Below are 57,671 nucleotides of genomic sequence, written 5' to 3'. Positions count from 1 at the left end.
GCCAGGGTTTGTTTGTCACGCCCTACCCTTCCAGGGTAGGTGACCGATTGTCCAAAACAAACTTTTATTAATCGATTATTACGATATATATATTATTATGACATATTTGTAATTATAGCTGAAGCGGTTACGTCTACCCTGGGGAGGATCTAGAAAAACTTAAATCTGGAAAACAATGTACTTTGGGATACAAGACCAAGCCTGGAGCGGGGTTAGGTGACTGGGATTCCCTTGGCGGCGACCCAGGAGATTTGAGTAAATATGCTTGACTTTTAAGTCAAAAAATGCTTGTGTTTCTCCTTTTCCAATAATAGTAAAGCAATATGATTCCAAGAGAAAGTGTAACCCCAAAAACTGTTGATTTAACTAACTGCGATCGCGAACCAATTCACATTCCTGGTTCGATTCAGCCTCATGGTATACTTTTCGTTTTAAACGAACCTGAGTTAGAAATTTTACAAGTTAGTAGCAATACTTTTGATTTGCTTGGTATTCATCCTCAAGATTTGCTACAACAGCCGTTAAGCAACCTAGTCGATTCAACTACAATTGAGTCAATCCAAAGACGCCTTTCAGTTGAGTTTGAAAATACTAATCCTTTGGAAATATCGATCAATAATAAAACGTTTGATGTAATTATACATCGGTATGAGGGAGCGATAATTCTCGAATTAGATCCTACCCATTGGAAAAAAGATGCCGATTTTTTCAGGTTTTATCAATTGGTTAAACCCCCGATACAGCGGATACAAAATGCATCTAATTTGACTGAAATGTGTCAAATCATTGTTAATTATGTGCGAAAGATTACAGGATTTGATCGCGTGATGGTCTATCAGTTTGATGCTGAAGGGGCAGGTAGGGTGATAGCTGAAGATAAACCAGACGATCTGACTCCTTATCTGGGATTGCGCTACCCAGCTTCGGATATTCCTAAGCAAGCTAAGCAACTGTATACTTTAAATTATATCCGGTTGATTCCGGATGTTAATTATCAACCTGTAGCGCTAATTCCTCCCGATCATCCTGTAAGTAATCAACCCGTAGATTTGAGTTTTTCTATTTTAAGGAGCGTTTCGCCTCTGCACATCGAATACTTGAAAAATATGGGTGTTGGCGCTTCGATGTCCATATCGCTGATTAAAGACAAAAGATTGTGGGGATTGATTGCTTGCCATCATCAGACAGCTAAGTACGTCAATTATGAAATTCGGACTGCTTGCGAGTTTTTGGGGCAAGTGATGTCTTTAGAATTGGCAAATAAAGAAGAAAATGAAGATTTGGAACGCAAGATTAAAATCAAATCTATTCAAGCTAAATTTGTTGAAGCGATTCCTCAAGCAGAAAACTTTGTCGATGGTTTAGTTAAAGAACCATCTGACTTGTTAGACTTGGTTTTAGCTCAAGGTGCGGTTGTGTATGCTGGTAATGCTTGCACTGTGCTTGGTAAAACGCCGAAACAAGATGAAATTAGTGAGTTAATTACCTGGTTGTCAAATAAAATACCGGATAACCTTTTTTATACGGATTGTTTGCCGAAAGTTTACCCAGCAGCGGAGAGGTTTAAAGATGTTGCTAGTGGATTGCTGGCGCTGTCTATTTCTAAAACTCAAAAGTATTATATTTTGTGGTTTCGTCCGGAGGTGATTCAAACTGTAAACTGGGGTGGTAATCCTCACAAACCTGTGGAAGTAGAAGAGAATGGTGGTTTGGGTTTGTCGCCTCGTAAATCTTTTGATTTGTGGCAAGAAACGGTGCGGTTAATGTCTTTGCCTTGGAAAGAATATGAAATTGATGCTGCTTTAGAACTCAGAAGTGCGATTATTGGAATTGTACTGCGAAAGGCTGATGAACTGGCAAAAATTAATATTGAATTAGAACGCAGCAACAGCGAGTTGGATGCGTTTGCCTATATTGCTTCCCACGATTTGAAAGAACCGCTGCGTGGTATTCACAATTACTCTAGTTTTTTGCTGGAAGATTACGGTGATGTGCTGAAGGAAGACGGTGTATCGAAACTGCAAACTTTGATGCGCTTGACTCAGCGGATGGAAGATTTGATTGATTCGTTGCTGCATTTTTCCCGGTTGGGACGGGTGGAACTTGTGTTACAGAAAGTTGACATTAACTCAGTAGTAAAAAATGTTTTGGATGTCTTAAAAATAAGTAGGAAAGAAGATAATGTGAAAATTTATATTCCTCGTTATTTACCTATAGTGCGATGCGATCGCGTGCAAATTCAAGAGTTATTCACAAACTTGATCGGCAACGCCATCAAGTACAACGATAATTCAGAAAAGTGGGTGGAAATTGGCTATTTAGATATCTCGTCTCCAGAAAGTGTCGTTTTCTATATCAAAGATAACGGTATTGGGATTCGCGAAAAACATAAAGAAGCCATTTTTCGCATTTTTAAGCGCCTTCATACTGCTAACAAATATGGCGGCGGTACGGGTGCTGGGTTAACCATCGCTAAGAAAATTGTCGAACGCCACGGTGGTAAGATTTGGGTCGAATCAATTTATGGAGAAGGCAGCACTTTCTATTTTACTTTGCCAAGTTAAAGGTACATTAGATATGGCAAATAAGCAAGCTCAACCGTACCAGGTTAAAGGTGGGGAGGAAATGGCAACTAACCAGTCTCAACCGTTACTACTCGTGGAAGACAGCGATGAAGATTTTGAAGCGTTTGGACGGATAATGCGAAAATCGGCTGTTACACACCCGATTTATCGGTGTAGCGATGGTGATGAAGCTTTAGATTTTCTTTATAAGACGGGTGAGTACGCTAACTTTACTCAAACACCCCGTCCAGCTATTATCGTGCTAGACCTTAATTTACCGGGAACAGATGGACGAGAAGTGTTGGCTCAAATTAAACAAGATGAAGATCTAAAAACTATTCCGGTTGTAGTGTTTACGACATCTTCTAACCCGAAAGATATCGATATCTGTTATCGATATGGGGTTAATGGCTATATTATCAAGCCAATTGATGTGACAAAATTAACAAGAAATATCCAAATTTTAATAGATTACTGGTTTGAAGCTGTTGTTTTGCCTGAGAGGGATAGGAGGTAGCGATGAGAAAACAACGACAAACAATTTTAATCGTTGATGATTGCGAGGAAGATAGAGAAGTTTATCGGCGCTATTTGGGTCAAGATTCTAAATACAGTTATAAAATTTTTGAGGAAGAAGATGGGGAAAATGGGCTGCTATTGTGCAATAAAATCCAGCCGGATGTTATTTTGCTGGATTATTTGTTGCCGGATATGGATGGATTGGAGTTTTTAGGCGAGTTAAAAATTCAGACGGGTAAAACTAACCTGCCTGCGATTATGCTAACGGGACAGGGGAACGAAGCGATCGCCGTCGCCGCAATCAAAAATGGGGCGCAAGATTACCTCGTCAAAGGTAGGACGACTCCCGATTCTCTGCGTCTAGCTATCCACAACGCTATCGAACGAGGGAAGCTGCAACGAAAACTAGAAGCTAGCGAAGAACGATTTCGCACTTCGGTGGAAAATATGCTCGATTGTTTTGGCATCTACAAATGCCTGCGGGATGAATCGGGTAAGATTGTAGATTTTATCGTCGAGTACGTTAACAATGCAGCTTGCAAAAATAACTGCATGAGTGCAGAAGAACAGATTGGCAAAAAACTTGGCGAAATTCTGCCAGCACATCGAGAAACGGGGCTATTTGAAGAGTACTGCCAGGTAGTAGAAACTGGCGAACCTTTGTATAAAGAAGCGGTGATTTATTCAGATAATTATGGCAAGCAGTATCTGACTAGAGCTTTCGATATCAGCGTCTCTAAATTAGGGGATGGATTAGTTGCTACCTGGCGCGATATTAGCGAGCGCAAGCGCTCTTCAGAGCGCTTGCGCTTATTAGAATGTGTTGTTGTCAATGCAAAAGATGCCGTAATTGTGACGGAAATAACGCCGCTTGATGAACCTGGACCGCGCATTATATACGTCAACGAAGCGTTTACAAAAATGACGGGCTACAGTTTAGAGGAAATTGTCGGCAAGTCGCCGCGTTTTCTCCAAGGACCCAAAACCAACCAAGCAATTTTAAATCAAATTCGCGCCGCAATCGTAGCGAAAGAAACCATCCAGGTTGAATTGATTAACTACCGCAAAGATGGCTCAGAATTATGGGTGGAAATGAGCATTACACCCGTGCCTGACTCATTGGGAAATTACACTCACTTTGTATCTATTCAACGGGATATTACCGAGCGCAAGCGAACAGAAGAGGCATTGCGGCAAAGTCGAGAATTCATTCAACAAATTGCCGACACAATTCCAGGGATTTTGTACGTTTATGACTTAATTGAACGGCGAAATGTCTACGGGAATCGTCAAATGGCTGAAGTTGTTGGCTACACGCCAGAACAAATTCAGGCAATGGGATCGGGGTTGATTACCCAATTGTTTCACCCGGAGGATGTGGCGAGAATTCCCGTTTTCCAGGAAGGATTTAACTTGGTTACTGACGATGAAATTATTGAGTGCGAGTACCGGGTGCGACACGCGAATGGGGAATGGCGCTGGTTCTATGGTCGCGATGTTGTGTTCAGCAGAACTGTTGATGGTTTACCTCACGAGGTTCTTGGTATAGCTCAGGATATTACTGCGCGCAAACAAGCTGAGGCAAATCTGCAACAGCGAATTGAGCAAGAGCGACTGGTGATGGAAATTGCTCAGCAGATTCGGCGCAGTCTTAATTTAGATGAAATTCTGCAAGCAACTGTGACCGAAGTGCGGCGTTTGCTCGAATGCGATCGCGCGCTGATTTTCCAGCTAGAACCAAACGGCAACGGCACGATAATTAAAGAATCTGTCGGGTCTGACTTCACGGCGCTTTTATCGACTAATATCTACGATCCTTGCTTGAGCGAAAACTATATTGAACCTTTTCGCCAAGGTTTGGTGACTGCGAAAACGGATATTTACACTGCCGAAATCAAACCCTGTCACGTTGAGTTATTAACTCAATTACAGGTTAGAGCTAATCTGGTCGTGCCAATTCTGCAAGGGGAAAACTTGTGGGGGTTGCTAATTGCCCATCAATGTGCCGCAACGCGAGAGTGGCAGAGTTTAGAAATCGATTTGCTCAAACAATTGGCAACTCAGGTAGGCATTGCCATCCAGCAAGCAGAACTTTACCAGCAGCTAGAAATCGAATTGAGTGAGAGGGTATCAGCAGAAGCAGAAATTAACCGCCTGAATCGGGAATTAGAGTGTCGCGTCAACGAACTGCAAACTTTGCTCGACTTGCTTCCGGTAGGAATTGCGATCGCAGACGATCCAAACTGCAAGGTTATCCGCGTCAATCCCTTCTTGCAAAAGTTGTTAACTTTAGCGCCAGATACCAACGCTTCTAAAACAGGATCGGATGCAGACATCTTGCCTTACAAAGTTCTGATTGACGGTAAAGAAATTCCTGGGGAAGAATTGCCGATGCAAGTTTGTGGTGCAACGGGTGTGGAAATTCCCATGACGGAAATGCAGGTTGTGCGCGATGATGGGGCAAAATTTGATTTGCTGGGACACACCAAACCGCTATTTGACGAAGAGGGGAAAGTGCGGGGTTGTGTCGGCGCGTACATCGATATAAGCGATCGCAAGCGAGTCCAGGCAGAACGGGATAAACTGCTGGAATTGGAGCAAAAAACACGCGCCGAAGCTGAAGCTGCGAATCGTGCTAAAGATGATTTTGTGGCAATGGTATCCCACGATTTGCGCGCGCCGCTAAATTCAATTTTGGGCTGGGCGCAACTTTTACGCAAGGGGAAAATGGACGATGAAGCAAAAGAAAAGGCGTTAGAAACCATCGAACGCAATGCCAAATCCCAAGCAAAATTGCTGGAAGATTTGCTCGATGTTTCTCGCATGATTCAGGGTAAACTGGAAATTTATCCCCAGCCGATAGAACTCGTTCCGATAATTCAAAATGCCATCGATACTGCCTATATAACAGCCAATGAAAAGGGGATTTGCTTAATATCTGCCCTCGATGCTTCCATCGGCAAGATTTCATGCGATCCAAACCGCTTGCAGCAAGTTCTGGGTAACTTGCTCTCCAACGCGATTAAGTTTACCCCGGAAGGCGGAGAAATCGATGTTTGGTTAGAGCAGGTTGAAGGTTATGCTCAGATCGTTGTCAGGGATACAGGGCAAGGTATCAATCCGGAGTTTTTACCCCATGTTTTCGATCGCTTCCGTCAGTCTTCTAGCGGTAGTAAAAAAGGGGGGTTGGGATTGGGACTTGCGATCGCTCGCCATCTAATAGAATTGCACGGCGGGACTATCGCAGCATACAGCGAAGGAATTGGGCAGGGCGCAACGTTTATTATTAAGTTGCCCCTGGGAATCCAGGGTAGGGGCACGGCATCAACTATACTTTGACTTGTGAAAGTCGATCGATGCCGTGTCCCTACTGGTGAAACATATCGCTCGGGACACGGCATCAATTAGACTTTGGCTTGTGAAACAGATTGATCGATGCCGTGTCCCTACTGGTGAAACATATCGCTCGGGACACGGCATCAATTAGACTTTGGCTTGTGAAACAGATTGATCGATGCCGTGTCCCTACTGGTGAAACTGGTGAAACAGATTGATCGATGCCGTGTCCCTGGTGGTGAAATATCTCGATCGATCGGGACACGGCATCAATTAGACTTTGGCTTGTGAAACAGATTGATCGATGCCGTGTCCCTACTGGTGAAACACATCGATCGATGCCTTGTCCCTGCTGGTGAAACAGATTGATCGATGCCTTGTCCCTGCTGGTGAAACAGATTGATCGATGCCTTGTCCCTGCTGGTGAAACTGATCGATCGATGCCTTGTCCCTGCTGGTGAAACTGATCGATCGATGCCTTGTCCCTGCTGGTGAAACAGATTGATCGATGCCTTGTCCCTGCTGTAATATGATGTCGGGCAAATCGCCCTGAATAAAAACTCTCCGCGTCTCCCCTTCCCCGCTTCCCCGCGTCAGTCCTAACCAAGGGTATTCAAGCGGACATGATATATTCAAGGTTTTGGTGCGATTCCCTTTGCTTCGAGACAGCGCTTAAACTCGACTTCAGCGACGGTTGGTGCGGGGTTGTCCGATACTTTTAATGTGCTGGGAAGCGTTGTTGAACCGGATCTATCTAATGGTTTATCTAAGTGGGCGGTAGTATCTTTATTGCCATTGGTTAAATATTTACTGCAATCGTCAACTGACTCGATGCGCTGTTTAGCGGCTTTAGCAATGCTGGAATCCTTCGCGGTTGGGTTAACCGTGGTATCTTTGGAAACGTAAGAACCTGCTGTAGCTGAGAAAGCAGGGAAACCCAATAGCCAGATTGTACCGACTAATAGAGCGATCGCAACGGTACGAATCATTCGTTGAAAGTTTCTGTTGAGGTTCATTCTGCTTAAGTTCCTCCTGTTTGATCGGTTGTCTGGTCACTGCTGATATCTTAGTGAAGGCTAAGCGATCGCAAATATTCCTTGAGGAGGAACATGGGTCGGAGATGGGCGATTTGCTTGAGTAAAAGTACTTAGTAAGGAGAGCGATCGCCCGCAAAGAAACCGGGTTTCTAAAAGAAACCCGGTTTCTGGGTATAAGTTAAAAGTTTTTGTAGGGTAAATACAACCTTAAAGTAGGGTTTTCTGACTGGTTGTTCACCGATGAGGGTAGGCAAAATTGAATTAATAGAACTTTGGGATGGCGAACAATGAACGCACAAACCGGACGATTTGAAGAACCAGTAACAACCGTCGTTGTAGACACGACAACCGTTCAATCCGAAATTCCCGCAGAAGAAAAAGTGCGGGTAGAAGAATTTAAAGTTAACCGAGATACATTAGTTACCTTCATCAAAAATCTGATTCGTAAAGGTAACATTCGTCGCATCGCGATTCTAAACAAACAAGGCGAAAGACTGATTGAAATTCCTCTCCCCGTAGCAGTTGTAGGTTTAGGTGCAAGTGCAGTGGTGTTTCCAGTAGCAGCAGTAGTAGCAACGATTGCGGTTTTGGTCACCAATCCTACCGTAGTCATTGAACGACAAGAATAACAACCCGTTAGCGCGAACAAATAGAACGGTAATTTTGCAGTAGGGACATGGCGCAATATTATGTGTGCCGTGTCCCTACTTTTTCGCTAATGGCTAATGGCTAATGGCTAATGGTTAATGGTTAATGGTTAATGGCTAATGGCTAATGGCAGGAAAAGTGGTATATTAGTAAGCTACAGTAACTCTCGCAATTAGCAATTAGCAATTAGCAATTAGCAAATCCAGGGTTGAATTTCATGTCACAGTCTATTGAAACTAAAAAAAAGGGTAAATCGCTTCCCCCAAAGGCGATTATCACCTTGGGAAAATTTATCTGGACAACGCTTTGGCAGATAATGATGTCGCAAATGGCACCCCGCAATCAAGCAGGGGAGTACATTCGCCCGAATAGCTTTTTTCGCAAATCGATCTCAAAAGACGCTTCAAACCCCTACCAACCAGCCCCAGGACGCTATAAACTTTACGTGGGAATGGGTTGTCCTTGGGCGCATCGCACGCTGGTTGTGCGGGCGTTAAAAGGACTTTCTGATGTTATATCTGTGTCTATTGTTTCACCTTCCCCTGAAGAAGGCGGGTGGGTACTCAATCAAGAAGAAGAAGGTTGTCGCAGTTTAGCTCAACTTTACCAACTCGCAGAACCCGGTTACACTGGACGCTCTACAGTGCCGGTATTATGGGATAACCAGACAAAGACGATTGTGAATAATGAAAGTTCAGAAATTATTGTCATCCTGAACGAACAATTTAACGAATTCGCCCTGCATCCTGAGTTGGATCTCTATCCAGAACAACTGAGGGAAAAAATTGAGTATTGGAACGAAAAGATTTATCACTCGGTTAATAACGGCGTGTATCGCTGCGGCTTTGCCCAAACGCAAGCAGCGTATAATAAAGCCTGCGAAGAACTGTTTGCAACTTTAGATGAAATTGAAGCAGCACTAGAAACAAATCGATATCTTTGTGGGGAGAAGGTGACGCTGGCAGATGTGCGTTTGTTTACGACTTTGTTTCGCTTTGATATTGTTTACTACGGATTATTTAAGTGCAACCGTAAGCGAATTCAGGATTATCAGAATTTGGGAGCTTATTTGCGGGATTTGTATCAGCTTCCCGGCGTTGCCGATACTTGCGATTTAGACAGCATCAAGCGGGATTACTATGGGAATTTGTTTCCATTGAATCCAGGTGGGATAATTCCTTCTGGTCCCGATATAACAAACCTTTTAGAACCGCACAATCGCGAAACTGTTGGTCAAAACAAGTAGGGGCACGGCAACCGATTTAAGTATTGTTTGAGGTTGGGGAAATGTCTTGCTCAATCTTTGTCCAATCTGGTTGGGATTGAGTGCGGTTGGTCGCGCAGTTTCTGCCTGACTGGTATAGTTCATCTATTAGCGATCGCAGTTTTACCCCATGTCGGAGTCTGGCAGTTTTTGACCACCGGCGCGGTGATGGCGTGCAGTGGGATATGCGATCGCCAATTGAATATAGTTTGTTAACAGTTGAACAGCAACAGTTTAACCAACAACAGCAGCAACTGCGCCAGATGGCTTTGGGAGGAAAATTGTAGGGGTAAGGCATCATTATCAACGATCCTGGTAGGGGCACGGCATCAATAGACTTTGCATTTTACGAGAAGGATTTCTGCCGCCGTGCCCCTACAACCAACATTGATTGCCCACTTCTCTAAAAAGGCGAGGATCTTTGTACTTTTATCCAAAACATTAAGCAGTTTTGCTAGAATCAGAGCTGTTGACCATCAGCAATTAGCTAAGAGAGAAAACTATGATATCTCCTGGCAAAGTTTCTCCTCCTTTAACAATTCCTCCTTTAGAAAACGGCGACAGACTCACCCGCGCTGAATTTGAGCGTCGCTATCAGGCAATGCCCCATCTGAAAAAAGCTGAATTAATTGAAGGAATTGTTTATATGGCATCTCCTGTACGAGCAAAAAGTCACGGCAAACCCCATACTCACATTATGACTTGGCTAGGTACTTATGAATCGGCTACGCCAGGAGTGGAAGCGTTGGATAATGCTACTGTCTTACTTGACACCGATAACGAACCGCAACCGGATGGATTGTTAAGGATTGAAACAGGCGGACAGTCGAGCATTACTGAAGATGATTATGTGGAAGGTGCGCCGGAATTAATTGTAGAAATTGCTGCTTCTAGTGCTTCCTACGATTTGCATGAAAAACTCAAAGCTTATCGTCGGAATGGTGTGCAAGAATATTTAGTCTGGCGAGTTTACAATCGCGAGTTTGATTGGTTTAGGTTAAATGCCGGGGAATATATAAAAGTTGAACCGAATTCAGATGGGGTAATTTGTTCTCAATTTTTTCCATGATTGTGGTTGGATAAAGCTGCTTTATTGGCGGGAGATTTGGCTAAAGTATTAGCGGTGTTGCAGTTGGGATTAGCAACGCCAGAACATCAGGTTTTTGGGGAGAATTTATCAAAGTTAATTGCTGAGTAATAATATAAATTGCAGGAACGAGTTATGATAGGCGTTACCGATTTAAAAAATCTTTACGAGTTAGATGATTCTCAATGGCTAGAAGAAACAGTTAAGTTGCTGAAAAATAAACAATTTCAAGCTCTGGACTTAGAGAATTTAATTGAGGAGTTAGAGGATTTGGGCAAAGAAAAGAAAAACGCTGTAGCCAGCCTTTTAGAACAGGTTATCCGTCATTTATTATTACTTCAATATTGGACAAGTGAGTCTGAATATAATGCGGTTCACTGGCAAGAAGAAATATATAATTTCAGAATTAAATTGAAACGGAAACTTACTGCCAATCTTCGCAATTATTTAGAGTCATAATTGCAGTCTCTATATCAAGATGCGTTAGGATTTGTGAAAATAAAGACTCAAAATTACGTCAGTTTTACTTTTGAATGTCCTTACTCCCTTGAGCAATTACTTGATATTGAATGGTTGCCCGATTAAAGGCTTTAGGACTTACGATCGACATCAAATATGGTGGTGCCGTACTCCGATCTCTACGCACCCTACAGATAGCTAATGTTGAGTTAAAGGAACCGTATAAATTGCTACTACCGAATCGAGAAAATGCTTTTATTCAACCTGCAAAGCTAACGGGTTATTTGCTTTCAGAAACCCACTCTGTAGGCAAGTCAAAAGCTAAGTTTTTCCGAGAATTCGGTTTCAATGAGGAGAATGTCGAGATTTTAGAACAGGAGTTATTAAGAGTTGCTCGGTTTCAGGAAATTAATGAAACAATTACGACGACCCATGGCACTAAGTATACAATAGTAGGGACAATTAATACGCCAAGCGGTAAAGCAGTTAACGTTATCACAGTATGGATTATTGATGCAAATCAAGAAACCCCTCGGTTTGTTACCGCTGGACCATTTTTAGAAAGTAAGGGAGAGAAAGCGGATATTCAATTAGAACGCGAAATAATTAGAGGGCAACTTTTAGCACTTCTTGATGTCTTGCCTGTCGATTTATTGACACAAATGCGAGACTTCGCTGAGTTTTTACAACAAAAATATAAAACTAAAGAGAGTTAGGATTTACTAAAAAATTGATTTTAAGGTGCGAGTTACGATGGGCGTTACCGATTTAAAATATCTCGAGGAAATTGATTTGCTAGCGATCGCATCCTCCCACAATGCGACCGCTCCCAATCTGCTGCGACGGTAGCAGATCGAGGTTAAATATAACCATGAATTATCCCGCGAGGAATCGGACAGTTAATGAGCAGTGTGGGGAAAAAGCTGAAACAACGACGCGAATCGCTTTCTTTGACGCAGCAGCAAGTCGCCGATCAGTTGGGTGTTACTGTAACGACTGTGAAAAATTGGGAAGCTGGCAGACATATTCCGAAACTCTATTTCGAGCAAACGAAAGCGTTGTGTGACCTGCTGAAGCTTTCCTTAGATGAACTGGTAGATTAATTAACGTTCATTAGGCAATAGCGTTTGTCGCTATTGTCCTATCGTGTAACCCAAGGGAGGCGATCGCAAATTTTTCTCTTGGATACACTACTCTCCCGCAGCATTTAAAACATCAGCATATAGTTGATTGCTGACTCGGAAACCAGCTTGGGCAATTAAATCATCCATCACAGGTTTAACCGATGAAATCAATCTTCTGCGTTTAGCAACTAAGAGAATTCCTAACACTCCAACGGTATTGATTCCAAATCTAGATGCTGCTATTCTGCCCTGACGATCGTCTATCAGAAGTCGATTGGCTGATAGCTCTATAGCGAGTGCAATCGCTTCAGATTCACCCGGATCGATTTCTGTTTCGAGTTGCGTTACCAGGGTACGATTGATTACCTGTTGAGTTTGAATCCAAGATAGGGTTTGGATTTCAATAGTACCGGGGACTGTATAACCCAAGCTTGCCATCTCATCGTAAACTGCTTGAGGAATGATAATGTTGCCATACAGTTGTTGCAATAGGTCTAATTGTCCGACTGCTGCTAAGTTGGTTATGGGTGAAGTATTGCTGACAATAGTCACAAATCGCCCAGCCTTTTTAGGGTTTCGAGATCGTTTTGGAAATCTTCAACATCATAATTGATGCAGATACCGCGACTGGCAAGCTCTTTTTGGAATTCGATTAAGTTCATTCCGGCGAGGCGACGGGCTGTGCCTGTGCTAATTTTGGATTTTTGGTACAGTAAAATAGCAATTTCTAGCTTTAATTCGGCTTCTGACATCTTTGCGGCTGTTAGAATCTCATCGGGAATGACAACGCTCATGGTGTTTTCTGTTTAATAGCCTGAATTCTACTGCATCGATCGTAACCAGAGATCTGGGAAAATATTCTTTGGTGAAGAGGGAGCGATCGCTTTATAGCACTGACTTTAGCTCTTGCGATCGCTCAAACTTGATATAAAACCAAATCCGCTTTGATCGCCCCTTTTATGCCGAACGACGCGCATTCGCGGCTACACAAACAAAGCCCGCCTTCGCGGGCTATAAAATCAAGGGGGTTTAGAACCCGGATTTGGTATAAAATCCACCTATTCCGCCCGTTTTCTCCTTTCTAATAGATTCTTGGCGAATTTCCTCACCTGCTCATCTGGATCGTTGTCTGCGCGATCGCGTAACAAGTCTAGCATTTGGGGATGGTCGCGATCGTAGGGGCACGGCAGCAATAGGCAAGGCGCTCAACGACAAGCTTTTCTGCCGCCGTGCCCCAAAAGCCAATGTTGATCGTTTAAATGCTTTTGGAAACGATATGATATCAACGATCTTGGTAGGGGCACGGCATGAATAGTCTTTGCGCGAAACTCGAAGGTTTTCTGGTGCCGTGCCCCTACAATCAATGTTGATCTTTTAGATGCTATTGGAAAGGATATGATACCCTCCTATTGGGCCCGTTTTCTCCTTTCTAATAGATCCTTGGCGAAATTCCTCACCTGCTTATCTGGATCGTTGTCTGCGCGATCGCGTAACAAGTCCAGGGTTTGGGGATGGTCGTAATAGTATCTGACAATTGCCTCCAGAGCGGTTTGTCGGGGATGGAATCGAAACCAATAATCACCTGTAGGATCGTTAACACCAAAACGATTGTTAACAGCTGTAAAAGGATCGTTAACAGAGCGATCGCACAACAACTCAAACATCCCAGGCGTATCTTTCCAACCACGAGCGAGTAGTAGTATCGCAAGACCGCGCACCAAGCCATCCACATCGCTTTGCGCCCGGTCTTTCAGCAGAATCAAGGTATCTGAGTCATCTTTCCAACCACGGGCGAGTTCTTGCACCGCCGCATCGCGCACACCGTAATACTCATCGTTTTGCACCCGGTCTTTCAGCAGAATTAAGGTATCTGAGTCATCTTTCCAACCACGGGCGAGTTCTTGCACCGCCGCACGGCGCACAAAGTCATCCGCATCGTTTTGCGCCCAGTCTTTGAGCAGAATTAAGGTATCCGGGTCATCTTTCCAGTTCTGCGCGATCGCTCGCACGGCGCACCCTGGTACACAAGACTCTAAACCGAATTGAAGACAGGATTTTAGCCAGGGCAGGGTTTCTGGATCATCTTGCCAGTTAGTCGCGATCGCCATCACTATTGCATCAGCCGCTTCTTCATTAAATCTGTCAGGATATTGCACTTCAACTTCTTTTTTCAACACTTGTAGCAGTCGAGTCGCAATGGGAGCGATTTCCCTTCTATTCCTCACTTCTGCCAAACAATTCGCTGCTAGTAAAAGATTGCTAATCCCTTCCTTTTTCAGATATCCAAACTCATCCATAAACTCTTGCAGATCAATTTTTTGCTGCAACAGATACTCAATAATATCCCCAACGAACTTGGCATCAATCATCCCGCAAATCAACAGCAACACTTCATGCCAAGATTCATCCTGCCAGTGCTTGCCAAAAACATCATCGATTAACTTCTCCAGTGTCAGCGTCTGCGTCTCTTTAAACTGCCAGACAAACTCCCAGGCACAGAAATATTCCAGAAACGTGCGATGGACAAAGGCATAACTATTCCCACCCAGATAGCACAAAATAAAATTGCGGATTCGCAATTGCTTGATCGTCAAGCGGGCGATATCTCTTGCTTGCGGCACCTCTTTAATCGTTTTCAAATAGTTGGTCAGGATATCTTCTAACTGCGTCTCGCGAATCAAATTCCCAGCCAAACCCTTTTCTTTCCCTTGCATTTGATAGGCAACTTGGCGCAACATTGCCTGTTTGTCTTTCAAATCGATGACGACGGGAAATTTTTTTAATTCCGCGTCTTCTAAAACCTTGGCTTCCACATCCCACTGGTGCAATAATAACCCCGATGCCTTTTCGTAGAGGGTAGCCCGATCTCTAGGAAGTTCCTGACTGCGGTTGAGAATTGCCATCATCGTCAGCAGCAAGGGGTTTCCTGCTAGTTCTTGAATCGCTTTAGAATTGGTAATTCCTTTTCGCAGTCGCTCCTGTTTTCTGACTTTATCTTCTCCTTCTGGGAACGTTTGATCGTGCCAGCGTTGGATAAAGTCTTCAATTTGTTCTGATGACAAATCTTGCAGCATAAAGTGGCGAAACTCCGCATCTCGCAGCCGTTGCGCCTTGTAACCCAGCCAGCGAGATGTGGCGATCGCCTGCACTTTCGGATACTTATTCGTAAAGCTGTGAATATCGGTAACCACGACTTCCCGCAGTGCCGGCTCGAATACTTCATCCAACCCATCAAACATCGCGATCGCGTGTCCCCGTTTTAACCATTCTTCCAATTGATGTTGGTTCAATCGCTCCAAAATATCGCCTGAATGTAAAAATCCCAGAATGTCATTGCATTTCCCGCTATGGCGATTTTGGGCATAAATGCGTAACTCAATTAACAGGGGAATTGGGTAAACCGGCAAATCTTTTACAGGTCTTTCTGCCCATTTCAAAGCAATATATTGCAGCAGAGTTGATTTTCCCGCCCCCGGATCGCCTAAAATTACTGTATACTGAGACAATGCGCGATTTTGCGGCTCAGAAGAACCTGGATCGCCTACGATTTCAAACACCGAACGAATTGGCTGATCTACGTAAGCTTTGCGGTAACGTTCCACCTCAGCTTCGGCAATTTCTGCATCTAATTGATTTTGCGATCGCATTTCCCGCAACAGTTCTTTAGGGATCTCATAAACCTGGGGTAAAAATTCCTGGCACTCCCGCGCATTTTGCGGCACGAAGACATTCCACAGCTTTAGCTCATTGTAGGCGTATGCGATATGCCTCCGGCACGCTACGCGAACGCATCCATCGATTCCAATCGCAGATTACCATACTGTTCCCGCAGCGCTTCCCGATAGCGCCGCCAATCAAATTCGGTTGGAATACCAGCCATTTCTTTCAACTGTTCCGCAGCAGCTTCTTGCGCATGCGCCGCAAAAATTGCTTGCAGTTTATCGTCATCTTTAATAATATTTTTCACCCGTTTCAGATAGCGCTTGCTAATCTGCCCCCAATCAAACTCCTCCGGCAAAAAAGGCAAATTCATCTCGCGCCAAGTGCGCGCCATAATTTGAATATCCAGTCCCTGAGAATCGCTATTAAAAGCACTCCCCAACGTCGCGGCAATTTTTTCTTGATTGACAAAATCTTTCAACGGTTTAACGTACTGTTTAATCATAATTTCATCATAATCAGCCCGTTCTAATTCCTGCTGTACTAATAGCAAAAATTGAGTCAACGCCTTACCATAAGCTTCTTTCAGCGGGTCTTTTTCCGGCAAGTGAATCACTTTTTTCAGGCAGTCTTTAAAGAAATCCTTCGCATAATCCTTCGCCGATTCCTTCGCCAAGTCTTCTAAGATCGGTTTAAATACCAACCCCGCTGCTTGCGCCACGCCCCAAACAACCAGCCATTCCGACATAAGGTAATATCCGCCAGCAAAATTTATCTCTTCTCAGATCTTGCACCACGGGAGGTAGAACCTCCCGGATTTCGTTCCCAGGTTGAACCTGGGAACGAGAAACGAGAATCTGTGGGCTGTTGCCTCTTGGTGCAAGATCGGGACTTACGCAAAGAAACCGGGTTTCTAGGCTCGTCGTGCGGCAGATTGCAAGTGAGTGAGGTACAGTACAGCCTTTTGGCTTCGTTTGTGTAGCGGCACCCTTAAGGGTGCCCGCACACAGCTGTTGGTGTACCTCAGGCGGGTGCAAACCGCTATAACATTGAAGAAGACATGGCTAAAAAGTCTATCTTTGGATAGATGAGGTGCAAATGGTGATATGCTCTTAAAACAGCACTCTGGGCTGGAGAGCGATCGCCACCTCTACCCGGTGCTGCGTCATCGTTCCGCCCGGTATCCAGATGAAAAATGTAAATGTAATGTGGGAAGTCAAACACTGCGAGAAATGCAGCTGTTTTTCGGTGATGAGCGTAGATCGATTTTGGGAATGTTTGAAGTGTCGAGAGTTACCCGTGGATACTGATGACCAATCTGGGGAAAGGAAATGCGTTTATTGTCGTAAACCTCTCATCCTGCTGATGGAAGCTTGTTTGGACTGCGGTAATCAACCTCGTTACGAGGATAGAAAAATTCATGGGCGGCGGTTATATTAAAATCTGTTAAGGATTTTGCGTAGAATTAAACCATCATTCGATGCAGCGATCGCTTAAACGTTTTTTTCCTATCCTGGCTGTGATATCGTTCGTAACGGTATTGCTGGCTTCCAGCTTCACCCCAGCGCGCGCCCAGTTACCCACACCGGAAATACCCCGCCAGGAAATTCGGGGTGTTTGGATTACCAGCAACGATCTTGACATTCTCAAAGATCGTGCCAAAGTCCAGGATGCTACCAGTCAACTGCGACGCCTGAATTTCAACACCCTCTATCCTGTAGTGTGGAATTCTGGCTATGTCATGTATCCCAGTCCCGTCGCACAAAGGAACGGTATCCAACCCTTTGTTTACAAAGGTTCAGATGGACACGATATTTTAGCGGACTTAATTGTCCAATCCCATCGCCAAAACTTACTGGTAATTCCCTGGTTTGAGTTTGGTTTTATGGCACCTCCAACCTCGGAATTGGCATTAAATCATCCAGATTGGTTGACGCAAAAGCAAGATGGTAGCCAAACATCAATTAGCGCGGCGGGAGAGGTTAGTTGGCTCAATCCTTTCCATCCCGAAGTGCAGCAATTTATAACCGATCTCGTGTTGGAAGTCGTCACTAAATACGATGTGGATGGCATTCAATTTGACGATCACATGAGCTTGCCCCGCGAATTTGGCTACGATCGGTACACGGTTGCATTGTACGCAAGGGAAACGAGTAACAATCCCCCAACCGATCCCGACGATCCAGCATGGATGCAATGGCGATCCGAGAAAATCACCGCGTTTATGTTACAACTCAACCAAGCAGTAAAAGCGCAAAAACCCAAAGCAATTTTCTCGGTTTCGCCCAACTATTACGACTTTGCTTATAAGTTGCACTTGCAAGATTGGCTAACCTGGGTACGAATGAATATCGTAGACGAGCTAATTGTGCAAGTTTATCGTCACGAACTGAACTCGTTTACTGCAAAGATTGAACTTCCAGAAATTCAAGAAAGCCAACAAAGGATTCCAACTGGAATTGGAATTATGGCAGGGTTGCGAAATCGTCCCGTTTCGATGCCACAAATTCAGTCCCAAGTACAAGCTGCTCAAGAGCGTGGTTTAGGCGTGACTTTCTTTTATTACGAAAGCCTTTGGGAGCGTGCCCCAGAACCAGTTGCAGAGCGACAAGCTGTATTTCAAAATCTGTTCAAAACTCCCGCACTTCGCGCCAGAATAGAATCATAAATCAAGTTGGTAATTGGTAATGGGTAATGGGTAATTGGTAATTGCTAATGGTTAATTGCTAATATAAGATTTTTACTGACATTAGCCATTAGCCATTAGCCATTAGCAAAATTAGGTGCGTAGACGATGGAAACGGCGAAGAAAATTCTGGCGATTGGGGGTGGAATTGGTGGCGCTGCAACTGCACTAGCACTTCATCGCGTCGGATTTAAACCGATTGTTTATGAGCGCAGCGAAACTTTGAGGGAAGTCGGTGCTGGAGTCGCGCTTTGGGCGAATGCCACTCGTGTTTTGCAAGAGTTAGGTGTTTTAGAAGATGTGTTGCGCGCCAGCGATCCGATTACGAACTATCAGTTCTTTTCCCATAGGGGCAAACAATTGATCGACCTCCGCGTCGATGGTTTTGAAGTGCCAGCGGTAGCTATCCATCGGGCTGATTTGCAGGCGTTGCTTTGGCAAAAAATCCCCTTGGAACAGCGTATTTTAGGTCAAGAGTTTGAGCGATTTGAGCAAGTTGGAGACAAAGTTATTGCTCATTTTTATGGTGGTTTAGCAGCGGAAGGAGATGGATTGATTGGGTGTGATGGGTTGCGATCGCGCGTGCGATCGCAACTGTTTGGTGAAGCGCCACCAATTTATCGCGGCATGACTTCATATCGAGGAATAACAAATTACATACCTGACACCTACAAACCTGGATATATCTGCGAATTTCTCGGTGCAGGAAAAGCCTTCGGATTTGTGACAATTGGCAAAGGCAGAATGTATTGGTATGTCGCTTCTAAAGCATCAGAAGGACAACCCGACGCACCCATCGGTCGTAAGGGAGAACTTCAAGAAATGTTTCAAAATTGGCCTTCACCTATTCCGGAACTGATTGCGGAAACTGATGAAGCTAATATTATCAAAACCGATCTCTATGACCGCGTACCGCTGCAAAAATGGAGCTTTTCAAATATTACGTTACTTGGTGATGCCGCACACCCAACTCTGCCAACAATGGGACAAGGAGCTTGCATGGCAATTGAAGATGCCCTTGTCGTCACCAAATGTTTGCTCGAACATTCAGATCCGGCAACAGCTTTCCTTCAGTATGAATCGCTGCGATTGATTCGCACCAAAAAGATTGTCGAACAATCCTTGCTAATTGGTAAAGTTGCTAAAATAGAGAATCCCGTTGTTGCGGCACTGCGAAATACATTGATGAAGTTGCTATCAAAACAGTTTGAAAATGACTATAAAGTCCTTCACGGTTACAGAGTTAGCTTTTAAGGACAGGTATTACGCAAACCCATCACCTTAGTTTCTGCGTCGTACTCTACCTGACAAATCGACGATTTTTCCCATCACCTTAGTTTCTGCGTCGTACTCTACCTGACAAATCGACGATTTTTCCCATCACCTTAGTTTCTGCGTCGTACTCTACCTGACAAATCGACGATTTTTCACATCACCTTAGTTTCTTTGCGTAAGTCCAGAAGGAACATTTTTTTGGTTAAGATCGGTATAATCTTAATTCATAACCTTCACAAATCCGATGTGAAATCCGATAAACGCATTGAATGATGGCACAAGAAAATTCTCTCCCTCAATCTCACTTGCCTAGACTTCCTCTCCCTCCCCAGATAATGGGATCTGAGATCGGTTCTTTCGCTTACAATACCGTCGCCAATCGGTTACCGGATATTGCCCAGCGGGTAATCGATGACAATAAATTCCCGCCATTTATTGTGGAAAATCTGCAAACGCTGATTCAGGAATTGCCTTACGGACAGGTGCGATTTCTAAAAGATACTGAAGCGCCCGATATCGCAGCTTGGAATAATTATTTAGAACCTTACGCAGGAAAGAACTGGTTGGATATTCCCTGGTATTTTGCGGAGGCGTATTTTTATCGCCGGATTTTAGAAGCGACAAATTATTTCATCCCCGGAGACTGGCAGGGTTTCGATCCGTTTGAAAATCAAAAACGTCTGGGAATTTTAACTTCAATTAAGTCTATCCAAGCATTAAGCGCCATCGTCAACAGATGGGTATGTTCAGCACCAGAGAGGCACAGGTATCATTTGATTACGCTCCTGTATACTTCTTTATGGGGCAATCGGGCTGATTTGAGCTTGTGGCCTGCGGAATCAGGCGATCGCTCTAATATAGAAATTCAGCGGGAAAAGGCTTATGTTTTGGCAGATAATACCGATGCGATCGCAAATCAAATTTCCCGTTTTAAAGACGCCAGAATCGATTTTATCATCGATAATGCCGGTTTTGAACTATTCGGCGATTTGTGCCTCGTAGACTTCCTGCTAGCAACGAATGCGGCTAAAAAAATTTACCTACAATTGAAAGCGCATCCGACTTTTGTATCCGATGCGATGATAAAAGATATTCACCAAACGATAGAATTTTTAGCGAAGGATAGCGACGTTCAGGTGCAGATGCTAGCGTCGCGGTGGCGATGGTATATTGAGAGCGATCGCTTGCGTCTCTGTGAAAATATATTCTGGACATCACCCCTCGCGTTTTGGGAAATGCCCGATGCTTTGCGCCAAGAGTTATCCAAGTCAAATTTAATCTTTATCAAAGGGGATGCCAACTATCGACGACTGTTAGGCGATCGCCACTGGCCTTTTACCACTCGCTTTGAAGATATCGTAACCTACTTCCCGGCTCCAATGGTAGCGTTGCGTACCCTCAAGGCAGAATTGGCATCTGGGTTACAATTAAAGCAGATAGAAACCCTCAACCGCGAAGATCCCCAATGGTTAACTAACGGAAGATGGGGAGTAATTCAATTTGCTAATGGCTAATGGCTAATGGCTAATGGCTAATAGCTAATAGAAAACCAATTAGCAATTAGCAATTAGCAAACAAACGATGGGGAGTCATCCAATTTGTTAATGGCTAATAGCTAATAGCTAATAGAAAACCAATTAGCAATTAGCAATTAGCAATTAGCAATGACCAATTACCAATTACCAAAATATGAACTTCTGTAGCGATAACGTCACAGGCATCTCACCGGAAATTATAGCAGCACTAATTGCTGCCAATGAAGGCGCGGCGATGCCTTATGGAAACGACGAATATACGAGACGACTGCAAAGTAAATTTTCCCAATTATTCGAGACAGAGGTAACGGTTTTTCCCGTGGCAACTGGATCGGCGGCGAATGCGATCGCTCTTTCCGTCATCACACCTTCTTATGGTGCAATATACTGTCACGCCGACTCCCATATCAACCTCGATGAATGCGGCGCACCCGAATTCTATACAGGTGGCGCAAAATTAGTTTCCCTTCCAGGAGTTGGTGGCAAAATAACTGCCGCCGACTTGGATATAAAACTAAAAAAAGCCGGTGCTGGCGTCGTGCATCACGTCCAACCTGCTGCTGTTAGTTTAACCCAAGCAACCGAGGCGGGAACTGTTTATACTCTTGATGAAATTCGCGCCATTTCTGAAGTAACTCGCGCCCACAATTTAACCTTACATATGGATGGGGCGCGCTTTGCCAATGCAGTTGTAAGTTTGGGTTGTACTCCTGCCGATATTACTTGGCGTGCCGGTGTAGATATCCTATCTTTTGGCGCGACTAAAAATGGCGCAATGGCAGCAGAAGCGGCGGTCTTTTTTAACCGCAATTTAGCCGAAACATTTCACTTCCGGCGCAAGCGGGGCGGACATTTATTCTCGAAAATGCGGTTCTTATCGGCGCAGTTAGAAGCTTACATTACAGATAATTTATGGCGGCGAAATGCCAGTCATGCTAACAAAATGGCAGCTAAATTAGCAAATGGATTAACTTCTATACCGGGAGTAAAGTTGCTTCATCCCGTTCAAGCTAATGAAATTTTCGCGGACTTGCCAGAAGCTGTAATTCAAGGATTGTATGGTGAGGGGTTTCAATTTTATCGCTGGGAAGGAGAAGGTTCGACCATTGTGCGTTTAGTGACTGCTTTTAATACAAAGGAAGAAGATGTAGTGGCATTTATAGAAACTGCGAAAAGATATTCAACTCCCGTTTATCCTCCGGCAATGGGGGAATTGACTGGTGTTTGAGGTAGGCGATATTTGACTAACCAAAGAAACCAGCGATCGCTCCTGCAAAAACACAAACCACCCCAGGATTGGGGCGGTTTTTTTTATGGGGTTGGAGACGATCGCTCCCCATCGCTGCTAGACGCACCTCTGCAACTACGTATTGGACGATTGCGCGACTGGGTCTATCCTATTGTGGACACTTGTGGTAGAGTTGGCATTAACCAAATACTGCGCCGCATCGCTGGTATAGCAGACCAACGATACGACGACTTCCCCCTAAAAAGACTAGGAGGCTCATTTTATCATGCCAGAAATTGGGAAATTAAAATGCTTTCTTCCGTTGGAAATTCTGACTGCAACTCCCTTTGCAGACAGTTTGCCTGGTCATAGCAACGGCAGCTTTGAACAAGTCAAGGTGCTGGTAATTGGATCTCGCTATGGGGTCACTTTGACTATCCAGACGCTGCATGTCTTACGTTTCGCAGAAGTTGGTCAATGGAGTCGGTTGCTACCCGCGCCTACTCCCGGCGAAGTGATGAGCATTTTGATCCGGAGGATTGCTAGTCCCACTGTCTAGACAGCAACCCGGTTTCCAAGTACAACGCGCCATTTCTTTGTAGATTGGTTTGAGTGAAGCGCAACCCAAATTTTGCGTTGGGTTTCGTACCTCAACCCAATTGACAAAATAGACTTCTCCAATAACTACCCTCTTTGGCGGGCAGAATGCCCAACCCACAAGAGTTATTGGAGAGGTCTAATAGACTTCTCCAATAACTACCCTCTTTGGCGGGCAGAATGCCCAACCCACAAGAGTTATTGGAGAGGTCTAATAGTCCATTTTTCGGTTTGGCGAAGGTATTAACGGTAGAAATCGGGTTTCTTTGCACGCAAGCTACGCAAACGCCTGTTTATACCATTAACCAGTGAGAAATTACCATGACCAATGGAAGCAACGGTAACCAACCCAACGGCGACACACCTCAACCAGAGCGAATAGATACATTAGAGGGTTTCGTTGAAGCTTTGGATATATCTGTTAACATTCTGGAAAACAGAACCGACGATCTGGAGGACAAAACTAAGTCTCTTGAAAATCAAGTTGGCAGACTGACTGAGGAAATCAACGAGTTAAAACGGCAAATAAGAGAAATTCGCAAAGAAGAAGATGACTGAAGAAGAGAAATGTTTAAGTCTCCAAGAGCGCGCTCAAAGGCGTCTAGCAAAAGCCAAGGAACAGCAAGAAAAAAGCATTTTAATGAAGGAGAGATTTGAGGTTACCAAGCAACGTTGGGAGAAACTCAACACCGAAAATGCTTTGATGCGCGATCGCAAATCTCCCTTGCTGGACTTCGTTGATGATTTGGTGCATCGTCCTCCCAATACCGAACAGATGCGCCAACTCAAGGAACTGCTATTACAAGAACACAAAGCGATCGCTCAACTCATTACCCTAATCGATCGGTATTTGGATAGCGATCGCTAACAGCAACACAACATTGTAGGGAACATTAGTAAGTTTTTTCACCAGCTCAAAGGTTTTCTCTTGTTCCCTACACCTCATTGATTTGACTGACATCAGTTCATTTAGGTAGTTTCAACTCCCCAAATTTAGGCGACCACCAGTTGCCTTGCTTCGTTTTAAAGAATGCTACATCTTTACACTTACTCGGTCTAGTTTTGGGATTACAACATCGCAGCATCACCTTTGCTTGACCGTCTTTACTATACTCGTAAACTTCCAGAGGATTGTGACAAACCGGACAAGAATACTCGCTCAGCGATTCAGGCGTAGGGGCAGATTTCCGCTCGGATAATGGTAGTTCGTAATTCCCACTTTTAACATTTAAAAACATCACCGTTCCACAACCGCCTGTCTGGCGATCGCAGCTGAGGAAATGGTCAGCTTTTAGCTTTTGAGACTTGGAGGAAACTTTGGTCATTTGACCCCCGCAGTTGGGACATTGAATATCTGCTTGCTTTTGGGAAGATGGTGCTGAACTTTTCCCAGTATTTTGATTAGGTAAACTGCGTTTTACCTTGGCAACTTCTCCCACAGCTTTTGCTAAAGCTGGGGCAAAATAATCGCGGTTCCAACTGGTTAGATAGCGCTCCCAGTTGAGTTTTCCCTGAGCGATCGCATCCAATTCCTGCTCCATCTTGGCAGTAAATTCCGCTGCGATTAAGTCGGGTAAAACCTGCGCTAAAAAAGCATCCAACTCCATCCCTAATTGAGTCGGTTGCAATTTCCCCTTAACTAATTCCACATATTGACGCTCTTTCAAAGTCTTAATTGTGGGAGAATAAGTACTAGGTCTACCGATGCCTTTACGCTCCATCAATTGCACTAATTTAGGTTCGGTATAGCGAGGCGGTGGCTGAGTTTGTTTCTTCTCCGCCGCTGCTTGTTTAAGATTTACCACCTGTCCTTGCTGCACATTTGGTAACTCGCTATCATCGCTGATATTGTTCCAATAAACGGTATAACCGGGAAAGATTAAAACTTGTCCCCTAGCTTCCCAAAACGCCGTTCCAGATTGAGTAATAATTCGAGTTTTCGCAATTTGTGCTGCACGACATTGGGAAGCGACGGTACGATTCCAAATCAATTGATAAAGATTAGCTTCGTCCCCATTCACTCGCGAGGAAAATTGCTCTGGTGTGAGATACACATCCGTCGGACGAATCGCTTCGTGCGCTTCCTGCGCGCCAGCTTTGGAACGATGTCGGGTTACTTTAGCGGGTACGTTATCTGAATCGTTTTGCTCTAAATACTGACGCACAGTAGCGCAAAATTGGTCAGATAACATTACCGAGTCGGTTCGCATATAGGTAATATAACCCGCCTCGAATAAAGATTGGGCGACCTTCATCGTAAATTCCGGTGCAAAGCGCAATTTTGCTCCCGCCGCTTGCTGCAAACTAGAAGTCGTAAATGGTGCAGGTGGCGATTGGTTTATCGTCTTCTTTTCAACTTGAACGATTTGATGGGGATTCGATTTGGCGATCGCAACCAAGCGATCTGCTTCCGCTTGGGAAGTTACCCGGTCTGATTCAGGTAAGACATCGGTTTTAGTCGCTGCATCATCGGGTTCTGAGGATGTTTCATCTTTCTTTTCGTTCCATTTTGCCCGATAAAAAGCTTTAAATCCTTCTACATATTCAACCCAAACCGACCAGTAATCTTGCGGGACGAACGTAATAATTTCTGTTTCTCTTTGGCACAGTAAATGCAGCGTGGCACTTTGCACCCTTCCCATTGATTTTGCCCCATTATTCAGCGCCCATACTAAATGCTTGCTGCCTTTATATCCGACCAATTTATCCAAACAATCTCTAGCACGTCCGGCGGCGATTAAATTTTGGTCGAGGGTTTTGGGATTGGCAAGCGCTGCCATGACGGCGGGTTTGCTAATCTCGTTATAAGTGATGCGAAAAGGTTGGTTTAATCGCAATTCTTGCGCTAAGTGCCAACCAATGGTTTCCCCTTCCCTGTCGGGGTCGGTGGCGATGTAAACTTCAGTTACTTGCTGAACAACTTGCCGCAGTTCCTTGAGGATAGAACTCGCGCGTGAGCTTCTGGGAGTGTAGCGACAGCGAACGCGATCGCCCTCTAAATCAAACCCTAAAGCATCTTCCCCATCGTCAGCTAACTCTCGAATATGACCCATGCTAGCTTTGACAATCCAACCTGTTCCGAGAATTTGGCCTAACTTTTTTAATTTACCAGGAGATTCGATTAATAAGAGCTTTGTCATATTGCCTGCATTAACTTAATTTTAAATCCCTCGTCAATGCTGGGAACATTTTAATATAAAATACCCAGCCGTAGGGGCACGGCATAGAAAATATAGCGAATTGCAGCTGTATGAGGTACACCTTGGTTTGTATAGCGGCAGCATTAATGCTGCGCGCTTGACAAACTCGCGCGATTTCGCTTTCCCTCATCCACTTGCAATCCGCTGTATTTCCCTCTCTCCAAAAGACTTTCGGTGCCGTGCCCCTACTACAAAACATCTATATTCGGAGCAGCAGGGGCACGGCATAGACAAGATTTCCCTCTCTCCAAAAGACTTTCGCTGCCGTGCCCCTACTACAAAACATCTGTACGGATAAGCTGCTACGCACCTAATTTGAGAGCCAAATTTTACCTTTTTCTTGTGGGGTGGGCATCTTGCCCGCCTCTTTATTGGATTTAAATGCGTAGCAGCTTATTACGCACCCACTCCATATATGGTGGTGGCGGTGCCGTACACCGCTGATAACGCAACCTACATCTATAATTAATTCGTCAAATTGTAAGACACTTGCAACAGTCCAGAGTCAAATCTTTTAACTTCTTTCAACTCAAGTTTTGTCTCCAAACTTGCATCTCTCACAATCAGTGGAATGCCATCCCCTAAAATAATTGGGTGAATTGCAAGAATCAGTTCATCAAGCAAACCATCTTTGATGAAATAATGAATAATCTCTGCTCCCCCAACTAACCAAATATCACCACCCGACTGGTTACGCAGCTTATCGGTAAAGTTTTTTATATCTTCCCCTACAAATTCCACGTCGTCGTTTTTACCTTGCATAGTTTTGGAGAAAACAAAACCCTTCTTCCCTTTGTATGGATATTCCCCAAATTCTTGAATTTGGCGATATGTCTTACCACCCATGAGTACGGTGTCAATCGAGTCAAAAAACTCAGTATAACCGTAGTCAGCGTCGGTAAATAGCCAATCTACTTCTCCTGATGTCCTCGCGATGTATCCATCTAGACTAGAAGCAATGAACAAGCGGATTTTTCTCATAATTTTAGTATTTACTTTCCCTTCAAATCGCCTCGATACACTCCCGACTATCATTTTTAGGATTATTCACTTTTGCGCTTACCGGATAGACAGTCATCACATCCGATCGATAAGGTTGCAACAAAGATTTCAGGGATTCAGGTTTTTGCTTTGTATCTAACCATTGGTCGTAGTCTTTCGGGTCTATAATCGCTGGCATTCTGTCGTGAATTGGACGTAAAATATCGTTGGCTTCAGTCGTTATAATCGTACAAGAATCTATCGCCTCACCTTCAGGACTTTCCCAATGTTCCCACAGTCCGGCAAAAGCGAACATTTTACCATCTTCCACCTGGAAATAATAGGGTTGCTTTTTGCCGTTTTGCTGCTGCCATTCGTAAAAACCATCCGCTAAAATCAAACACCGCCGTTTCTTAAAAGCAGAACGAAAAGCTGGCTTTTCCTCGACTGTTTCTGCCCTGGCGTTAATCAGTTTAGCGCCCATTTTGCGGTCTTTTGCCCAAGATGGAATTAAACCCCAGTATAATAATTTAAACTCGCGAGCGCTATCCTGCGAATTTTGCCATATTGTGCCTACTTCCTGGGTTGGTGAAATGTTGTAACGCGGCGATAATGGAGGAACTGAGGTGAGGTTGAATGATTCAGCGATCGCTTGCGCTAACTGAGTAAAGCTAAATCGTCCGCACATATTTTTATCCTCCCGATTTCGCCAGAGTTTACAATTTTACAGAGGATTGCTTTTCGAGTGAAGGAAAGCCTTATGGCTTAGTTTGTATAGCGGCAGCAAAAATGGCAGCCGCTATACAAACTAACGTTTACCTCATACGGCTACAATCCGCTGTAAACTAACGATCTGCTGCCAAAACTGACCATGTTTAAATTATACGACTTTTTGCCCTCCGGTAACTGCTACAAAGTCCGCCTTTTATTGACCCAACTTGGCATTCCTTTTGAAAGGATAGACATTGATATTCTCAAAGGAGAAAGCCGGACGCCGGAGTTTATAAGTAAAAATCCCAACGGGCGCGTTCCGGTTTTAGAAACAGACTCAGGGCAATTCCTCGCCGAATCAAACGCTATCCTATTTTATCTCAGTGCGGATACAGACTTTTTCCCTAACGATGTTTTTGAGAAGTCGCAAGTGCTGCAATGGTTATTTTTTGAACAGTACAGTCACGAGCCTTTTATTGCGACTTCCAGATATTGGATTTCTATCTTAGGAAAGGCTGAGGAATACCGGGAATCACTCAAGCAAAAACGCGAACCTGGATATGCAGCACTCGCCGTGATGGAGAAGCATTTAACCGATCGTAATTTTTTCGTTGCAGAGCGATACACGATTGCCGATATTGGCTTATTTGCTTACACTCATGTCGCCCATGAAGGGGAGTTTGATTTAAGCGGATTTCCGGCTATCCAAGCTTGGATTAAACGAGTTCAAGCGCAACCTCGACATATTAGCATTACTCAAGTTTAATCACAAGTTGAGGAGGACGCTCTGACGCTCTGACGCCCAGACGCGGGGCAACCCCACAGATAAATCTGGGGGATTCCAGCAAGGAAAAATTTCTTTTTTCTCCACGGATAAATCCGGGGGGGCTGCTAGACCGGGTGCTTCGATCAAAAGAAGGGGAGCGCGACCCTTCTCCCCAACTCCTTTCTCTGGTGCGTCTTCTTGGTCAAGCAGAGGAATGCAAGCTTTGCGTATCCGTTGATTGATTAGCTTAATTTATATTTTTTCTAAAATAAATTAAAATATGAAAAATAGCCACAAAAGCCTATTCCAAAGAGGGTTGACAACGCGCTAAAAATCTGATAATTATATTGTTGTTGTGTCGATGCATCTAAATTAGGGATATAAACCAAATTTTTCGGGCTGCTGTTAAAGGGCAAATTTTATTGATTTTGAATGAGAATTTAATGGAGAATTAAACTCATATCTAAAAAGTTAGATATGATAAATTTTGATTATTCGTAATAATTTGTTTGTGATTAATGGATGTATGTACAGGCCATGCCTAGCAAAAATAGTCTAAATCAGCAGCAGAAATATTGGCTACAGAAGATGAATAGCGATCTGCCTTTGTTAGAAATACCATCAGATTATCCACGCTCGGCAGTCAAATCATTATATTAGAGCTAAGGAAGCAGTTGAGCTTAATGAAAATATCTGCTTAAAACTAGATAAATTTTGTTTAGATGAGAACTTTACTACCTTTACCACGCTTCTTGCTGCATTTAAAGTTCTTTTGCTTCGTTATACGAGACAGAATGATATAATTGTAGGCTCCCTATCTGCCGATAGTATTCGGGGAAAAGAGGAAGCGAGTCCTGAGAAATTTATCAATCCAGTAGCCCTGCGAACCAATTTAACCGAAGAGCTAAATGCGAAAGAAGTTTTAAGGCGCGTGGCTAAAACAGTTGAGGAGGCTGCACAGAATAGAGATTACCCATTTGAAAAGCTGGTTGTGGCACTTAATAGGGAGCAAAATTTAACTGCGACACCGATTTGTCAAGTGATGTTGGTGCTGTGCGGTGTACCGTTTTGTATTTCTGAAGCACCGATAGAAGAACAGAATCTGGTGTCGATTCAGGAACATAGAGGTTTGTGCGATCTAGTGTTGTTGGCTTATAAAAAAGAAGAGAAATTTATTATAAGTTGTGAATATAACGCTGAGTTGTTTGAGTCAGCCACAATTAGGCGAATGTTGGGGCATTTGCAAATTTTGCTGGAAAACCTCATTGCCAATCCAGACCAGTGTATTTCCACCTTGCCACTGCTTACAGAGCGAGAGCGACACCAGCTATTAGTAGAATGGAACGATACCCAAACAGACTTTCCTCAAGATCGATGTCTCCACCAACTGTTTGAAGCTCAGGTGGAAGGAACTCCCCAAGCAGAAGCTGTAGTCTATGAAGAACAGCAGCTAACCTACCAACAGCTGAATCAAAAAGCTAATCAACTGGCGCACTATCTTCAAGGTTTGGGAGTAGGTCCAGAGGTACTTGTAGGTATCTGCATAGAGCGATCTTTAGAAATGGTAGTGGGAGTTTTAGGCATTCTTAAGGCGGGTGGGGCTTATGTTCCGTTAGACCCTGCTTATCCTTCTGAGCGTTTAGCTTATATGTTGTCAGATTCCTCTGTGCGGGTACTACTGACGAGCAAGAAGTTACTGAGTACATTACCACAACTAGCTCAGGCAGCCCAAGGGTATAAAATAGTCTGCCTAGATAAAGACTGGGAGGTCATCTCTCAAGAGAACTCGGAAAATCCACTTAGCCAGGTTCAACCTGACAACTTGGCCTATGTCATTTATACCTCGGGTTCTACAGGTCAACCCAAAGGGGTGGCTATGAGGCACCTTGCTCTTTGTAATCTGATTTGGTGGCAACTCCAAAATACGACAGTTTCCAGCACAGGGAGAACTCTACAATTCGCTCCCTTAAGCTTCGATGTCTCCTTTCAAGAAATCTTCTCAACTTGGTGTTCTGGGGGAACGCTGGTTTTGATCAAGGAGGAAGTGCGACGAAATCCGGTAGCTTTGTTAAATTTCCTGACTGACAAAGAAATTGAAAGAATATTTCTTCCCTTTGTCGCCTTACAACAATTGGCTCTTGCTGTAAACTCAGCATCAGTTCCCACCACTTTGCGTGAAGTCATTACCGCTGGAGAACAGTTGCAGATTACAAGTGCGATCGCCAACTTATTTGGTCAAATAGATTGCACTCTGTACAATCATTACGGACCAACAGAGAGCCATGTCGTTACCGCTTATAAGCTGACAGGAGAAGTAAGCAGTTGGTCTGCCCTTCCTCCTATCGGTCGTCCTATAAGTAATACACAAATATACATACTCGATAAATTTCTGCAACCAGTTCCCATTGCGATTCCCGGTGAACTTTACATTGGTGGCTATTGTCTGGCTTTAGGCTATTTTAACCGCCCAGAGCTAACTCAAGAGAGATTCATTCCCAACCCCTTCGGTTCTGGTCGCCTTTATAAAACTGGAGATATAGCTCGCTACCTAAGAGATGGCAATATCCAGTATCTTGGTCGTGCTGACCATCAGGTTAAGGTGCGGGGTTTCCGCATTGAACTGGGGGAAATAGAAGCTATGCTGACACAACATCCCGCTGTCAAAGAAAGCGTAGTCATACCTCGCGAAGATGTTCCCGGAGACAAACGCTTAGTGAGCTATGTAGTTCCAAACTCAAAAGCAGCTTTTGCCTTAAACCAAGAATCCAATGTTGAGCAAATTGCACAGTGGCAGTTGATATGGGATGCAAATTACAGCCAGCCTGCTGCCGATTCCGATCCGACCTTCAATACTATAGGTTGGAGAGATAGCTACACAGGTCAGCCAATTGCCTTTCATATGATGCGCGAATGGGTGGATACTACAGTAGAACGTATTCTCTCTTGGCAACCTGACCGCGTATTAGAAATTGGCTGCGGAACCGGAATGCTACTGTTTCGGATTGCCCCTAGGTGTTCCTTTTACCTTGGCACTGACATTTCTCATGAGGCTTTGCACTACGTTGAGCAGCAGTTGGAAAAGTTAGACGGCACTTGGTCGCAAGTTTCCCTTTGGCACAGAGCAGCAGATAATTTTGAGGGAATCGAACCTTCGTCATTTGACACTGTGGTCATCAATTCTGTAATCGAGCTGTTTCCCAGCATGGATTACTTGGTCGATGTCTTGGAAAAAGCCGTGCAGGTGGTGAAACCCGGAGGCATCATCTTTGTGGGGGATGTACGCAGCTTGCCTCTGCTAGAAGCTTTCCATGCCGACGTTGAACTGTATAAAGCTCCCGCCGAGCTATCCAGAGACCAGTTGCGGCAGTACGTGCAAAACAGCATGAACCGGGAAGAGCAATTAGTGGTCGAGCCAAATTTTTTCACGGCACTAAAGCAACTTATCCCGTCAATCAGCCATGTCCAAATTCAGCTCAAGCGCGGTCGCTACTGTAATGAACTAACTAAATTCCGCTACGATGTTATTCTTCACATAGAAAAAGAGGTTTGCCCCACAGCAGAAGTACGTTGGTTAGATTGGCATAAAGATAAACTCAGCGTGCCAATTGTCCGCCAGATACTTACAGAAACCGAACCATAAATTTTAGGGATAAAACACGTACCAAACGCCCGTTTGATCGCAGAAATCAAGCTCCTAGATTTGCTTTATTGCGATCAAGGAGTCGCTACAGCAGGTGAATTGCGAGAAGCCTTGCAACCGTTTTACGGACATGGGGTAGAACCAGAAGATTGGTGGGCTTTGAGTGATGAGTTACCTTATACGATTTACATAAACTGGTCTGGGGCAGAGGCTTTAGGTTACTACGATATAGTCTTTCAACAAAGCAAAACATCTTCGCCTGTTTTGTCAAACGCGGTGTACAACGATCAGGTAAAACCTTGGACAGCTTATGCTAATAATCCTCTTCAGAGACAGGTGGCTGGCAAGCTCAGATCAGTATTACGAAGTTATTTGAAAGAACGTCTACCTGACTATATGGTACCAGCAGCTTTTGTTGTACTCAATAAAATGCCTCTGACTCCTAATGGAAAAGTAGACCGTCGTGTACTACCTGCCCCAGATATGTCTAGTAGACCTGAGTTGTCAGCAGCTTTGGTCATGCCCCAATCGGATGCTGAACAACTCATTGCTAAGGTTTGGCGGGAAGTCCTGCAATTAGAAGTGGTAGGAATTAATGACAACTTTTTTGACTTAGGCGGACATTCTTTGCTTCTCCTCCAAGTTCGTAACAAACTAGGCGAAATTCTGGGTTCAGAAGTATCGATTGTAGCGCTGTTTCAACACCTTACAATTCATACTTTAGCCCACCACCTAAGTCAAAACAAACCAGAAGTTTCTACCGTTAAGCACAATAATACTGGCTTACGCCTTCTACCGGTTTCACGAACAAGGGAATTGCCTCTGTCTTTTGCCCAGGAACGAATGTGGTTCTTGAGCCAGTTAGAGCCAAATAACCCCTTTTACAATGAACCACAAGCTCTACGATTTCATGGTTCCCTGAACATCGTTGCGTTAGAGAAAAGTCTCAACAAGATTATCCAACGTCACGAAGCTTTACGTACAAACTTCGTAACCGTTGACGGGCAACCAGTTCAGGTAATTACTGAAACTTTGACCTTGAGTGTGCCAGTAGTAGACCTGCAACACTTAAGAGAAAGTGAGAGAGAAATCCAGATCCAGCAATTAGCAACGGCAGAAGCCCAACAACCCGTTGACCTCGCTAGCTCGCCTTTAATCCGAGCAAAATTGCTTAAGCTAACAGAGCTAGAACATGTGTTGCTGCTAACAATGCACCACATTGTCTTCGATGGTTGGTCATTGGGTATAATTTTACAGGAGCTAGCAACTGTTTACTCGGCTTTTTCTAATGACTTGTCTCCAGAGTTACCTGAATTACCAATTCAGTACGCAGACTTTGCTGTTTGGCAGCGGCAGTGGTTGACAAAAGAGGCACTTTCCTCTCAACTGGCTTATTGGAAGCAACAACTGTCCGGCATGCCAGATTTATTGGAATTGCCAACCGACCGAGTGAGACCTTCAACTCAAACGTTCCGAGGGGCGCATCATAAAGTTGCACTCTCACTAGAGCTAACTCAGGCGTTAGTGAGTTTAAGTCAGCGCTATGGAGTCACCCTGTTCATGACCCTCTTGGCAGCCTTTCAAGTATTACTTTACCGTTATACAAGGATGAGTGATATCTGCGTTGGCACGCCACACGCTAACCGCGATCGCACCGAAATTGAAGGATTAGTTGGATTCTTCGTCAATACGTTGGTTCTGCGGACTGATATGTCTGACAATCCGAGTTTTGAGGATGTACTATCTCGAGTTCGGGAAGTGACGCAGGAAGCTTATGCCCATAAAGACCTACCGTTTGCGAAGTTAGTAGAGGAATTGCAGATAAAGCGTGACTTAAGCTACACACCACTGGTGCAGGTGATGTTGGCGTTTCACAATATGCCGATGCCCCAGATACAGATCGAAGGCTTAACGGTGAGTCGATTGGCGGTAGAAAACGCTACGGCGAAGTTTGATTTGCTTTTATCTTTAGAGAACACCCCCTCTGGACTAATTGGGGAATGGGAGTACAATACCGATCTGTTTGATGCTACCACCATCGAGCGGATGGCAGGACATTTCCAAACTTTACTAGAGGCGATCGTCGCGAATCCAGAACAGCATCTTACGGAATTGCCCCTGTTAACAGAGCCAGAGCGACACCAGCTATTAGTAGAGTGGAACGATACTACAAAAGAGTATCCCAAAGATAAGTGTATCCACCAGTTGTTTGAGGAACAGGTAACGCTTACGCCTGATGCTATTGCGGTAGTCTTTGAAGAGGAACAACTGACCTATAAAGAACTTAACCAACGGGCAAACAGGATCGCACACCACTTGCAAAGCCTAGGTGTAGGGCCAGAAGTGCTAGTAGGGATCTGTGTAGAGCGATCCATAGAGATGGTAGTGGGATTGCTTGGCATCCTCAAGGCTGGTGGCGCGTATGTGCCGCTTGACCCAACCTATCCTTTGGAACGCTTGCGCTACATGCTGGAAAACTCCTCTGTGCAGGTGCTGTTAACTCAACAGCAATTAGTCGAGTCTCTTGCCGATCACCAAGCACATATGGTCTGCTTAGACATCGACTGGGAGATCATTGCCAGACAAAGTGAGGGAAACCCTGCCAGTGGTGTGACGCCCGAAAATCTGACCTACGTTATCTACACATCTGGTTCTACAGGCTTCCCAAAGGGAGTGGCTATGAGTCACCGTCCCTTATCTAATTTGATTTTATGGCAACTGGAAAATTCCACACTGCCTCAAGGCGCAAAAACGTTGCAATTTACTCCTCTGTGTTTCGATGTCTCCTTTCAAGAGATATTTTCTACGTGGTGTGCCGGGGGAATGCTGGTCTTAATCTCAGAGGAAGTAAGACGAGATCCAGTCCAGTTATTGGGTTTTCTTAAGCTTCAAGCGATCGCCAGATTGTTTCTTCCCTTTGTAGCTCTACAGCAACTGGCCTTGGTCGCTGATGGTTCCGAAACAGTTCCCACAAATCTTCGTGAAGTTATCACTGCTGGCGAACAATTGCAGATAACCAGACAAATCGCCGATTGGTTTATCAAGCTTAACAATTGCACGCTGCACAATCAATACGGGCCGTCAGAAAGTCATGTGGTCACAGCTTTCACTTTAACAGGTTCACCTTCAGATTGGCCTGCACTTCCGCCGATAGGTCGTCCCATCACCAACACCCAAATCTACCTACTAGACGCTCAACTGCAACCAGTTTCTATCGGAGTTTACGGAGATCTGTACATCGGCGGCATTGCTCTGGCACGAGGCTACTTCAACGATACCGACTTGACGATCTCCCGATTCATTTCCCACCCCTATAGCGACAAAAGGGGATCCAGACTCTACAAAACAGGTGATTGTGCTCGTTATTTACCTGATGGTAATATTGAGTTTCTGGGTCGAATTGATAATCAGGTAAAAATTCGGGGTTTTCGTATAGAACTTGGAGAAATTGAGGCGGCGATCGCTTTGCACCCAGCAGTGCGAGAAACTGTAGTTGTGGTGCGAGAAGATATACCAGACCGCAAAGTGCTGGCAGCCTACATTGTTCCCAACAACTCCTCCGCGTACACTACCAGCGACTTGCGCAGTTTTCTCAAAAAGAAACTGCCTGATTACATGATACCTGGAGCATTCGTTATCTTAGATGTTCTACCGCTTACCCCAAATGGCAAGGTAGACCGCCGCGCCCTACCAGCACCAGACTTTCAACACGAACTGCAACAGTCATTAGTAGCCCCAAGAACTCCTATTGAAGAGATGCTAGCCAGCATTTGGACAGATGTCCTGGGAATTGAACTTGTGGGTGTTCATCACAACTTCTTTGAACTGGGTGGACATTCGTTACTAGCGACTCAAGTGATTTCTCGGGTGCGCGACACCTTAGCAGTGGAATTACCATTACGTAGCTTGTTTGAATCTCCTACTGTTGCCTCTCTATCTGAGCGTGTTGAGATTGCGATCGCTCCGGGGCAATCTATAAAAGTCTCGCCTCTATTACCGATTTCAAGAGCAGCCGAAATTCCATTATCCTTTGCACAGCAGCGCTTGTGGTTTATTGAACAATTACACCCAAATAGTGAGTCATACAATATACCAATAGCCTTGCGTCTTTGCGGTCTACTGAATGTAGCTGCTTTAGAATTCAGTCTCAACGAAATTATCCGTCGCCACGAAGCATTGCGGACAAGCTTCGCAACAATAGAAGGTAAACCCGTTCAGGTTATCGCTTCTACTCTGAATTTAAAATTGCAAGTGGTGGACTTGCGTCATATGCCGTCAAGCGATATTGAAGCCGAGACGCAACGATTAGCCACTACTGAAGCAATGAAACCTTTTGACTTGGAACACTCGCCTTTAGTGCGAGCAACTTTGCTACAGACAAGCGAAACAGAACATGTCTTGCTGCTAACAGTACACCACATTATTTTTGACGGGTGGTCAATGGGCGTACTCTACTCAGAGTTAGCAACACTTTACTCAGCATTTTGTGCAGGTTCAGCTCCAATTTTACCAGAATTACCCATACAGTACGCTGATTTTTCTGTTTGGCAGCGGCAGTGGTTGACTGGGGAGATACTGTCAACACAGCTTAACTACTGGAAGCAACAATTAAAGGATGCTCCGGGTTTATTAGAATTACCCACGTTCAGATCGCGACCCGCTGTTCAGACATATCGAGGGGCGTATCATTCTTTGGCTCTTTCCCAGGAATTGAGCGTGGCACTCATCCAACTGAGCAAGCGCACGGGAGTCACCTTGTTTATGACGCTATTAGCAGCATTTCAGACATTGCTTTATCGCTATACAGGGCAAGATGACATCCTAGTGGGCACGCCCATTGCTAATCGTAACCGTAAGGAAATCGAAGGGTTAATTGGCTTTTTTGTCAATACCTTAGTAATGCGTACCTACCTCGGCGGCAATCCCAATTTTAAGCAGTTGTTAAGTCGGGTGCGGGAAGTGGCAATAGGAGCTTACGCTCATCAAGACTTGCCCTTTGAAGAGTTGGTAGAGGCATTGCAACCAGTGCGTTCCTTAAGCCACACACCCCTGTTCCAGGTGATGTTTACGCTGGAAAACTCTCCCTTGCCTTCTTTCGATCTGCCTGACTTAACTGTAAGTCCATTGGTAGTAGAAACTACAGCGGCGAAGTTCGATTTGACTCTATCAATGTCGAATACCTCCTCAGGATTGATATGTTCATGGGAATACAATAGTGACTTGTTTGACAATGACACTATCGCTCGTATGGCAGAACATTTCCAGACTCTGCTGTCAGGTATTGTAGCGAATCCAGAACAACCAATTTCTGAATTGCCCCTGCTAACGGAGCGAGAGCAACGCCAGCTATTAGTAGAGTGGAACAACACCACAAAAGAGTATCCCAAAGATAAGTGTGTCCACCAATTGTTTGAGGAGCAGGTAACGCTTACGCCTGATGCTATTGCGGTAGTTTTTGAAGGGGAGCAACTGACCTATAAAGAACTCAACCAACGGGCGAATCAACTAGCACATCACCTGCAAAGCCTAGGCGTGGGGTCTGAAGTGCTAGTGGGGATCTGCGTAGAACGATCCATAGAGATGGTAGTGGGATTGCTTGGCATCCTCAAAGCTGGTGGCGCGTACGTGCCGCTTGACCCCACCTATCCTTTAGAGCGTTTGGTCTTCATGCTAGAAGACGCTCAAGTGCCAGTGCTGCTAACTCAGGCGAAGTTAGTAGAGTCTCTTCCCAAACATCAAGCACGTATTGTCTGTTTGGATACAGACTGGGAGGTGATTGCCCAACAAAGCCATGAAAATTGTAAAACCAGTGTGACACCCGACAAAACGATCTATGTCGTTTATACCTCTGGCTCAACAGGGTTACCTAAAGGAGTTCCTGTTCCTCATCTGGCAGTGAACCGTTTGGTACTTAACACAAACTACATTAACTTAGAGACAAAAGATGTAATTGCTCAAGTCTCGAACAGTTCTTTCGACGCTGCTACATTCGAGATTTGGGGAGCTTTACTTAACGGGGCGAAGCTCGTTGTGATAACTAAGGACGTAGCCCTTTCACCCCTAAATTTTGCAGATGCTCTCCTTGAGCAAAGCATTACTGTATTGTTCTTAACGACCGCTTTGTTCAATTTGGTGGCAAGGGAAGTCCCGTCTGCTTTCTCCTCGGTGAAACACCTTCTATTTGGAGGAGAAGCTGTCGAGCTTCAGTGGGTCAAACAAGTGCTGAAGAATGGTTCACCTGTACGCTTGCTTCATGTTTATGGACCTACCGAAAGTACAACATTCACCACTTGGTATTTGGTACAAACTGTTCCAGAAGGGGCAAAAACCATTCCCATCGGTCGCCCCATAGCCAACACTCACTGTTTTGTGCTTGATCACAGTCTACAACCGGTTCCCATCGGTGTCTCTGGAGAATTGTACGTCGGTGGAGATGGTCTGGCACGGGGATATTTCAACCGTCCGGATTTAACCGCTGAAAAATTTATCCCCAACCCCTTTAACAATTCAAAATTATATAAGACTGGGGATCTGGTGCGATATTTGGCAGATAGTAATATTGAGTACCTCGGTCGCATTGACAATCAGGTGAAGATTCGCGGCTTCCGCATCGAACTTGGAGAAATTGAAACGGTGCTAGCTACTCACCCCCAAGTTCAAGAAACCACAGTCATCGTCCGAGAAGATATCCAGAGCGATAAGCGCCTAGTCGCCTATGTTGTGCCCAAGACCGGGACAGAACCAAAAGCAGCATTACCCACAGTTAATGAGTTACGAGCCTTCCTCAAAAGTAAGCTACCCGACTACATGGTACCAAATGCCTTTGTGATATTAAAGGCAATGCCCTTAACACCCAACGGTAAAGTAGACCACCGCAACCTACCAGTCCCCGATCACACCACTAGACCTGATGCAACTTATGTAATGCCGCAAACTAAGGTCGAACAAATCGTCGCAGCTGTTTGGCAAGAGATACTTCATGTAGAGAAAGTAGGGATTTATGACAACTTCTTCGAGTTAGGAGGTCACTCGTTACTTGTGGTTCAGGCTCACCACAAATTGCAAAAAATATTGGGAGTGAAGTTGTCAGTAGTTGAAATGTTTCAATACCCAACTATACATTCTTTGAGCGAACACTTAAGTAATTACCTAAGTATACAAGATGCTTCAAAACAAAGCAATGGTGATAGGACGAATCTTCGCGCTCGCCAAGGTTCAATGCAACAACAAAGGCAACTTAGACAGCATCATCAGTCTGATATAGCCATTATTGCTATGTCGGGTCAGTTTCCAAAAGCTCAAGATATAGATTCCTTATGGAATAACCTATGCAACGGGATAGAATCTATATCATTTTTTTCGTAACAAGAAATGGTCGCCGAAGGTGTTAACATAAAGTGGCTAAATAACCCTAAACATGTAAGAGCCAGCGGTGTATTGTCAGACATAGAGCTATTTGATGCTTATTTTTTTGGTTATAGTCCCAAAGAAGCTGAATTGATAGATCCGCAACAACGCTTATTCTTAGAATGTGCTTGGTCAGCCATAGAAAAAGCCGGTTATAACCCAGAAAACTACAAGGGGTTGATCGGGGTTTACGCAGGGTGTGGCGGGAATGATTATTTACTAAAAAATCTTTATCCCAACCGCGACATTTTAGAGTTGAACGACTTTGATGACCTGAGTTTTGGCAATGCTCCAGATCATCTGGCGACTCGGGTTTCTTACAAACTCAACCTCACTGGACCTGCACTTAACATACAAACGGCTTGTTCTACTTCATTAGTTGCTGTACACTTGGGGTGTCAAAGTTTGTTGAATGGCGAATGCGACATAGCGATCGCAGGTGGCGTTTCCATCCATCTTCCGCAAAAGACAGGTTATTTGTATAAAGAAGGCTTAATTTTATCTCCCGATGGACACTGTCGAACTTTTGATGCTAAAGCAAAGGGAACTGTAGGCGGTAATGGTGTGGGAATTGTCGTTCTCAAGCGCCTAGCAGATGCGATCGCCGATGGTGACTACATCCATGCAGTGATTAAAGGCTCATCCATCAATAACGACGGTTCATTGAAAGTGGGCTATACAGCTCCCAGTATAGATGGTCAAGCGGCAGTCATTTCTCAAGCTCAGGCTGTAGCTGGAATTGATCCCCAGACAGTTACTTACATAGAAGCTCACGGCACTGCAACTCCTCTGGGAGATCCCATTGAAATCGCAGCGCTAACACAAGCGTTTCGTGCCAGTACCCAGAACAAAGGCTTCTGTGCAATCGGTTCGCTGAAAACCAATATCGGACATTTGAATACGGCAGCCGGTGTGGCAGGTCTGATCAAGACTGTTCTAGCACTTAAACACAAGTTGCTGCCACCTAGCTTGCACTTTGAACAACCATCACCCCAAATTGACTTCGCCAATAGTCCCTTTTACGTCAATACCAAACTCTCCCCGTGGGAAACAAATGGCACTCCTCGCCGTGCTGGGGTCAGTTCTTTTGGTATCGGGGGTACTAATGCACACGTCGTTTTGGAGGAAACTCCTGCTGAATTTGAGTACAAGAGTCAGGAATCTGGGGAGTCGGGAAGAAAGTTTCAGTTGTTGGTACTCTCCGCCAAAACTGAGACTGCACTCGATACCGCAACGGCAAATTTGGTTGAACATTTAAATCATCATCCTGATATTAACCTGGCTGATGTCGCTTACACGCTAGGGGTTGGTCGCAAAGCTTTCAACCATCGACGGATATTAGTATGCTGTGACACAGAAGATGCTGTCAATACACTTTCTACCCAAGATCCGAAACGAATTTTTACCAACGTCCAAGAATCTAAAAATCGCCCGGTCGCGTTCATGTTTTCCGGTCAGGGGTCGCAATATGTGAATATGGCTCTTGAACTCTACCAAGAAGAATCTGCATTTACCGAACAAATCGATCTTTGTGCAGAACTCCTTAAACCTTACTTGGGACTTGACTTACGGGATATCCTGTACCCTAGTGAAGAAGTCACCCAACAAGCGGTAGAACAGTTGAAACAGACTGCGATTGCACAACCTGCACTGTTTACCATTGAGTATGCCCTAGCTAAATTATGGATGTCGTGGGGCGTGCATCCCAAAGCTGCAATCGGTCACAGCATTGGCGAATATGTGGCAGCAACTCTTGCAGGGGTTTTCTCATTGGAAGAAGCATTATCCCTCGTTGCTGCACGGGGGCAACTCACGCAGCAAATGCCTTCAGGGTCGATGCTTGCTGTACCGCTTCCCCAACAGCAGGTGCAACCCCTCCTTAACAATAAACTCTCCCTAGCTGCAATTAACGGGCCATCCCTTTGCACGGTTTCAGGTACCACAGATGCAATAGAAGCACTGCAACAGCAACTCCTAGTACAAGGGGTGGAATGCCGCCGCTTGCATACCTCTCATGCCTTCCATTCCTATATGATGGAACCCATTTTAGAGAGATTCACCGAGCAGGTGAAAAAAGTCAACCTGAAACCCCCTCAAATTCCCTATATTTCCAACGTCAGCGGAACTTGGATCGCAGCAGAGGAGGCAACAAATCCAAATTATTGGGCTAGACATTTACGCCAAACTGTGCTTTTCAGTTCAGGCTTGCAAACATTGTTGCAAGAACAAGAGTGGGTTTTACTAGAAGTTGGTCCTGGAAGGACGCTGAGCGCGATCGCGAAACAACATTTAGATAAAGCGGCAGAACAGATTATACTTCCTTCATTAAGACATCCCCAAGACCAAGAATCTGATATTGCCTTTTTGTTGAACGCATTAGGCAAACTCTGGCTTGCAGGAATACAAGTAGATTGGTCAGGATTCTATGCTGGTTGCCAACGTCATCGCCTACCGTTACCGACTTATCCGTTTGAACGGCAGCGTTGCTGGATTGAACCACCTCAAGTTGCAGGCATGCAAAAAGAGTTAAATTCCCATAGGGTATGCCTTGATGATCCTGTCAAGACGGATGTTGAAACGTTGGATGCAAAGTCTCCACAGAAAGATTTATCCTCACTCCACTCAAAAAGACCGAATTTACCAAATCCCTATGTTGCTCCCCGCAGTCAGCTGGAACGGACTCTAACCCAAATCTGGCAAAATTTCTTTGGTATTGAGCAGGTGGGAATCTACGATGACTTTTTTGAATTGGGCGGAGATTCCTTGCTAGCAGTTCACCTGATTTCTAAATTATGTGAAACCCTGAAAATAGAATTGTCTTCCCACAGCTTAATCAGTTCATCCACTATTGCGAGTTTGGCTGAATTAATAGAACAAACCGCCTCAGCCTCTACCGTTCTCAACCGACCACCTCAGCAAGCCCTGCCCGAATTACTGGTGGAAATTAAGTCCGGTAGTTTTAAACAACCTCTTTTCTTAATACATCCGGTTGGCGGACACGTCTACATATATCGCGATTTGGCAAGTTGTCTAGGCTCAGATTATCCAGTCTATGGGTTACAAGCACAAGGCATAGATGGAAAAACACAACCACTCACCCAAGTTGAAGAGATGGCGACTAAATATATTGAAGCACTGCGCGTTGTCCAGCCTGAAGGGCCATATTTTCTTGGGGGTTCTTCTTTTGGAGGCACTGTGGCTTTCGAGATGGCACAGCAATTGCTGGCGCTAGGTCAACAAGTAGCGCTGCTCGCTCTTATAGATACTCCAGGTCCTGGTCAAATGCCGGTAAAAATAGAAGATGATGAGCTGCAAATCTTGACTTATATACTTAATGTCGGTGCCAACCTTTCCGTTTCTTTAGACCATCTCAGGCAGCTTGAACCAGACGAGCGATTGCTCCACTTTTTGGAGGAGGCTAGACAATCTATGAGATTGCCGCCTGATTACGGGCTTTCCGATCTCCGTTTCTTCTTTAATATCTTCAAGGTAGACGTTCAAGCTATGCGGAGCTATATACCACGAATCTACCCAGGTCGCGCCATCTTCTTCCGCGCTAACGAGCGAGATGCAACCAATCCCCAAAACCCAGAGCTAGCTTGGGTCAATTTGGCAGCGGGAGGATTAGAGGTTCATGAAGTCCCAGGAAATCACATTACTATGAATTACGCTCCTAACGCCCAAGTCATAGCCGAACGGCTGAGGACATACCTATTGTCTTTGACAGGTCGGAGTTCTTCTGGCTTACAGTCCCCTTACTGATTTAAGTATACGAAAAACAGCATAATCGCTGACTTACGGAGAAGAAAAATGAATAAGAGGTTCCTACAAACTATCAGGATTGCGCTTCTGGTTGTGTTAATCGCAGCCGCTGGGGTCGTTTATCCAGACTTCTTCACTCCCCAAGAAGCCATTGCTCTTTCCTCAAAGAGCATCGGCGACTACAGTAAATACTACCTGGCCAAGTCCAACGAGGAACTCATAGACGGGAAAATCAGGGTTACTTCGTTTGGAACAACTATGCTGTTGTTTGATGACGGCACAACGCAAGTGATGGTGGATGGCTACATCACGCGTGTACCGGAGTGGTGGAAGGATCCGCAACAGGAAGTTGAGACCAACAAGGATTGGGTCAATCAGGCGCTATCCGAGTACGCCAAAGTTGACAGACTCAAGGCGCTGTTTGTCGCACACAGCCACTTTGACCATGCACTTGATGTTGCCTATATTGCCAAAAAGACTGAAGCGCAATTGTACGGGTCAGAATCGACTCTGAACATTGGTCGAGGGGGAGGCGTACCCGAAGATAAAATGACGCTGTACGATCCGGGAAAGGAAGTGAAAGTTGGCGAGTTTACTGTGACCGTCCTGCGTTCCCAGCACTCGCGTCCTACTCCCGGAGTCAACGATGACCTGGGTCAGGTCATTGGCGCACCGCTCACACAACCCACAATGCTCCTCAACTATGTAGAAGGTAATTCGTTTGACTTTGTGATCAAGCATCGCGATCGCTCTATTCTGGTGAAGCCCTCTGCCAACTACATCTGGGGTGCGCTGGAGCAAGTGCCGCCGGTTAATGTCCTCTTCCTGGGAATGGCAACGGCGGGCTCCCAGACGGTGAGGCCCGAGACGTCGCCCCAGATGCCGATGCCCCAGATCCCGGTGTGCCCTGAGTACCGGGACTTCCTAAAGAACTTCTACGATCAGACCGTGGACACGTTACATCCTAAGCTTGTGATTCCCATCCACTGGGATGACCTCCAATTTAAACTGGAACCAACTCAGATCCTCACGCCCTTGGATGATAGAGATTTGACCGTTGGCTTCGACTTTCTGGTGAACCGGCTTACAGAGGACAATATCGAATTCGGAATCATGCCGGAGGCATATCAGAGCGTGATCTTGTTTGGCGATCAAGGGTACGGGCTATCAACCAACAGAAATCAGTATAATGTCGAACATCGTTTATTTCAACCTACGTGCCCACTCAACTGTTAATTCCACTCTCGGAATAGTGCAAGAGTTAGTGCGGCGGGGAGAACAGGTAGATTACTATTGTTATGAGGAATTCCGGAATCAAATAGAGTCTGTAGGTGCCCAATTCCATCAGCTTCCTGCCAATCCAGATTTGTGGTTGGACGAAACCGCAACGCCGCAATCTGCCTCGATGGAAACCAGTTTGGAAGCGATCCCGATTCTATTGGAACATTTCCAACGCGATCGCCCAAAGCTACTTATCTTTAATTCAGCGTGCTTATGGGGATGCCTTATTGGTGAGTTGCTGAAGCTTCCCACAGTTGCTACCCACATTCATCACCTTGTCCCACGTCGATTTATTCCACCGCTTCCAGTACTTTTAGCACCAAACTGCATCAGAAGATTTTCTGAAAACGCAAAAATTGTTGACAAACACAGAAGCCTTTGGACTCAGTTGAAGCAAAAATATCAGTTTGAGCGGGTGAAAAAGAACGATTTGTTCAAGCTAATGCGCTATATGCTCTTCTTCCACGGCGATCTGAATATTGTTTTCACATCTGAAACTTTCCAGATCAAGCGAGAAAACTTTGACTCCAGTTACATCTTCACTGGTCCGTGTTACAGCAAAAGCTCACTTGAACCGGAGTCTTGCTGGGCGAAAATTGAAGGAAAGTCGGTGATTTATATTTCACTTGGGACAGTATTCAATCAGAATATTCCCTTTTTTCAAAAATGCGTACAAGCGTTTGGAAATAGCCAGCATACTGTAGTAATGACTGTTGGTAATTCTGTGGATATTAATTTACTTGGAGAGATACCGCCTAATTTTATTGTCAAGAATTTTGTACCACAACTAGAAGTTATTAAGTATGCTAGCGTCTTTATTTATCATGGTGGCATGCAGAGTACTTTGGATGCGCTAACTCACCAAGTTCCGTTAGTTTTGTTTCCTCAATATTCAGAGCAATATTTGACAGCCCATAGATTAGAGGAGTTAGGTGCGGGAATATGGGTTAAACAGCAAAACATTCAGCCACAGAAATTGCGCGAATTGGTGGAAAAGGTCATGCAGGATTCGTCAATTCGTGGCAACGTGGAGCGATTAGGCAAATCCTTAATAGAAGCAGGAGGGACTCAACGAGCCGTTGACAAGATTCTAGAATTAAAACAGCAATTTAGCAGATTTTAAATAAAGGATAAAGTCATGAAAGAAATAAATGTCGTAGAAAAGAATTATAATGAAGTTGCTGACCGATATGATGAAAAGGTGCAAAGCCCTGAATTCAACGTGCAACATTATAACGAAGTAAAAAAACTATTTCAAAAGTATAATCTTCAAAGAGGAAGTATCTTAGATGTTGGATGTGGAACAGGACTGGTGAGTGATTTTTTGTCAGGATATTTTGAGTATACAGGAGTTGATGTTTCAGCAGGCATGCTTCAATATGCTTCTCAACGAGGTTATAAAACCATACATCAGACAATAGAAGATGCTCTGACTGAAATTGAAAATCAATCTTATGATTTTGTAGTTTCTCTAGGCGCACTGTTGTTTGTAGAAGATATTCAGGCTTGTCTCAAACATATCAATAGAATTGCTCGAAAAGCTATTGTATTGGGGCTAGACTGTGTCACGGATGAATTAATTCAAGCTGTTCCTATGACTATGTACGAGCATTCAAAAGTTGAAGTTTTAAATGCTTTAGAGGATTATTTGATTTTGGGCTGGACATATGCACCTCAAAGTATTTCTATTAACACACGAATGATATATATAGAACTTGTGTAGAAGGCTAGGAACGTGAATGGCACGCTCGAAAACCTGAATAGCTCTTTATACAAGCACTTTAAGCTGTTGGGTCTGGAGAGTTCCAGGAAATGAAGAAAATAGATACAGAATAATAATTATTCTTATGCGGCTCAACGCAGAATTATTCTAAAAAACTTCTTATGCTATGGGGTTAACGATTAAATCGCAACCAAGTTTTTGAGATGTTTTCTTCCTTTAAATAAGGCAAGGATAAAATAAAGTGTCAAATATAGTTTTCTTTAACTTCCCTGCTTACGGACATATTAATGCTAGTCTAGGGATAGCACAGGAACTAGCTCAACGTGGAGAAAAAGTAGAATACTATTGCACTGAAGAATTCCGACATCTGATTGAAAAAGTCGGTGTACAATTTCAAGCGCTCCCGTCTACTGTAGATCTATTTAGTTCAGCATCAGGCAAATCTTATTTGATAGAAACTAGCCTAGAAGTGTTGCCGATTTTGTTAGAACAATTTCGACGTACCCCCCCAAATCTAATCATTGCTGATGCAACCTGTCTCTGGGGACACCTTCTCGGTAAATTGCTGGAGCTTCCCACAGTGTCAAATCATGCAGCGGTTATCGTACCACCTAGTTTTTTGCCGCCGATTTCACCAGAGCTGTTGCTAACGTTCCTACCGCCTCATTTTTTCCCAGTGTTACCGTGTTTGTTTCCAGATGCCAACTTCTACACACCTCTTGAAAAACTGCGACTGGTCTACAAACACAGAATCCTTTGGGCGCGATTGAGACAACAATACCTGGTGGAAGACTTGAAAATGAACGATCTGTTCCACGCACGGGGCGATCTGAATATTGTCTTCACCTCGGAAGCCTTCCAATTTAAGCGCGAATTGTTCGACGATAGTTATATTTTCACAGGACAGTGCGTAGCTGACATACGCCTTACTCATGACTTTCCCTTAGCAGATATTGAGGGGAAGTCGGTGATTTATATTTCGCTAGGAACGGTTTTTACTGACAATATTCTCTTTTATAGAAAGTGCCTGCTAGCGTTTGGTTATAGCAACCATCTAGTAGTGATGAAAGTAGGCAAGTCTGTGGATATGCGGTTGTTGGGAGAGATTCCGCCTAACTTTATTCTCAGAAATGATGTACCACCACTAGAAATCTTCAAGCATGCTAGCGTTTTCATCTCTCATGCTAGTATGACTAGCACTATGGAAGCACTAGAGCACCGGGTGCCGCTCGTTGTATTTCCTCAAGCTGCTGATCACTACTTAATAGCCAGTCGGATAAAGGAATCGGGTGTGGGAGTATGGGTAAAACAGCAAAACATTCAGCCGCAGAAATTGCGCGAATTGGTTGAAAAGGTAATGCAGGATTCGACCATTCGTCGCAATGTGGAGCGATTAGGCAAATCCTTGGCTGAAGCAGGCGGCACTCAAAGGGCAGTTGACAAGATTTTAGAATTAAAACAACGAGCAAGCACACCTAAATAACGCTGGATGGCTCGTAGCGAAGAAGAAACATTACTCAAGAGTAGATTCGGAAGTCATTGCCTTTTAATTAAACAATGAATTTAGAAAAACCAACTCCCATAGCTAAGCAAAATCCCCCGATTTGGTTAAAAATATTAGTGATTTTCCTGATTGGATTAGGAATCTTCTTTCGCTTTGCCCATTTGGGTCAAAAAGCGCTCTGGTACGATGAAGCTTTTACCTCTCTAGCGATTTCTGGTCATACTGTCGCTGAAGTACGACAAGAAGTCTCTAATGAGCGCGTGATTCCTGTTGCTGCCCTGGATAAATATCAACATCTTAACCCAGACCGAGGCGTCAATGATACTGTTCGTTATTTAATGACCTCAGACCCGCAGCATCCCCCTTTGTATTATGCGATGGTGAGATTATGGGCGCAAGTTTTTGGGGATTCAACAGCTGGAGTGAGGAGTTTATCAGCGGCGATCAGTCTATTGATATTTCCGAGCGTGTATTGGCTGTGTCTAGAGTTGTTCGAGTCCCCAATTGTGGGATGGGTGGCAATTGCTCTAATGGCTGTTTCTCCCTTGCAAATTTTCTTAGCTCAAGAGGCACGCCAGTACGGTTTTTGGATGGTAACAATTCTAGTATCCAGCGCTGCCTTGTTGAAAACTCTTCGACAGGAAACTTTCTGGAACTGGGCAATATATGCCTTTACCTTAGCTGTGGGATTGTACACTCATTTATTCACCGCTTTAGTAGCACTGGCGCATGGCATTTATGTGGCTTCTCAACAACGCTTTCGCTTTAACAAAACCCTTGTCAATTATCTCTTAGGGACTCTATTTGGGTTATTTATTTTTATTCCTTGGCTATTTGTAATTATCACTCATCTCAGTATAGCGCAACAACTAACGTCCCATTTATCATTCTTCAAATTAGACAATCCTTTCGATTTAATTGCTATTTTACTGACTTATATCACTCGAATTTTTTTTGATATTAACTTGAGTTTCTATAATTTTTGGGTTAATAAATCATTTTGGGAAAAGAGTCATATATATGACAGCATGATTGCTGTCATATTTTCTCTAGTTTTAATATTATATATTTTATATTTTATCTTTAAAATAAGACTAAATAGATTTAGTGTTTTTCTGATTTTGTTAGGCTCGGTTCCATCTATCTGCTTGCTGTTACCAGATCTAATTGTGGGAGGAATTCGCTCTACTGCTTTTCGGTATCAGTTGCCTTTATACCTCAGCATCCAAATTGCTGTTGCTTATGTTTTAGGTGTCTATATCTTCTCTGAGAAGCATGATAAGCACTGGCAGCAAACAATTTGGCAATGTTTAATGGTTGGATTTCTGTTGGCTGGACTAGTCTCAGATGTGATGCTTTTTAAAGCTGATACTTGGTGGCTACAAATAGGTAATCAATCTTCTCTAGCAACGGTTAAATATATCAATAAATTCGAGAATCCTTTATTATCAACTAGCAACCATATTTATAATATCGGAAACTTGCTAATCTTAAGTCATTTTTTGAATTCAAACATCAATTTATTAATTGTACAAGGGGACCATCTGCCACTGCTCCCTCAAGAAGCCAGCAATATCTTTTTGTTTGATTATGATATGACGAATAGCCCAAACTTGGTTGCTCGATTTAAGAAGGATAAAACCTATTCACTCACATTAGCCGATCCACTTTCAGAACTGTGGCAAATCGAAAAACTTCAGAACAAATAAAAAAGTTTTTGAAATAGGAGAAGTAGTTTAGGTGTGTAAAGAATACCAAAAAAATAAAAGTAGAGAGAATCTCCTACAGGAGATTAATTATCCAAGATTGCAGTTATGTCTTTCCTGGTTGCCTGTGGCTCGGTTTATCCGTTTTACTGTAGTGGGTTTAGGTGGGGTAGCGGTAGACTTGGGAGTGTTTTATATCCTGCACAAGTCGTTAGGTTTAGCGCTAACTCCCAGTGCTATGCTTTCAACAGAAGTTGCAATTATTAACAATTTCCTTTGGAATGATGTGTGGACTTTTAGTGATGTTTTTCAAGCTCAGCAATCAAACAGTCAGCGATTACAACGTTTCTTCAAATTCAATCTGATTTGTTTTTTTGGGTTAATTTTAAATAGTTTAATCGTCAATTGGCTGTTTTATAGATTTGGAGTGAATGAATATATCGCCAAGTTGGTGGCGATCGCTTGCGTTACCCTGTGGAATTTCTGGCTCAACCTAAAGCTAAACTGGCAGGTGAAAGAAGGTGATATAGAAAAATTTTCTTCCTGTTTAGAACGAGAAATGTAAGCTGCCGCATCGACTAATCGCTGCCCTAGTGATATCGGCTGGAATGCTTGCTAAAAGCTCGTTATATTCTATATGTATATTTAGCTGAAAATATACAGCGGTTTCTAACTCCGTGTAGTACAGTAGCAGCAATGAGCGAAGACAATATTCATCTACATGCATTGAGGGTTGGTCGATCTCGACGTGGCTTATCCATAAGCTGCGCTTGGGTTTTAGCTGCATCAGAGTGACAGAATAGCGGGATCAAACTGGCAAATGCACTGACTTAAAGGCACTGCAAAGCAAGGGCATCGCGAATCAATTTATGATGGCAATCCCCGATTGTTTTTCTGATGGCAATCTCCCATTGTTTGGGTTGTTCATTGGTTAAAACGTTTTTTGGTATGTAAGGGTTTTAGCCGCTATTACCTGGTTATCTACTCAGGCTTGTTTCTGCTTGATTGCGGCGTACCAGATCTGAAAAATAATCTATGGTACTATGGAGGAGAAAACCCCTTAAAAAAGACGTAAGGTAGGCGAGATATGAAGTCAACCACCGTCCAAACCTTGCCAAAAACCAAGGTCAGAAGAGTTACGGCTTACGTAGATCCGGCACTAGATACAGACTTTGAAAATCTAGCAGCAGCAGCAGACAGTAGAACGATTTATCAAATGATTGCCGTGTTGATAAAAGAGTCCGTGAAGAAAGCCAAAGAAGACGGGAAGATATAATCAAGTTGATTAAATTTTAAAAAGCTTGAGGGGAACACTCGCAGCCCAAACTATACCAACAGAAGCCTATGCCACCCAAAAAGCCAAGACAAGCTACACAGCAAGACCCGCCACCATTACCGGCGATAGTGGCACTCAAACCCAAACCGCAACCGCCACAACCAGATCCACCCAAAGCGGTCGAACCTATTGAGACAAGCTCAGACCCCGAAACTACCGAACAAAAGCCAGAGGAAAACGCTTTTTTTCAAGCGGTCGGGATTATCGTCGGGGATGTGGCTTTCGAGGGGGAAAAGGCAGAGATCGCCATCGGAGGAAAGCAATACCCGCTTTTTTACGCCCCAAGATACAAAAAAGGCTTCGCAGCGCTGAAACTGAATATCAAGGCGAACACCCCTACCCAGCGCTTGCTTGTCTACCCGCGTATCACCCACCTACCAGGGGGGAAGCCTCATCAGGTAGGCTTTCAAGTGGTCGGGTTTGAGGGGAAGAATGGTTACCTACGTTCGGTGGGGCTTGAGGATTTTGAATTCAATCTATGTGGGTTGTGGCAGTTCATCCCCGTTTGCAAAACTCCCTGCATAACCGTTTTGAAAAACTTTACAGAGGAAAGGCTGGCGTATATAAAGGAGGCTAAGAGCGATCGCAAGGTCGCATTTATGAAAGCTAGCCATATACCTATTCTGTGGAAAGACGCGCCGGTAAAGCCGTTCCGATTCAACCCTTCTCTGGACAAAGAACAGCAAGAGCAAGTCTGGTTTGTCGGGGTGAAAGCCAGATTTCTGCCAGGTAGAGACGTTTTTGGGTTTGTTTCGCTCAAACTACCACCAACCGCCAAGCCACCCAAGTACCTCAAAGCCAGCAAAGAGGAGAAGCTCCAAGTTAGACGGGCACAGTCCCAACCCACCAAGCCAAAGGAGAAAGCACCATGATCCAAGCCATTCCCAAACAGGTGACCTTTGACGAGTTCATCGACTGGTATCCAGAGAACTCTCCCCACCGCTAGGAACTACACAACGGGGTAATTGTTGAAATGCCTTTAGCAACTGGCGACGATTCGGATGTAGCCGGATTTATTTTCGGCGAAGTGTTCTTAGAGATTCGGCGTCAGCAACTGCCTTACCTTGTCCCAAAAGAGTACGCGATTAAATCTCAAGACGACAAATCGGGCTATTCGCCAGACGTACTTGTCTTGGATCGACCCGCACTCGCAAACGAACCGCGCTGGAAAAAAGAATCCATCATCACGATGGGAAGCTCAGTCCGGTTAGCTGTAGAGGTCGTCAGCACTAACTGGAGGGACGATTACTTAACCAAGCTGCGGGACTACGAAGAAATCGCTATTCCCGAATACTGGATCGTGGATTACCTGGGACTGGGAGGTAAGCGCTACATCGGCGACCCCAAGCGCCCTACCCTGTCGGTCTACGAACTGGTGGATGGGGAGTATCGGATCAAACAGTTTAGGGAGGATGAGCGGATTGAGTCGCCTACGTTTTCAGGGTTGAACCTGACCGCCAAGCAGGTGTTTCAAGCAGGTTTGTGAAAACAACTCACACAAAAGGCGCGAAACCCCGCACCTTTTCTTCCAAATATGTCGCTGAAAATACGCTTGTAATAGATTAATTTTTCGCCTCAGTAATAACCGATTGTGAAAGTGCTGGGTGCGTCATCTCGGTTTTAAATGTCCTGGGCAGCTGTACTCCAAACAGCACCAGTCGAACTCCTAAGAACAAAGACAAAGCTAACCACAAGATGTGGTTATCGTTACTATGAAAAGAAAAAGAGGCAACATCTGCAGGTAGAAATCCCACGGCAAACGACGCTAAGCTAATATTGCGGAGGGTATGGCCTTCTGCTAAACCCAAGAAGTATCCATCTAGCATGAAAGCTGCTGAACTAAATACTAGGACGGGTAGTAACCAAAAAACATAAAGATCAATGTGTTGGGTGACTTCGGTGTGGTTGGTTAATAGCCCAAATACAGTTTGAGGAAATAGCAGACACACACCAGCCAAAGCAATCCCCACTAGCAGACTGGTTCCCACAGAAATCCTAACTAGAGCTACTAGCTGGTCGGAAGCTCCTTTGCCTTTAAAGTTTCCACTCAGGGTTTCCGTGCCAAATCCCAGTCCTTCAGTAAAATAACTACTGAATAAAAATACCTGTAAGAGTAAGGCATTTTCAGCATAAGTAATTGTCCCCTGCCTTGCACTCTCGTAGTTGAAGATTAAGATAGCTAACAGAAAAATAAAATTGCTGACAAAAATGTTTCCATTTAACGAAAAGATGGAGATTATAGCTGAGGTATCCCAAATTTTTCCAGTTATAGCTCGTAAATCTTGCCACTTGACTTCTAAGCAGAAAACAATCAAGGCCACTAACAAAGTCAAATACTGGCTGGTAGTATAGGATACTCCAGCCCCCATACTTTCCCAGCCCCACCGGATAATCAACAGGTAGTCAAGTGCGATATTGGCAACATTACCAACGAGGGACAACAGCACAACTAAGCCATTCTTTTCCCGTCCTACAAACCAACCAATTAGGACAAAGTTGATCAAAACGGCAGGTGCTCCCCAAATTTGGGCATTGAAGTAGGTAATTGCTGAAGCTTTGACCTCTGGGGTGGCACTGAGCAGGGCAAACCCCAGTTCTTGCAAAGGGTGCTGCAAGCTTACAATGGCAACACCAAGCGCCAGAGCAATTAAGCTATTACGCAGTCCTACCAGTAGTATTGCCTCCTGGTCATCTCGTCCCACCGCTTGAGCAGTCAGCCCAGTGGTACTCATCCGCAAAGAAATTAAAAGCAGGAAGACTAAGCTAGTCAGGTTTCCTGCTAGCGCAACCCCCGCTAGGTGATCTAGCTCTGACAGATGACCCAAAAAAGCCACGTTGAGCGTATTCGCCAGAGGTACCATGATGTTGGAGAGGACATTGGCTAGAGCCATTTGGAAGAAGCGAGGAACGAGGTGATTTTGGCTTGAGAGTGTCTGATCTATCGATTGACTTGCGTTGTTTTCCATAGAAATCTTTAATCAAAGATAGCTATTATTTATACTAACCTCTGCTCGCTCTAAAAAACCTATAATGTCTGCAAAAATGACTCCAAAATACAACAAAATGCAGTCGAGCGCGGCTGGCTGCGACTGCACTAAATAATATTACCTGAAAACCCACATTCCGCACCCTCAACTGTCACATAGACAGTGACAGAATTCTAATTTGACTGCCGAACGGGTGAGAATATTAAATCTGACGGGATAACAACGCCGTCAAAACATGCGTAAAATCTAAGGACATAGCCCTCAAACCTCTATGAAAGAATGCCAGTTTGTTGCGTCTTATTCTCATTAAATCAACTATAATTTCTTGACAAAATTCCATTCCCACTACCCAAGATTGACCGTATAATCCAATCCAAAAACTACTGTGTCGGCGCTGCGAACGCTTGAATTCGGTTAGCCGACCAACATATTTTTGAATTCCCATGTGCATTTTCAACTGATGGGGCTTGTTGATAAGAATGACCCCATCTTTTTTTACCCCAAGATGCCTCCATCTGCGTCCCTTGCGCGTGCGGTCGGCATATCGATCTTGGCTTTTGACGGGGTTGTCACCCGGTCAGGCTTCTGCCACTATCTATGTGACTGTTGAGGGTGCGGAATGTGGGTTCTAAGTATCGATTTCAACCAGTTTAGTTTTTGACGCTAAACCTGACTTAATGCTGATTTTTGATTTTGATACGTTAAACCTTTCTGCCAACAGTGCAATTAACTCTTCATTCGCCTTACCATTCACTGGTGGCGACTTTAAATGTACCGTCAGGCTACCATCGGGTTGTTCTTCGATACTTTGACGTTTTGAATTCGGTTTAACCTTGACTTGTTTTTTCATAGCCAATCTGCCAAATTTGCCGCAACCATAACCAACCCAAAAAGCTGCCTATAACATAGGCAATAAAATCCCAAGCGTCAAATTGACTACCCAAGATTAGTTTGCCCAGTAAGTTAGAGCGCAGCAGTTCTAAAAACGGCGGATGCCAAAGTTGCAAAACTTCGAGGATGCAAGTGACGATGAAAACCCAAATTGGAATTTGTTGCACCGCCTTGCGAGTGGGAATCAGCCAGAAGAATAACAAACACCAGCAAATTTCGTAGGGAATGCTGCTGACATAATTATTAACCACAAACTGAGCAGGGCCAGTGTAAAACTTAGTCAGCAAGCCGAGTAGGAACGAAACTAACAGCGAGAGGATGGTTAAGTTGCGAATAGTTATTTTTTTAACCAAGATTTTAGTTAAACCAAAGGAAAACACCTGTCCGAGTATAGCTTATTGCTCGGACAGGTGAAATTATCAATGTCGAGGAGAACGCTGAACTGTTAAGGATCGTGAGGATTGCCGTAGCCAATTACGGCAATTTTATGGCGATATACAAGTTCGCCGCCGTACCAACCCGAAGCACCGAGAAGGGTGGCGACAATGATAGAAAGTATTATCCCTGTGGGCAAAATTGCTCCGGCGACGTTACCCCAACGCAAGATTAAGTTGATCAGCGTTAGTGCCATTGCAGTTACGTTAAGAAACAGATGCGCCCACCCAGCGGTGCGCTTGCGGACTCGTTCGATTTTCAGGAAGTCGATTAACCCGGTGAGGGCGGCGGCGATGCTGGTTACCAACCCAGCTAATACCAGCCAAAAAGAGGCTCGCGCCCAAAACGCATCTTGCGTGAACCAGTAGACGATATCGGTTAACGGTAGCGCCACCAGAAAAGCGATTGGTAGGGTGACGATAACCGGATGGATGGGATGTCCTGCGATCGCTACCGTACTCGGTATACCCGTGTCGCGATATTCTCTTTCGTCACTTTCTATAACGGGTGGGATATCTGGAGTTCGCGTCATATTTTTCTATCTTGGTAATGGGTAATGGCTAATAACGCAAGTTGCTAGTTACAAATATTGTCGGTTCGATCCCCCCTAACCCCCCAAAACAGCGGGGGGGACCGGATTCAAAGTCCCCCTTGTTAAGGGGGATTTAGGGGGATCGAAAACGCTTAACCTCATAACTAGCAACTTGAGTTAATAGCTAATCGGTCGAGCGGTATACCTAACCCTAAACGCAATAATTTACTCAGGGGATGGCAAGCTTTTGATTTACTTTAAAATATCGTTTTTTTTCTCGTATCTGTCTTACGGTGGAACAACCAATCCAACATTCTCTATCTCTAAGTAGATTGCCGAACTTATGCCCTTGACTGTAGATAGTATAATTAACCCGGGTTTTTAACTACATTAATTCAGCCCAAAAAATGTCAGCAGCTAGAAAGATTTCAGTCAAAAGAAAGATGAAATCAATAGAGATTACCTGACAAGATTCTATTAGTGCTTTTTTGGCATTGTTTAAGAAGAACAAAAGGAGAACCAAGTCATGGTATCGACTCTTGACGACACCAAACGTTTAGCGATCGCAGGTGCTTTAGAAGATATGAAAGCGCTGCAAAACCTGATAATTGAAAACGAGCAAACCCTGAGCGGTGAATGCGCGGATCAAGAAATTTGCGATCGCCTGCGCGATATGCACCGCGACGACCAAAAAAACATGGGCGTTCTCGATACGGTGATTGTGCAATACGGTGTCAAGGGACAGCCAAAACAAACCACTTTAGAAATGGTTGAAAAAACTCGCAAATTGATGTCAGGTTCGGAACTGACTCTATTTGAGAAATTCGCTCAACACGAACTGCTCAAACACGGTCAAGTCATGAAAGGTTTGCTGATTCACAAAGCAGCTCAAGTCGTTGGCGCTGACATCGAAGCCGCAATTACTCCGTTAAATACGCTCAATTTTGAAAACCGCGCTCACCAAGAGCAACTCAAGGGAATTCTGGAAATTTTGGGCGTTCGCGAACTGACGGGTAAAGACCCAGATCAAGGCATTTGGGCACGGGTGCAAGATGCGATCGCCGCCTTCACAGGCGTCGCCGGTAGCGTCGTTACTCGTACCGATACCGAAATGAGCATCCGCGATCTCATCCGCATGGATCACACCAAGGTAAATACCCTGTTCGGCGAGATCCAATCAACTGACGATCCTCAAAAGATTCAAGAATTCTTCGGTCAAATTTACAAAGACTTGAGCGCTCACTCTGAAGCTGAAGAGCAAATCGTTTATCCGGCAGTGCGGCCTTATTACGAAGATACCCAAGAGCTGTATCAAGAACAAGCCGAAATGAAGCAAATGCTGGAGCAAATTAAAACTCTCAGCCCCTCTTCTTCCAACTTCAAAGACCAAGTTAAACAGCTAATGGATGCTGTGATGCACCACGTGCGTCAAGAAGAGAACGAAATGTTCCCGAAGATTCGCGACAACTTCAGCGACGAACAGCAAAAGCAAATGGCTACCGAATTCAAGACAGTTAAATCCCAATTCATGGAAAAGATGGCAGCTGCGATGAAGTAGTCATCTGACTTATAGAAAACCGGGTTTTTTGGCTGGTAAAAACCCGGTTTTTTATGTAAGCATAGGGCGGGGGGGGCGCCCCCCCCCCAACAGATATAAAATTAGTTGGGGGTGGGGGGGCCGCCCCCCCCCCCCAACACCATTTTAATTTGGGTGGGGGGGGGCCCCCCCCCCCCGCCCTATGCTTACATAAAAAACCGGGTTTTTACCAGCCAAAAAACCCGGTTTTCTA

42 protein-coding genes and 5 pseudogenes are annotated in these 57,671 nt (G+C 44.4%); 33 read left to right on the top strand and 14 right to left on the bottom strand.

Features of this window, described 5'->3' with window-relative positions:
- Window positions 1-323: 323 nt before the first annotated feature.
- The 3 genes from ACE1CM_RS15580 to ACE1CM_RS15570 are packed head-to-tail and all read left to right on the top strand — an operon-like array spanning window position 324 to window position 6,422.
- The gene (locus tag ACE1CM_RS15580) at window positions 324-2,564 is read left to right on the top strand and encodes an ATP-binding protein (RefSeq protein ID WP_374878421.1); all 2,241 of its coding nucleotides are present in this window, start codon (window positions 324-326) and stop codon (window positions 2,562-2,564) included.
- A gap of 13 nt (window positions 2,565-2,577) precedes the next feature.
- Window positions 2,578-3,081, top strand: a complete 504-nt coding sequence (locus ACE1CM_RS15575) for a response regulator (RefSeq protein ID WP_374878420.1) — start codon at window positions 2,578-2,580, stop codon at window positions 3,079-3,081.
- Between the two features lie 2 nt (window positions 3,082-3,083).
- Window positions 3,084-6,422 (top strand): PAS domain S-box protein, encoded by a 3,339-nt coding sequence (locus ACE1CM_RS15570; protein ID WP_374878419.1) that lies wholly within the window; start codon window positions 3,084-3,086, stop codon window positions 6,420-6,422.
- Window positions 6,423-6,734: 312 nt separating this feature from the next.
- Here ACE1CM_RS15570 and ACE1CM_RS15565 read toward each other — a convergent pair whose 3' ends face one another.
- Entirely contained in the window at window positions 6,735-7,055 is a 321-nt protein-coding gene (locus tag ACE1CM_RS15565) for a hypothetical protein (protein ID WP_374878418.1), read from the bottom strand.
- Window positions 7,052-7,435, bottom strand: a complete 384-nt coding sequence (locus ACE1CM_RS15560; protein ID WP_374878417.1) for a hypothetical protein — start codon at window positions 7,433-7,435, stop codon at window positions 7,052-7,054. Before ACE1CM_RS15560 ends, ACE1CM_RS15565 begins: the two co-directional genes overlap by 4 nt.
- 308 nt (window positions 7,436-7,743) lie before the next feature.
- Here ACE1CM_RS15560 and ACE1CM_RS15555 point away from each other — a divergent pair, with 308 nt between their 5' ends.
- The 7 genes and pseudogenes from ACE1CM_RS15555 to ACE1CM_RS15525 all read left to right on the top strand — a co-directional run bounded on the left by ACE1CM_RS15555 (window position 7,744) and on the right by ACE1CM_RS15525 (window position 12,017).
- Window positions 7,744-8,085, top strand: coding sequence for a DUF4342 domain-containing protein (locus tag ACE1CM_RS15555; RefSeq protein ID WP_374878416.1), 342 nt, complete (start codon window positions 7,744-7,746; stop codon window positions 8,083-8,085).
- 236 nt (window positions 8,086-8,321) lie between these two features.
- Entirely contained in the window at window positions 8,322-9,350 is a 1,029-nt protein-coding gene (locus tag ACE1CM_RS15550) for a glutathione S-transferase family protein (RefSeq protein WP_374878415.1), read from the top strand.
- Window positions 9,351-9,436: 86 nt separating this feature from the next.
- Window positions 9,437-9,655: a hypothetical protein gene (locus tag ACE1CM_RS15545; protein WP_374878414.1), complete on the top strand. Its 219-nt coding sequence runs from the start codon at window positions 9,437-9,439 to the stop codon at window positions 9,653-9,655.
- Between the two features lie 215 nt (window positions 9,656-9,870).
- Window positions 9,871-10,566, top strand: a pseudogene (locus tag ACE1CM_RS15540) (Uma2 family endonuclease).
- Window positions 10,567-10,590: 24 nt separating this feature from the next.
- Window positions 10,591-11,040: pseudogene (locus ACE1CM_RS15535) on the top strand (DUF29 domain-containing protein).
- On the top strand, window positions 11,025-11,630 hold the full coding sequence (locus tag ACE1CM_RS15530; RefSeq protein WP_374878413.1) for a DUF6883 domain-containing protein: 606 nt from the start codon (window positions 11,025-11,027) through the stop codon (window positions 11,628-11,630). Before ACE1CM_RS15535 ends, ACE1CM_RS15530 begins: the two are co-directional and overlap by 16 nt.
- Window positions 11,631-11,816: 186 nt before the next feature.
- A complete protein-coding gene (locus tag ACE1CM_RS15525; RefSeq protein ID WP_374878412.1) occupies window positions 11,817-12,017 on the top strand; it encodes a helix-turn-helix transcriptional regulator in 201 nt (66 codons plus the stop codon).
- Window positions 12,018-12,104: 87 nt separating this feature from the next.
- Here the strand turns inward: ACE1CM_RS15525 and ACE1CM_RS15520 are convergent, their stop codons facing one another.
- The 5 genes from ACE1CM_RS15520 to ACE1CM_RS15500 all read right to left on the bottom strand — a co-directional run bounded on the left by ACE1CM_RS15520 (window position 12,105) and on the right by ACE1CM_RS15500 (window position 16,446).
- Complete coding sequence (locus ACE1CM_RS15520) at window positions 12,105-12,590, bottom strand: DUF3368 domain-containing protein (protein ID WP_374878411.1); 486 nt, start codon at window positions 12,588-12,590, stop codon at window positions 12,105-12,107.
- Entirely contained in the window at window positions 12,587-12,832 is a 246-nt protein-coding gene (locus tag ACE1CM_RS15515; protein ID WP_374878410.1) for a UPF0175 family protein, read from the bottom strand. The genes ACE1CM_RS15520 and ACE1CM_RS15515 overlap by 4 nt, the downstream gene beginning before the upstream one ends.
- Before the next feature lie 264 nt (window positions 12,833-13,096).
- Window positions 13,097-13,231 carry a hypothetical protein gene (locus tag ACE1CM_RS15510; protein WP_374878409.1) on the bottom strand — a complete coding sequence of 45 codons (135 nt, stop codon included), beginning with the start codon at window positions 13,229-13,231 and terminating at the stop codon, window positions 13,097-13,099.
- Between the two features lie 213 nt (window positions 13,232-13,444).
- Window positions 13,445-15,760, bottom strand: coding sequence for an NACHT domain-containing protein (locus ACE1CM_RS15505; RefSeq protein ID WP_374878408.1), 2,316 nt, complete (start codon window positions 15,758-15,760; stop codon window positions 13,445-13,447).
- A 56-nt stretch (window positions 15,761-15,816) separates the two neighbouring features.
- Complete coding sequence (locus tag ACE1CM_RS15500; RefSeq protein WP_374878407.1) at window positions 15,817-16,446, bottom strand: hypothetical protein; 630 nt, start codon at window positions 16,444-16,446, stop codon at window positions 15,817-15,819.
- Between the two features lie 358 nt (window positions 16,447-16,804).
- Between ACE1CM_RS15500 and ACE1CM_RS15495 the strand changes: the two genes are divergently transcribed.
- The 8 genes from ACE1CM_RS15495 to ACE1CM_RS15460 all read left to right on the top strand — a co-directional run bounded on the left by ACE1CM_RS15495 (window position 16,805) and on the right by ACE1CM_RS15460 (window position 23,887).
- Window positions 16,805-17,008 carry a hypothetical protein gene (locus ACE1CM_RS15495; RefSeq protein ID WP_374878406.1) on the top strand — a complete coding sequence of 68 codons (204 nt, stop codon included), beginning with the start codon at window positions 16,805-16,807 and terminating at the stop codon, window positions 17,006-17,008.
- A gap of 170 nt (window positions 17,009-17,178) precedes the next feature.
- Window positions 17,179-18,366, top strand: a complete 1,188-nt coding sequence (locus tag ACE1CM_RS15490) for a glycoside hydrolase family 10 protein (protein ID WP_374878405.1) — start codon at window positions 17,179-17,181, stop codon at window positions 18,364-18,366.
- Window positions 18,367-18,492: 126 nt separating this feature from the next.
- The gene (locus ACE1CM_RS15485) at window positions 18,493-19,638 is read left to right on the top strand and encodes an FAD-dependent monooxygenase (protein WP_374878404.1); all 1,146 of its coding nucleotides are present in this window, start codon (window positions 18,493-18,495) and stop codon (window positions 19,636-19,638) included.
- A 356-nt stretch (window positions 19,639-19,994) separates the two neighbouring features.
- Complete coding sequence (locus tag ACE1CM_RS15480) at window positions 19,995-21,173, top strand: damage-control phosphatase ARMT1 family protein (protein WP_374878403.1); 1,179 nt, start codon at window positions 19,995-19,997, stop codon at window positions 21,171-21,173.
- Window positions 21,174-21,348: 175 nt separating this feature from the next.
- Window positions 21,349-22,422 (top strand): threonine aldolase family protein, encoded by a 1,074-nt coding sequence (locus ACE1CM_RS15475; protein ID WP_374878402.1) that lies wholly within the window; start codon window positions 21,349-21,351, stop codon window positions 22,420-22,422.
- Window positions 22,423-22,434: 12 nt separating this feature from the next.
- Window positions 22,435-22,794: a hypothetical protein gene (locus tag ACE1CM_RS15470; RefSeq protein WP_374878401.1), complete on the top strand. Its 360-nt coding sequence runs from the start codon at window positions 22,435-22,437 to the stop codon at window positions 22,792-22,794.
- Between the two features lie 546 nt (window positions 22,795-23,340).
- Entirely contained in the window at window positions 23,341-23,577 is a 237-nt protein-coding gene (locus tag ACE1CM_RS15465) for a hypothetical protein (protein ID WP_374878400.1), read from the top strand.
- Window positions 23,570-23,887 carry a hypothetical protein gene (locus ACE1CM_RS15460; RefSeq protein WP_374878399.1) on the top strand — a complete coding sequence of 106 codons (318 nt, stop codon included), beginning with the start codon at window positions 23,570-23,572 and terminating at the stop codon, window positions 23,885-23,887. Before ACE1CM_RS15465 ends, ACE1CM_RS15460 begins: the two co-directional genes overlap by 8 nt.
- Before the next feature lie 97 nt (window positions 23,888-23,984).
- Here the strand turns inward: ACE1CM_RS15460 and topA are convergent, their stop codons facing one another.
- The 3 genes from topA to ACE1CM_RS15445 all read right to left on the bottom strand — a co-directional run bounded on the left by topA (window position 23,985) and on the right by ACE1CM_RS15445 (window position 27,888).
- A complete protein-coding gene (gene topA, locus ACE1CM_RS15455; protein ID WP_374878398.1) occupies window positions 23,985-26,159 on the bottom strand; it encodes a type I DNA topoisomerase in 2,175 nt (724 codons plus the stop codon).
- 525 nt (window positions 26,160-26,684) lie between these two features.
- A complete protein-coding gene (locus tag ACE1CM_RS15450; RefSeq protein WP_374878397.1) occupies window positions 26,685-27,200 on the bottom strand; it encodes a dihydrofolate reductase family protein in 516 nt (171 codons plus the stop codon).
- A gap of 22 nt (window positions 27,201-27,222) precedes the next feature.
- Entirely contained in the window at window positions 27,223-27,888 is a 666-nt protein-coding gene (locus tag ACE1CM_RS15445) for an SOS response-associated peptidase (protein ID WP_374878396.1), read from the bottom strand.
- A gap of 183 nt (window positions 27,889-28,071) precedes the next feature.
- On the opposite strand from ACE1CM_RS15445, the gene ACE1CM_RS15440 reads away from it, so the two are divergent.
- The 14 genes and pseudogenes from ACE1CM_RS15440 to ACE1CM_RS15375 all read left to right on the top strand — a co-directional run bounded on the left by ACE1CM_RS15440 (window position 28,072) and on the right by ACE1CM_RS15375 (window position 52,522).
- On the top strand, window positions 28,072-28,677 hold the full coding sequence (locus ACE1CM_RS15440) for a glutathione S-transferase family protein (RefSeq protein WP_374878395.1): 606 nt from the start codon (window positions 28,072-28,074) through the stop codon (window positions 28,675-28,677).
- A gap of 625 nt (window positions 28,678-29,302) precedes the next feature.
- Window positions 29,303-32,317 carry an amino acid adenylation domain-containing protein gene (locus ACE1CM_RS15435; RefSeq protein ID WP_374878425.1) on the top strand — a complete coding sequence of 1,005 codons (3,015 nt, stop codon included), beginning with the start codon at window positions 29,303-29,305 and terminating at the stop codon, window positions 32,315-32,317.
- Between the two features lie 276 nt (window positions 32,318-32,593).
- A pseudogene (locus tag ACE1CM_RS15430) lies at window positions 32,594-34,456 on the top strand (condensation domain-containing protein); the annotation flags it as partial.
- A gap of 66 nt (window positions 34,457-34,522) precedes the next feature.
- Window positions 34,523-42,601: pseudogene (locus ACE1CM_RS15425) on the top strand (amino acid adenylation domain-containing protein); the annotation flags it as partial.
- 60 nt (window positions 42,602-42,661) lie between these two features.
- Window positions 42,662-43,486 (top strand): thioesterase domain-containing protein, encoded by an 825-nt coding sequence (locus ACE1CM_RS15420; RefSeq protein ID WP_374878424.1) that lies wholly within the window; start codon window positions 42,662-42,664, stop codon window positions 43,484-43,486.
- Window positions 43,487-43,534: 48 nt separating this feature from the next.
- Window positions 43,535-44,722 carry an MBL fold metallo-hydrolase gene (locus ACE1CM_RS15415; protein WP_374878394.1) on the top strand — a complete coding sequence of 396 codons (1,188 nt, stop codon included), beginning with the start codon at window positions 43,535-43,537 and terminating at the stop codon, window positions 44,720-44,722.
- On the top strand, window positions 44,676-45,890 hold the full coding sequence (locus tag ACE1CM_RS15410) for a macrolide family glycosyltransferase (protein WP_374878393.1): 1,215 nt from the start codon (window positions 44,676-44,678) through the stop codon (window positions 45,888-45,890). The genes ACE1CM_RS15415 and ACE1CM_RS15410 overlap by 47 nt, the downstream gene beginning before the upstream one ends.
- Window positions 45,891-45,905: 15 nt before the next feature.
- The gene (locus tag ACE1CM_RS15405) at window positions 45,906-46,490 is read left to right on the top strand and encodes a class I SAM-dependent DNA methyltransferase (protein WP_374878392.1); all 585 of its coding nucleotides are present in this window, start codon (window positions 45,906-45,908) and stop codon (window positions 46,488-46,490) included.
- Between the two features lie 241 nt (window positions 46,491-46,731).
- Entirely contained in the window at window positions 46,732-47,973 is a 1,242-nt protein-coding gene (locus ACE1CM_RS15400) for a macrolide family glycosyltransferase (protein WP_374878391.1), read from the top strand.
- Between the two features lie 74 nt (window positions 47,974-48,047).
- On the top strand, window positions 48,048-49,703 hold the full coding sequence (locus ACE1CM_RS15395; protein ID WP_374878390.1) for a glycosyltransferase family 39 protein: 1,656 nt from the start codon (window positions 48,048-48,050) through the stop codon (window positions 49,701-49,703).
- A gap of 31 nt (window positions 49,704-49,734) precedes the next feature.
- Window positions 49,735-50,265: a GtrA family protein gene (locus ACE1CM_RS15390; protein WP_374878389.1), complete on the top strand. Its 531-nt coding sequence runs from the start codon at window positions 49,735-49,737 to the stop codon at window positions 50,263-50,265.
- A 522-nt stretch (window positions 50,266-50,787) separates the two neighbouring features.
- The gene (locus ACE1CM_RS15385) at window positions 50,788-50,976 is read left to right on the top strand and encodes a hypothetical protein (protein ID WP_374878388.1); all 189 of its coding nucleotides are present in this window, start codon (window positions 50,788-50,790) and stop codon (window positions 50,974-50,976) included.
- Between the two features lie 68 nt (window positions 50,977-51,044).
- Complete coding sequence (locus ACE1CM_RS15380) at window positions 51,045-51,908, top strand: hypothetical protein (protein WP_374878387.1); 864 nt, start codon at window positions 51,045-51,047, stop codon at window positions 51,906-51,908.
- Window positions 51,905-52,522: pseudogene (locus tag ACE1CM_RS15375) on the top strand (Uma2 family endonuclease). Before ACE1CM_RS15380 ends, ACE1CM_RS15375 begins: the two are co-directional and overlap by 4 nt.
- Window positions 52,523-52,598: 76 nt before the next feature.
- Here ACE1CM_RS15375 and gntT read toward each other — a convergent pair.
- The 4 genes from gntT to ACE1CM_RS15355 form a co-directional block, all read right to left on the bottom strand.
- The gene (gntT, locus tag ACE1CM_RS15370; RefSeq protein WP_374878386.1) at window positions 52,599-54,002 is read right to left on the bottom strand and encodes a guanitoxin biosynthesis MATE family efflux transporter GntT; all 1,404 of its coding nucleotides are present in this window, start codon (window positions 54,000-54,002) and stop codon (window positions 52,599-52,601) included.
- Window positions 54,003-54,651: 649 nt separating this feature from the next.
- Entirely contained in the window at window positions 54,652-54,873 is a 222-nt protein-coding gene (locus ACE1CM_RS15365) for a DUF167 domain-containing protein (protein ID WP_374878385.1), read from the bottom strand.
- On the bottom strand, window positions 54,851-55,267 hold the full coding sequence (locus tag ACE1CM_RS15360) for a DUF2809 domain-containing protein (protein WP_374878384.1): 417 nt from the start codon (window positions 55,265-55,267) through the stop codon (window positions 54,851-54,853). The genes ACE1CM_RS15365 and ACE1CM_RS15360 overlap by 23 nt, the downstream gene beginning before the upstream one ends.
- A gap of 92 nt (window positions 55,268-55,359) precedes the next feature.
- On the bottom strand, window positions 55,360-55,881 hold the full coding sequence (locus ACE1CM_RS15355; protein ID WP_374878383.1) for a DUF2231 domain-containing protein: 522 nt from the start codon (window positions 55,879-55,881) through the stop codon (window positions 55,360-55,362).
- A 526-nt stretch (window positions 55,882-56,407) separates the two neighbouring features.
- Between ACE1CM_RS15355 and ACE1CM_RS15350 the strand changes: the two genes are divergently transcribed.
- Entirely contained in the window at window positions 56,408-57,439 is a 1,032-nt protein-coding gene (locus ACE1CM_RS15350; protein WP_374878382.1) for a hemerythrin domain-containing protein, read from the top strand.
- The last annotated feature ends 232 nt before the right edge of the window (window positions 57,440-57,671 follow it).

This window comes from Microseira sp. BLCC-F43 (assembly GCF_041929235.1).
GTDB lineage: Bacteria > Cyanobacteriota > Cyanobacteriia > Cyanobacteriales > Aerosakkonemataceae > Microseira.
This window is presented reverse-complemented; position numbering and strand designations above follow the sequence as displayed.

Coding starts and splice junctions, on each gene's coding strand:
- ACE1CM_RS15580 (WP_374878421.1), top strand. CDS start 324: ATGATTCCAAGAGAAAGTGTAACCCCAAAAACTGTTGATTTAACTAAC.
- ACE1CM_RS15575 (WP_374878420.1), top strand. CDS start 2,578: ATGGCAAATAAGCAAGCTCAACCGTACCAGGTTAAAGGTGGGGAGGAA.
- ACE1CM_RS15570 (WP_374878419.1), top strand. CDS start 3,084: ATGAGAAAACAACGACAAACAATTTTAATCGTTGATGATTGCGAGGAA.
- ACE1CM_RS15560 (WP_374878417.1), bottom strand. CDS start 7,435: ATGAACCTCAACAGAAACTTTCAACGAATGATTCGTACCGTTGCGATC.
- ACE1CM_RS15555 (WP_374878416.1), top strand. CDS start 7,744: ATGAACGCACAAACCGGACGATTTGAAGAACCAGTAACAACCGTCGTT.
- ACE1CM_RS15550 (WP_374878415.1), top strand. CDS start 8,322: ATGTCACAGTCTATTGAAACTAAAAAAAAGGGTAAATCGCTTCCCCCA.
- ACE1CM_RS15530 (WP_374878413.1), top strand. CDS start 11,025: ATGGTTGCCCGATTAAAGGCTTTAGGACTTACGATCGACATCAAATAT.
- ACE1CM_RS15525 (WP_374878412.1), top strand. CDS start 11,817: ATGAGCAGTGTGGGGAAAAAGCTGAAACAACGACGCGAATCGCTTTCT.
- ACE1CM_RS15515 (WP_374878410.1), bottom strand. CDS start 12,832: ATGAGCGTTGTCATTCCCGATGAGATTCTAACAGCCGCAAAGATGTCA.
- ACE1CM_RS15500 (WP_374878407.1), bottom strand. CDS start 16,446: ATGTCGGAATGGCTGGTTGTTTGGGGCGTGGCGCAAGCAGCGGGGTTG.
- ACE1CM_RS15495 (WP_374878406.1), top strand. CDS start 16,805: ATGCTCTTAAAACAGCACTCTGGGCTGGAGAGCGATCGCCACCTCTAC.
- ACE1CM_RS15490 (WP_374878405.1), top strand. CDS start 17,179: ATGCAGCGATCGCTTAAACGTTTTTTTCCTATCCTGGCTGTGATATCG.
- ACE1CM_RS15485 (WP_374878404.1), top strand. CDS start 18,493: ATGGAAACGGCGAAGAAAATTCTGGCGATTGGGGGTGGAATTGGTGGC.
- ACE1CM_RS15480 (WP_374878403.1), top strand. CDS start 19,995: ATGGGATCTGAGATCGGTTCTTTCGCTTACAATACCGTCGCCAATCGG.
- ACE1CM_RS15475 (WP_374878402.1), top strand. CDS start 21,349: ATGAACTTCTGTAGCGATAACGTCACAGGCATCTCACCGGAAATTATA.
- ACE1CM_RS15465 (WP_374878400.1), top strand. CDS start 23,341: ATGACCAATGGAAGCAACGGTAACCAACCCAACGGCGACACACCTCAA.
- ACE1CM_RS15460 (WP_374878399.1), top strand. CDS start 23,570: ATGACTGAAGAAGAGAAATGTTTAAGTCTCCAAGAGCGCGCTCAAAGG.
- topA (WP_374878398.1), bottom strand. CDS start 26,159: ATGACAAAGCTCTTATTAATCGAATCTCCTGGTAAATTAAAAAAGTTA.
- ACE1CM_RS15450 (WP_374878397.1), bottom strand. CDS start 27,200: ATGAGAAAAATCCGCTTGTTCATTGCTTCTAGTCTAGATGGATACATC.
- ACE1CM_RS15445 (WP_374878396.1), bottom strand. CDS start 27,888: ATGTGCGGACGATTTAGCTTTACTCAGTTAGCGCAAGCGATCGCTGAA.
- ACE1CM_RS15440 (WP_374878395.1), top strand. CDS start 28,072: ATGTTTAAATTATACGACTTTTTGCCCTCCGGTAACTGCTACAAAGTC.
- ACE1CM_RS15415 (WP_374878394.1), top strand. CDS start 43,535: ATGAATAAGAGGTTCCTACAAACTATCAGGATTGCGCTTCTGGTTGTG.
- ACE1CM_RS15410 (WP_374878393.1), top strand. CDS start 44,676: ATGTCGAACATCGTTTATTTCAACCTACGTGCCCACTCAACTGTTAAT.
- ACE1CM_RS15405 (WP_374878392.1), top strand. CDS start 45,906: ATGAAAGAAATAAATGTCGTAGAAAAGAATTATAATGAAGTTGCTGAC.
- ACE1CM_RS15395 (WP_374878390.1), top strand. CDS start 48,048: ATGAATTTAGAAAAACCAACTCCCATAGCTAAGCAAAATCCCCCGATT.
- ACE1CM_RS15385 (WP_374878388.1), top strand. CDS start 50,788: ATGAAGTCAACCACCGTCCAAACCTTGCCAAAAACCAAGGTCAGAAGA.
- ACE1CM_RS15380 (WP_374878387.1), top strand. CDS start 51,045: ATGCCACCCAAAAAGCCAAGACAAGCTACACAGCAAGACCCGCCACCA.
- gntT (WP_374878386.1), bottom strand. CDS start 54,002: ATGGAAAACAACGCAAGTCAATCGATAGATCAGACACTCTCAAGCCAA.
- ACE1CM_RS15365 (WP_374878385.1), bottom strand. CDS start 54,873: ATGAAAAAACAAGTCAAGGTTAAACCGAATTCAAAACGTCAAAGTATC.
- ACE1CM_RS15355 (WP_374878383.1), bottom strand. CDS start 55,881: ATGACGCGAACTCCAGATATCCCACCCGTTATAGAAAGTGACGAAAGA.
- ACE1CM_RS15350 (WP_374878382.1), top strand. CDS start 56,408: ATGGTATCGACTCTTGACGACACCAAACGTTTAGCGATCGCAGGTGCT.